This window comes from Blastococcus sp. SYSU D00868, from assembly GCF_054050575.1.
The window spans coordinates 1-54,857 of record NZ_JBJGZO010000031.1 but is presented as its reverse complement, the minus strand read 5'-3'; the positions used below and the strand labels follow the sequence as shown (position 1 = coordinate 54,857).

General features: G+C 77.5%; 53 protein-coding genes. 27 read left to right on the top strand and 26 right to left on the bottom strand.

Going from position 1 to position 54,857, the window contains the following annotated elements; translation table 11 throughout:
* The first annotated feature begins 110 nt into the window (after positions 1-110).
* Together ACI79F_RS20375 and ACI79F_RS20370 are read left to right on the top strand one after the other, a co-directional pair.
* Positions 111-284 (top strand): hypothetical protein, encoded by a 174-nt coding sequence (locus ACI79F_RS20375; RefSeq protein ID WP_456547701.1) that lies wholly within the window; start codon positions 111-113, stop codon positions 282-284.
* A gap of 98 nt (positions 285-382) precedes the next feature.
* On the top strand, positions 383-718 hold the full coding sequence (locus ACI79F_RS20370) for an ArsR/SmtB family transcription factor (RefSeq protein WP_456547702.1): 336 nt from the start codon (positions 383-385) through the stop codon (positions 716-718).
* A 118-nt stretch (positions 719-836) separates the two neighbouring features.
* On the opposite strand, the gene ACI79F_RS20365 is transcribed toward ACI79F_RS20370, so the two are convergent.
* The 4 genes from ACI79F_RS20365 to ACI79F_RS20350 form a co-directional block, all read right to left on the bottom strand.
* Complete coding sequence (locus tag ACI79F_RS20365) at positions 837-1,223, bottom strand: MmcQ/YjbR family DNA-binding protein (protein WP_456547703.1); 387 nt, start codon at positions 1,221-1,223, stop codon at positions 837-839.
* A gap of 138 nt (positions 1,224-1,361) precedes the next feature.
* Positions 1,362-2,189, bottom strand: a complete 828-nt coding sequence (locus ACI79F_RS20360) for a mycofactocin-coupled SDR family oxidoreductase (protein WP_456547704.1) — start codon at positions 2,187-2,189, stop codon at positions 1,362-1,364.
* Positions 2,186-3,013, bottom strand: a complete 828-nt coding sequence (locus ACI79F_RS20355) for a mycofactocin-coupled SDR family oxidoreductase (protein ID WP_456547705.1) — start codon at positions 3,011-3,013, stop codon at positions 2,186-2,188. The genes ACI79F_RS20360 and ACI79F_RS20355 overlap by 4 nt, the downstream gene beginning before the upstream one ends.
* Positions 3,014-3,076: 63 nt before the next feature.
* Positions 3,077-3,847 (bottom strand): carboxymuconolactone decarboxylase family protein, encoded by a 771-nt coding sequence (locus ACI79F_RS20350; RefSeq protein WP_456547706.1) that lies wholly within the window; start codon positions 3,845-3,847, stop codon positions 3,077-3,079.
* 99 nt (positions 3,848-3,946) lie between these two features.
* Here ACI79F_RS20350 and ACI79F_RS20345 point away from each other — a divergent pair, with 99 nt between their 5' ends.
* On the top strand, positions 3,947-4,609 hold the full coding sequence (locus ACI79F_RS20345) for a TetR/AcrR family transcriptional regulator (RefSeq protein ID WP_456547707.1): 663 nt from the start codon (positions 3,947-3,949) through the stop codon (positions 4,607-4,609).
* A 64-nt stretch (positions 4,610-4,673) separates the two neighbouring features.
* Here ACI79F_RS20345 and ACI79F_RS20340 read toward each other — a convergent pair whose 3' ends face one another.
* Positions 4,674-6,140 carry an aldehyde dehydrogenase family protein gene (locus ACI79F_RS20340; protein WP_456547146.1) on the bottom strand — a complete coding sequence of 489 codons (1,467 nt, stop codon included), beginning with the start codon at positions 6,138-6,140 and terminating at the stop codon, positions 4,674-4,676.
* A gap of 281 nt (positions 6,141-6,421) precedes the next feature.
* Between ACI79F_RS20340 and ACI79F_RS20335 the strand changes: the two genes are divergently transcribed.
* From ACI79F_RS20335 to ACI79F_RS20325, 3 genes are all read left to right on the top strand, one after another.
* On the top strand, positions 6,422-7,687 hold the full coding sequence (locus ACI79F_RS20335; RefSeq protein WP_456547147.1) for an ABC transporter substrate-binding protein: 1,266 nt from the start codon (positions 6,422-6,424) through the stop codon (positions 7,685-7,687).
* 172 nt (positions 7,688-7,859) lie between these two features.
* On the top strand, positions 7,860-8,678 hold the full coding sequence (locus ACI79F_RS20330; protein ID WP_456547148.1) for a mycofactocin-coupled SDR family oxidoreductase: 819 nt from the start codon (positions 7,860-7,862) through the stop codon (positions 8,676-8,678).
* Between the two features lie 69 nt (positions 8,679-8,747).
* Positions 8,748-9,587: an SDR family oxidoreductase gene (locus ACI79F_RS20325; protein WP_456547149.1), complete on the top strand. Its 840-nt coding sequence runs from the start codon at positions 8,748-8,750 to the stop codon at positions 9,585-9,587.
* Between the two features lie 3 nt (positions 9,588-9,590).
* Here the strand turns inward: ACI79F_RS20325 and ACI79F_RS20320 are convergent, their stop codons facing one another.
* Both ACI79F_RS20320 and ACI79F_RS20315 read right to left on the bottom strand, forming a co-directional pair.
* Complete coding sequence (locus ACI79F_RS20320; RefSeq protein ID WP_456547150.1) at positions 9,591-10,046, bottom strand: DUF5313 family protein; 456 nt, start codon at positions 10,044-10,046, stop codon at positions 9,591-9,593.
* Positions 10,043-10,549 (bottom strand): MarR family winged helix-turn-helix transcriptional regulator, encoded by a 507-nt coding sequence (locus ACI79F_RS20315; RefSeq protein WP_456547151.1) that lies wholly within the window; start codon positions 10,547-10,549, stop codon positions 10,043-10,045. The genes ACI79F_RS20320 and ACI79F_RS20315 overlap by 4 nt, the downstream gene beginning before the upstream one ends.
* A gap of 99 nt (positions 10,550-10,648) precedes the next feature.
* On the opposite strand from ACI79F_RS20315, the gene ACI79F_RS20310 reads away from it, so the two are divergent.
* On the top strand, positions 10,649-11,530 hold the full coding sequence (locus ACI79F_RS20310; RefSeq protein WP_456547152.1) for an LLM class flavin-dependent oxidoreductase: 882 nt from the start codon (positions 10,649-10,651) through the stop codon (positions 11,528-11,530).
* Between the two features lie 34 nt (positions 11,531-11,564).
* On the opposite strand, the gene ACI79F_RS20305 is transcribed toward ACI79F_RS20310, so the two are convergent.
* On the bottom strand, positions 11,565-13,211 hold the full coding sequence (locus ACI79F_RS20305; protein ID WP_456547153.1) for an FAD-dependent monooxygenase: 1,647 nt from the start codon (positions 13,209-13,211) through the stop codon (positions 11,565-11,567).
* A gap of 233 nt (positions 13,212-13,444) precedes the next feature.
* Here ACI79F_RS20305 and ACI79F_RS20300 point away from each other — a divergent pair, with 233 nt between their 5' ends.
* The 5 genes from ACI79F_RS20300 (at position 13,445) to ACI79F_RS20280 (ending at position 16,942) form a co-directional block, all read left to right on the top strand.
* Complete coding sequence (locus ACI79F_RS20300) at positions 13,445-13,747, top strand: YidH family protein (RefSeq protein ID WP_456547154.1); 303 nt, start codon at positions 13,445-13,447, stop codon at positions 13,745-13,747.
* Entirely contained in the window at positions 13,744-14,070 is a 327-nt protein-coding gene (locus ACI79F_RS20295; RefSeq protein ID WP_456547155.1) for a DUF202 domain-containing protein, read from the top strand. The genes ACI79F_RS20300 and ACI79F_RS20295 overlap by 4 nt, the downstream gene beginning before the upstream one ends.
* A gap of 145 nt (positions 14,071-14,215) precedes the next feature.
* Positions 14,216-15,154, top strand: coding sequence for a hypothetical protein (locus ACI79F_RS20290; protein WP_456547156.1), 939 nt, complete (start codon positions 14,216-14,218; stop codon positions 15,152-15,154).
* Between the two features lie 10 nt (positions 15,155-15,164).
* Positions 15,165-16,010, top strand: coding sequence for an MEDS domain-containing protein (locus tag ACI79F_RS20285; RefSeq protein ID WP_456547157.1), 846 nt, complete (start codon positions 15,165-15,167; stop codon positions 16,008-16,010).
* The gene (locus tag ACI79F_RS20280) at positions 16,007-16,942 is read left to right on the top strand and encodes an anti-sigma factor RsbA family regulatory protein (RefSeq protein ID WP_456547158.1); all 936 of its coding nucleotides are present in this window, start codon (positions 16,007-16,009) and stop codon (positions 16,940-16,942) included. The genes ACI79F_RS20285 and ACI79F_RS20280 overlap by 4 nt, the downstream gene beginning before the upstream one ends.
* A 50-nt stretch (positions 16,943-16,992) precedes the next feature.
* On the opposite strand, the gene ACI79F_RS20275 is transcribed toward ACI79F_RS20280, so the two are convergent.
* Complete coding sequence (locus ACI79F_RS20275; RefSeq protein WP_456547159.1) at positions 16,993-18,678, bottom strand: MDR family MFS transporter; 1,686 nt, start codon at positions 18,676-18,678, stop codon at positions 16,993-16,995.
* Positions 18,679-18,744: 66 nt separating this feature from the next.
* Positions 18,745-19,347, bottom strand: a complete 603-nt coding sequence (locus ACI79F_RS20270; protein WP_456547160.1) for an acyl-CoA-like ligand-binding transcription factor — start codon at positions 19,345-19,347, stop codon at positions 18,745-18,747.
* Positions 19,348-19,510: 163 nt separating this feature from the next.
* On the opposite strand from ACI79F_RS20270, the gene ACI79F_RS20265 reads away from it, so the two are divergent.
* On the top strand, positions 19,511-20,944 hold the full coding sequence (locus ACI79F_RS20265; protein ID WP_456547161.1) for an FAD-dependent monooxygenase: 1,434 nt from the start codon (positions 19,511-19,513) through the stop codon (positions 20,942-20,944).
* 109 nt (positions 20,945-21,053) lie between these two features.
* Entirely contained in the window at positions 21,054-22,061 is a 1,008-nt protein-coding gene (locus ACI79F_RS20260) for an Acg family FMN-binding oxidoreductase (protein ID WP_456547162.1), read from the top strand.
* On the opposite strand, the gene ACI79F_RS20255 is transcribed toward ACI79F_RS20260, so the two are convergent.
* A complete protein-coding gene (locus tag ACI79F_RS20255; RefSeq protein WP_456547163.1) occupies positions 22,045-22,752 on the bottom strand; it encodes a monooxygenase in 708 nt (235 codons plus the stop codon). The genes ACI79F_RS20260 and ACI79F_RS20255 overlap by 17 nt on opposite strands.
* A gap of 206 nt (positions 22,753-22,958) precedes the next feature.
* On the opposite strand from ACI79F_RS20255, the gene ACI79F_RS20250 reads away from it, so the two are divergent.
* Positions 22,959-27,473 (top strand): HAD-IC family P-type ATPase, encoded by a 4,515-nt coding sequence (locus tag ACI79F_RS20250; protein WP_456547164.1) that lies wholly within the window; start codon positions 22,959-22,961, stop codon positions 27,471-27,473.
* On the opposite strand, the gene ACI79F_RS20245 is transcribed toward ACI79F_RS20250, so the two are convergent.
* Both ACI79F_RS20245 and ACI79F_RS20240 read right to left on the bottom strand, forming a co-directional pair.
* Positions 27,470-28,630, bottom strand: coding sequence for a cold-shock protein (locus ACI79F_RS20245; protein ID WP_456547165.1), 1,161 nt, complete (start codon positions 28,628-28,630; stop codon positions 27,470-27,472). The genes ACI79F_RS20250 and ACI79F_RS20245 overlap by 4 nt on opposite strands.
* A gap of 126 nt (positions 28,631-28,756) precedes the next feature.
* A complete protein-coding gene (locus tag ACI79F_RS20240; RefSeq protein WP_456547166.1) occupies positions 28,757-29,209 on the bottom strand; it encodes a MaoC family dehydratase in 453 nt (150 codons plus the stop codon).
* A 35-nt stretch (positions 29,210-29,244) separates the two neighbouring features.
* Here ACI79F_RS20240 and mug point away from each other — a divergent pair, with 35 nt between their 5' ends.
* Together mug and ACI79F_RS20230 are read left to right on the top strand one after the other, a co-directional pair.
* Positions 29,245-29,754, top strand: a complete 510-nt coding sequence (mug, locus tag ACI79F_RS20235; RefSeq protein ID WP_456547167.1) for a G/U mismatch-specific DNA glycosylase — start codon at positions 29,245-29,247, stop codon at positions 29,752-29,754.
* Positions 29,755-29,811: 57 nt separating this feature from the next.
* Positions 29,812-33,498, top strand: coding sequence for a BTAD domain-containing putative transcriptional regulator (locus tag ACI79F_RS20230; RefSeq protein ID WP_456547168.1), 3,687 nt, complete (start codon positions 29,812-29,814; stop codon positions 33,496-33,498).
* Here ACI79F_RS20230 and ACI79F_RS20225 read toward each other — a convergent pair.
* Positions 33,495-34,649, bottom strand: a complete 1,155-nt coding sequence (locus ACI79F_RS20225) for an aminotransferase-like domain-containing protein (RefSeq protein WP_456547169.1) — start codon at positions 34,647-34,649, stop codon at positions 33,495-33,497. The two genes, ACI79F_RS20230 and ACI79F_RS20225, sit on opposite strands and share 4 nt — an antisense overlap.
* A complete protein-coding gene (locus ACI79F_RS20220) occupies positions 34,646-35,587 on the bottom strand; it encodes an EamA family transporter (protein WP_456547170.1) in 942 nt (313 codons plus the stop codon). Before ACI79F_RS20220 ends, ACI79F_RS20225 begins: the two co-directional genes overlap by 4 nt.
* Before the next feature lie 73 nt (positions 35,588-35,660).
* On the opposite strand from ACI79F_RS20220, the gene ACI79F_RS20215 reads away from it, so the two are divergent.
* A complete protein-coding gene (locus tag ACI79F_RS20215; RefSeq protein WP_456547171.1) occupies positions 35,661-36,605 on the top strand; it encodes a LysR family transcriptional regulator in 945 nt (314 codons plus the stop codon).
* Here ACI79F_RS20215 and sigJ read toward each other — a convergent pair.
* Together sigJ and ACI79F_RS20205 are read right to left on the bottom strand one after the other, a co-directional pair.
* Positions 36,559-37,455, bottom strand: coding sequence for an RNA polymerase sigma factor SigJ (gene sigJ, locus ACI79F_RS20210; RefSeq protein ID WP_456547172.1), 897 nt, complete (start codon positions 37,453-37,455; stop codon positions 36,559-36,561). The genes ACI79F_RS20215 and sigJ overlap by 47 nt on opposite strands.
* Positions 37,452-38,642, bottom strand: a complete 1,191-nt coding sequence (locus ACI79F_RS20205; RefSeq protein ID WP_456547173.1) for an NAD(P)/FAD-dependent oxidoreductase — start codon at positions 38,640-38,642, stop codon at positions 37,452-37,454. The genes sigJ and ACI79F_RS20205 overlap by 4 nt, the downstream gene beginning before the upstream one ends.
* Positions 38,643-38,764: 122 nt before the next feature.
* Here ACI79F_RS20205 and ACI79F_RS20200 point away from each other — a divergent pair, with 122 nt between their 5' ends.
* From ACI79F_RS20200 to ACI79F_RS20190, 3 genes are read left to right on the top strand one after another with little or no spacing between them, the layout of a single operon-like run.
* Positions 38,765-39,181, top strand: coding sequence for an ArsR/SmtB family transcription factor (locus ACI79F_RS20200; protein WP_456547174.1), 417 nt, complete (start codon positions 38,765-38,767; stop codon positions 39,179-39,181).
* Positions 39,178-39,795, top strand: coding sequence for an SRPBCC family protein (locus ACI79F_RS20195; RefSeq protein WP_456547175.1), 618 nt, complete (start codon positions 39,178-39,180; stop codon positions 39,793-39,795). Before ACI79F_RS20200 ends, ACI79F_RS20195 begins: the two co-directional genes overlap by 4 nt.
* A gap of 38 nt (positions 39,796-39,833) precedes the next feature.
* The gene (locus tag ACI79F_RS20190) at positions 39,834-40,274 is read left to right on the top strand and encodes an NAD(P)H-dependent oxidoreductase (protein ID WP_456547176.1); all 441 of its coding nucleotides are present in this window, start codon (positions 39,834-39,836) and stop codon (positions 40,272-40,274) included.
* Positions 40,275-40,323: 49 nt separating this feature from the next.
* Here the strand turns inward: ACI79F_RS20190 and ACI79F_RS20185 are convergent, their stop codons facing one another.
* Both ACI79F_RS20185 and ACI79F_RS20180 read right to left on the bottom strand, forming a co-directional pair.
* On the bottom strand, positions 40,324-40,746 hold the full coding sequence (locus ACI79F_RS20185) for a nuclear transport factor 2 family protein (RefSeq protein WP_456547177.1): 423 nt from the start codon (positions 40,744-40,746) through the stop codon (positions 40,324-40,326).
* Positions 40,747-40,838: 92 nt separating this feature from the next.
* Positions 40,839-41,660: a helix-turn-helix domain-containing protein gene (locus ACI79F_RS20180; RefSeq protein WP_456547178.1), complete on the bottom strand. Its 822-nt coding sequence runs from the start codon at positions 41,658-41,660 to the stop codon at positions 40,839-40,841.
* A gap of 259 nt (positions 41,661-41,919) precedes the next feature.
* Here ACI79F_RS20180 and ACI79F_RS20175 point away from each other — a divergent pair, with 259 nt between their 5' ends.
* A complete protein-coding gene (locus ACI79F_RS20175) occupies positions 41,920-42,357 on the top strand; it encodes a hypothetical protein (protein ID WP_456547179.1) in 438 nt (145 codons plus the stop codon).
* A 251-nt stretch (positions 42,358-42,608) separates the two neighbouring features.
* Here ACI79F_RS20175 and ACI79F_RS20170 read toward each other — a convergent pair whose 3' ends face one another.
* A complete protein-coding gene (locus ACI79F_RS20170; protein WP_456547180.1) occupies positions 42,609-43,637 on the bottom strand; it encodes an LLM class flavin-dependent oxidoreductase in 1,029 nt (342 codons plus the stop codon).
* A gap of 73 nt (positions 43,638-43,710) precedes the next feature.
* Here ACI79F_RS20170 and ACI79F_RS20165 point away from each other — a divergent pair, with 73 nt between their 5' ends.
* Complete coding sequence (locus ACI79F_RS20165; protein WP_456547181.1) at positions 43,711-44,289, top strand: dienelactone hydrolase family protein; 579 nt, start codon at positions 43,711-43,713, stop codon at positions 44,287-44,289.
* Here ACI79F_RS20165 and ACI79F_RS20160 read toward each other — a convergent pair.
* Positions 44,286-45,083, bottom strand: a complete 798-nt coding sequence (locus ACI79F_RS20160) for an SDR family NAD(P)-dependent oxidoreductase (RefSeq protein ID WP_456547182.1) — start codon at positions 45,081-45,083, stop codon at positions 44,286-44,288. The two genes, ACI79F_RS20165 and ACI79F_RS20160, sit on opposite strands and share 4 nt — an antisense overlap.
* A gap of 40 nt (positions 45,084-45,123) precedes the next feature.
* Between ACI79F_RS20160 and ACI79F_RS20155 the strand changes: the two genes are divergently transcribed.
* Positions 45,124-46,260, top strand: coding sequence for a glycerate kinase (locus tag ACI79F_RS20155; RefSeq protein WP_456547183.1), 1,137 nt, complete (start codon positions 45,124-45,126; stop codon positions 46,258-46,260).
* Between the two features lie 11 nt (positions 46,261-46,271).
* On the opposite strand, the gene ACI79F_RS20150 is transcribed toward ACI79F_RS20155, so the two are convergent.
* From ACI79F_RS20150 to ACI79F_RS20130, 5 genes are all read right to left on the bottom strand, one after another.
* Entirely contained in the window at positions 46,272-47,561 is a 1,290-nt protein-coding gene (locus ACI79F_RS20150; RefSeq protein ID WP_456547184.1) for a CoA transferase, read from the bottom strand.
* A complete protein-coding gene (locus ACI79F_RS20145; RefSeq protein ID WP_456547185.1) occupies positions 47,558-48,538 on the bottom strand; it encodes a GlxA family transcriptional regulator in 981 nt (326 codons plus the stop codon). Before ACI79F_RS20145 ends, ACI79F_RS20150 begins: the two co-directional genes overlap by 4 nt.
* Entirely contained in the window at positions 48,535-49,233 is a 699-nt protein-coding gene (locus ACI79F_RS20140) for a maleylpyruvate isomerase family mycothiol-dependent enzyme (protein WP_456547186.1), read from the bottom strand. Before ACI79F_RS20140 ends, ACI79F_RS20145 begins: the two co-directional genes overlap by 4 nt.
* A 78-nt stretch (positions 49,234-49,311) precedes the next feature.
* Positions 49,312-49,608: a hypothetical protein gene (locus ACI79F_RS20135; protein WP_456547187.1), complete on the bottom strand. Its 297-nt coding sequence runs from the start codon at positions 49,606-49,608 to the stop codon at positions 49,312-49,314.
* A 92-nt stretch (positions 49,609-49,700) separates the two neighbouring features.
* Positions 49,701-50,495, bottom strand: coding sequence for a class I SAM-dependent methyltransferase (locus tag ACI79F_RS20130; protein WP_456547188.1), 795 nt, complete (start codon positions 50,493-50,495; stop codon positions 49,701-49,703).
* A gap of 125 nt (positions 50,496-50,620) precedes the next feature.
* Here ACI79F_RS20130 and ACI79F_RS20125 point away from each other — a divergent pair, with 125 nt between their 5' ends.
* The 3 genes from ACI79F_RS20125 (at position 50,621) to ACI79F_RS20115 (ending at position 54,657) form a co-directional block, all read left to right on the top strand.
* Entirely contained in the window at positions 50,621-51,007 is a 387-nt protein-coding gene (locus tag ACI79F_RS20125; RefSeq protein ID WP_456547189.1) for a DUF6394 family protein, read from the top strand.
* 11 nt (positions 51,008-51,018) lie between these two features.
* Entirely contained in the window at positions 51,019-52,833 is a 1,815-nt protein-coding gene (locus ACI79F_RS20120; protein ID WP_456547190.1) for a potassium channel family protein, read from the top strand.
* A 120-nt stretch (positions 52,834-52,953) separates the two neighbouring features.
* Positions 52,954-54,657, top strand: coding sequence for a protein kinase domain-containing protein (locus ACI79F_RS20115; RefSeq protein ID WP_456547191.1), 1,704 nt, complete (start codon positions 52,954-52,956; stop codon positions 54,655-54,657).
* Positions 54,658-54,857: the final 200 nt, after the last annotated feature.

The following is a 54,857-nucleotide window of genomic DNA, read 5'->3' as shown; positions in this document are numbered from 1 at the left end:
GCTCGAGCGCGGTTTCCGCGCTCGAGCGACTCCGCTCACGCTTGTGGCGCTCGCCCGCGCGCGAGCACGATCGACCCCGTCGGTGTCCGCCGCGACGGCGAGGAGCGACCATGACACGACCGGACGAGGACCCCCCGGGCGACTACGGCTACGACCTGGCGCACGACGTCCCGGCGTCGCCGCCCCCGCCGCGCCGGCCCGAACGCCCGGCGACGACCGCGCCGCCCCACGCCGAGCACGACCGGCGCGGCGACGCCTCCTACGACGAGGCGCACGACTTCTGACGGCTGACGCTGGTCTTCGTACAGTCCGGCGGTCGCCGGCGAGTGGCGCTTGGTCCACAAAGTCATCTGTCTTACAGTGGAGAAGCTGGACTGGACCAATGCCACGGGAGGCCTGGGTGGACGTCGCCGTCTGGCAGCGTGGGCTCACACCAGGTCCCGCTCCGGTCGCGCTCGCCCTGAGCGCGCTGGCGCACCCCGTCCGCCACCGGCTGCTGGAGCTGCTGGCGACGCGCGGCGAGACCGGCGTGGCGGAGGTCCGCTCGGCGCTGTCGCTGGCCAAGCCGGCGGTGGTCTACCACGCGCGGATCCTGCTGACCGCCGGCCTCATCGACGTGCGCCGGCGCGGCCGGACCCTGTCCTACGTGCTGCGGCCGGCCGCCGTCGCGGAGCTGCGCGACGCGCTGGCCGCCCTCGCCGCCCCGCCCGTCCGGTAGCCGGTCCGCCCGGACGGCGACGCCCCCGGCGCGATCCCTCGCACCGGGGCGTCGTCGCCGGCGTCAGCGGATGGTGAGTACGGCGAACGAGGGTGATGGGTCGGTCCATCCGGTCCGCTCAGGCACCTGACGGCTCGCCGTGCGACTGCCTCGCAGGGCGCTTCGCCCTGGGGAGCCCCTCCACGACCAGCTCGTACGAGTTGCGCACCAGCTCATCGACGAGCTCCCGCGTCACTGCCTCACCGACGCGGATGGTCAGCCAGTGTCGCTTGTTCATGTGGTAGCCGGGGACGAGTTCCTCGTACTGCTGCTGCAGCGCCTTGCTGTGCTCGGGCTCGCACTTCAGGGTCACGACCGGTTCGCCGGGCATCTCGGTCGCGAGCAGGAACACCTTGCCGACGACCTTGAACACCTCCCACTCGGGCCCGAACGGGTGCTCGTGCGTCACCGCCGGGAGCTGAGCGGCGCTCTCCATCGCGGTCTCGAGCAGTCCCACGCCGTCCATGCCGTCCCGCTCCTCCTCGACCGCCCGTGCCAGCAGGCGTCATCGTCGGAGAGTCTCCCGCCCGAAGCAGCCAGGCTCGCGCGGCCAGGAGGACCCATGCCATCACCCTCGGCAGCCGTACTCAGCGGGCAGCCGTACTCAGCGGATGGTGACCCCGGCGTCCACCTTCAGCTGCGTCCCGGTCACGTAGCGGGCGTCGTCGGAGACCAGGTGGAGCACGGCGTTGCTGATGTCCCGCGCCTCGACCATCGGCACCGGCAGCGCGTTCTCGTAGATCGCGCCGAGGTCCGCCCGGGTCTCGCTGAGCAGCCCGAACAGCGACATGGGCGCCATGCCGGTCGCCACCCCGGTGGGGTGCACCGTGTTGACCCGGATGCCGTGCACGGCGAGCTCGTTGGCCAGCGCGAGGCTCATGCCGACGATCCCGTGCTTGGACGCCGTGTACGGCGTCGTCAGCGGGCTGCCCTTGATGCCGGCCGCCGAGCTGATGTTCACCAGGCTGCCGCCGCCGGCGGCGATGAGGTGCGGGATCGCGGCGGCGCAGGTGTTCCAGGCGCCGACGAGGTTGACGTCCAGCACGAGGCGCCAGTCCTCCGCGGTGGTGGTGTCCCAGGTCCCGGCGGTGATGACGCCGGCGTTGGCGACCGCGGCGTCGAGGCCGCCGAGCTCCGCGGCCCCCTCGTCGACGGCCGCCGTCAGCGCGGCGGCGTCCCGGACGTCGGCCACCCGCGAGACGGCCCGGCGGCCGAGCTCGCCGACGAGCCGCGCGGTCTCGGCGAGGTCGTCCTCCGTGCTCAGCGGGTACTCCAGCCCGGGCACCGGGCCGCACACGTCGACGAGGACGACGTCCGCGCCCTCCTCCGCCAGCCGCACGGCGTGGCTGCGGCCCATGCCGCGGGCGGCCCCGGTGACCAGGACCCGCTTGCCGGCGACCCGGCCGGTCGCTCCCGTGCCCGCCGCGGTCATCGGACGGTGAACCCGGCGTCGAGTGGCCACGCGATGCCGGTGATGAACTTCGCCTCGTCGGAGACGAGGAAGGCCACGGCGTTGGCGATGTCCTCGGGCTGGAGCATCTCGATCGGCAGCGCGTTCTGCATGCCGGCGATCATGTTGTCGCCGCTGGCCGCCGCCTGCTCGAACTGCCTCGCCATCGCCTCGTTCATGGTCATGCCGCTCATCACGCCCGTGGGGTGGATCGTGTTCACGCGGATCCACTCGGGCGCGAGGTGGCCGGCCAGCGACTGCGCCAGCCCGACGAGGCCGCGCTTGGAGGCCATGTAGGCCAGGCCGCTGGCCTGGTCGGCGGGGGAGGACCGCAGCCCCGCGGTGGAGCTGGTGATCACGATCGAGCCGCCCCGGCCGGCCTCGCGCATCGCCGGTAGTGCGGCCCGGATGGTGTGGTAGACGCCGGTCAGGTTGGTGTCGATGACGTCGTTCCACTCGGCGAGGAGGTCCTCCTCGTCCCCGAGCCGGATGATGCCGGCGTTGGCGACGACGATGTCGACCCTGCCGAACTCGGCGAGGCCCTCGTCGAAGGCCGCCTTCAGGCCGGCGTAGTCGCGGACGTCGGCCGTGCGGGCGACGATCCGCCGGTCCTCCTTCTCCACCAGGCGGACGGTCTCGGCCAGGTCGGCCTCACTGGCGTTGGGGTAGGTCATCGTCGGGATGTCGGCGCAGATGTCGACGGCGATGACGTCGCAGCCCTCGCGGGCCAGGCGGACGGCGTGCGCGCGCCCCTGGCCGCGGGCGGCTCCGGTGATGAAGGCGACGCGGCCCTCGAGTCCGGGCATGGGAGGTGCTCCTCTCCGGGCGGCGGCGTGCCGCGCCGGTGGTGGGGTCGGGGTGGGGAGGGGTCAGTGGCCGGCGAGCATCTGGCCGAGGACGTCGTCCTCGACCGCCTTCGCCAGAGCCGCGCTCTTGTGCTCGGGCGCGTAGGCGGTGAACTGCCGGACGATCTCGTCCATCTCCGCCCGGCTGACGTCGCCGGAGTGCTGCGCGGAGCCGACGTGGCTGAGGATCGGCATCGGGGCCTCGGAGACGCCGACGCAGGCGACCGTGATGAAGCGCCGGTCGCGGCGGCTCAGGCCCGGACGCATCCAGAGGTGGCCGAAGACGAAGTTCAGGATGCCCGCCTGCTGGTAGGGGGTGTTGCGGGCGGGGGCGTTCACCAGGTTGACGTCGCGGAACTCCTCCTCGCCGCGCTGGAGGCGCTTCTCCCAGTCGTTCTCACCGAGGGTCTCGTTGGCGATCTCGGGCCACTCGGTGACCTCCTCGCCGCGCTCCTGCCGGATGCGGGTCCACTGCTCCTTGATCGTCATCTCCACGCGGGAGGCCTTGGGCCAGCCGCAGTAGACGGCGAAGTGCAGGACGAACTCGAGCATCTCCTCGAGCGTCATGTCGCCGCTGTTCATCGCGGCGTAGAAGTGCTCGTCCATGGCCCGCTGGTCGGTGTCGAAGCCGACGCACACGAGCGTGACCCAGCGCCGCTCCCGGCGGCTGAGGCCCGGCGCCGCCCAGAGGTCGCCGAACAGCCGGTCCAGCCGTGCCTGCTCGTCGCGGTCGGCGCCCGTGGGCGGGTCGACCGTCATGACCTCGCGGTACACGTCGTGGGTCGTGAGCGTCATGGGTGCCTGCCTCTGCGGTGTGATGCCGATGACTGTTCTGCAATCTAAGGCAGCTGTCTTGATGCTGTCCAGCATGGTTCGATCCGTCCCATGACGGGCGTGGCGGTGTCGACGCAGGAGCAGCTGGTGCGGGTCGGGGAGCGGCTGTTCGCCCAGCACGGGCTCGACGGCGTCTCCCTGCGCCAGATCGGCGTGGCGGCCGGCAACGCGAACAACTCCGCCGTCCAGTACCACTTCGGGTCCAAGGACCAGCTGGTCCGGGCGATCTTCGAGTACCGGCTGCCCCGGCTGCACGCCCGGCGGGCCCTGCTGATCGAGCAGGCGCCCGAGGGCGACCTGCGGGCATGGGTGGAGTGCCAGGCCCGGGCGCTGCTGGAGCAGAGCGAGCTGGAGGACAGCCACTACGCCGGCTTCATCGCGGTGTTGCACCAGTACGGGCGGTCCGACGTGTTCGAGCCGCTGCCCGAGCCGTACGCCGGCAACTCCCGGGCGTACTTCGACCGCCTGCGGTCGTTGCTGCCCCACCTGCCCGAGGCGCTGCGCGGCCACCGGGTGTCCCGGGCGTCGAGCCTCGTCGTCCACACCGCCGCCGACCGCGAGCGCGCCCGGGCCGCCGGCGCCCCGGTGCTGCCCTTCGCGCTCGAGCTGGAGGCGCTCGTCGACGGCCTCGTGGGCTTCCTGCAGGCGCCGGCGTCGGAGCGGAGCCTCGCCGCGCTGGAGGACGTCGCCGCCACCGGTGTGAGCTGGCCGCTGGGCGTGTGAGGAGGGGGGGGGGGGGGGGCGCCGCGCCCCCCGCCCCCCCCCCCCCCCCCCCCCCCCCCGGCGGTCAGCCGCCCATCGTGATGCGGGTGTTCTTCACCTGGGAGAACTCGTGCAGGCCCTCGACGCCGCCGAGCCGGCCGTAGCCGCTCTCCTTGTAGCCGCCGTAGGGGCCGCTCGGCTGGATGTCGCTGAAGGCGTTGATCCACACCGAGCCGGACTCCAGTCGCCGGGCCACCCGGTGGGCGCGCTCGAAGTCGGACGTGTGCGCGTAGGCCACCAGGCCGAAGTCCGAGTCGTTGGCGATCGCCACCGCCTCGTCCTCGCTGTCGAACGGCATCACCGAGACCACCGGCCCGAAGGTCTCGATCCGGGCGAGCGGGCTGCTGTTCGGGACGTCGGCGAACACCGTCGGCTCGATGTAGTAGCCGTCGGCGAGTGCGCCGCCCAGGCGCCTGCCGCCGGTCAGCAGGCGACCGGTGCCCGAGCGGACCGCCTCGTCGATCGTCCCGGTGATGCGGTCGGCGGCGGTCGCACTGACGACCGGCCCCATGATCGTCGTCGGGTCGAAGGGGTCGCCGATCGGCACGTGCGACACCGCGGCGACCAGCCGTTCCTGGAACTCCGGGTAGATGCTCCGCTCGACCAGGATCCGGCTGCCGCAGGCGCAGCTCTGGCCGGACTGGGTGACCGGGCCCATGAAGGCGGCGATCATCACCGCGCGGTCGAGGTCGGCGTCGGCGAAGACCACGTTGGCCGACTTGCCGCCGAGCTCGAACGACAGCGGCTTGAGCGTCTCGGCCGCCGCGACCGCGATCTTCTTGGCCGTGGCGCCGCTGCCGGTGAAGTGCAGCTTGCCGATGCCGCGGTGGCGCACGAGGGCATCGCCGGCCTCCGGGCCGCCGGGGACGACGTTCACCAGGCCCGGCGGCAGGCCGACCTCGCGGCAGATCTCGCCGAACCGCAGCGGGGCCAGCGGGGCGAGCTCCGGCGGCTTGACGACGACGGCGTTGCCGGCCGCGAGCGCCGGCGCGACCGCCATCGCGATGCCGACGAGCGGGCCGTTCCACGGGACGATGACGCCGATGACCCCGTAGGGCTCCCGGGTGATCATGTTGACGTCGTGCGAGCCCATGACCGGCGCCGTCTGGCCGGTCACCTTGTCGACCCAGCCGGCGTAGTAGTCGAAGAACCGGGCGAGCAGCCCGACCTGGCCGGGCGCCATGGTGATCGGGACGGCGTAGTCGTGGACGTTCAGGCGGGCGAGGGTCTCGGTGTCGGCCTCGATCGCCCGCGCGAGCGCGAACAGCAGGTCGCGGCGCCGGTCGACGGGCAGGGCCGCCCACTCGCGCTGCGCGGCCGCGGCGTCGCGGACGGCCCGGTCGACCTCCTCCGCCCCGGCCATCGGGATGACGGCGTTGACCTGACCCGTGCCCGGGAAGACGTGGTCGAACGTGCCGCCCGACGCCTCGGTCAGCCGGTCGTCGCCGATCAGCAGCGCCGGTGCCGTGTCGATCGTGGGTGTCGCTGTCATCTGCCGGGGATCCCTCCGTCGTCGTCCCTGTGCCACCTGTCACAGTCGCCGCCACAGTAAGTCAGATGCCTTTCGCCGGGAAGACTCCGAAAGACAGCATGCCGTGGCTTAAGTCAGAGGGCTTGATGGTGACGCGCGCCACGGGTAGCTTCGGCGCCGCTCGGAGGCGGCCACCTCCACCGGATCGGAGGCGGCGTCCCGAGCACCTGCGGCGGCTCGGCACCGGCCCGGTGCCCGCGCCCGTCCGCGTCCGGCCTTCGACCCGAGTGGAGCGGTGATCCATGCGCAAGAGAGGCATGGCGGTGGTGGGCGCGGCCTGCGCCGTCGCCCTGGTGCTGTCGGCGTGCGGCAGTGACGACGAGGAGGCGGGCGGTGGCGGAGGCGGTGGTGGCGGAGGCGGTGGTGGCGCGGGCGCCGGTGCGTCCGGCACGCTCCAGGTGGGTCTGCTGACCTCGCTGAGCGGGCCCGGCGCCGCCGCGGCGCAGGACTCCGTGCGTGGAGCCGAGGCGCGGTTCGCCGCCTACGAGGACGCGGGCGAGGGCTGTGCCGCGGACCTGGACTTCGAGATCGTCCAGGCCGACGACACCACGAGCGCGCAGGGCGCCCTGGCGGGGGTGCAGAAACTGGTGCAGCAGGACGACGTGTTCGGCCTGATCACGGTCAGCGCCTTCTTCTACGGCGCGTCGCCGTACATGACGACGCAGGCCGCCGGGACCCCGGTGTTCGGCGGGGCCTGGGACGGCGCCCAGGAGTGGAGCTCCACCGACGACAACCTGTTCAACAGCGCGCCCGTGCCGAACTACGCCGTCGTCTACGACCAGGCGGGCGAGTTCTTCAAGAGCCAGGGCGCGACGAGGGTCGCCGGGGTCGCCGTCAACAGCCCCAGCTCGCAGGCCGGGCTGGAGAACGGGCTGCAGTCGATGGAGGCCGCCGGCCTCGAGCGCGCCTACGTCAACGACAGCGTGCCGTTCGGCAGCACGGACGTCGGCGCCATCGTCCTCGGGATCATCGAGTCCGGCGCCGACGCGGTGTACACCACGCTGAACTTCGACACGTCGCTGGCGATCGTGGGCGGTCTCAAGCAGGCCGACTACCCGGTGGAGATCTTCTACTCGCCGACCGGGTACGGCGCCGACCTGCTGCAGTCCGAGCCCGCCGTCCAGGCCGGGCAGGGGGTCACGTTCGGCACGTCGTTCACCCCCGTCGAGCTCGACACGCCCGCCACCCAGGAGCTCAGCCGGGCGCTGACCGAGTACACGGACAACGAGTCCGGCATCCCCGGCTTCTACGAGAGCCAGGGCTGGTTCGGCGCCGACCTCTTCCTGCACGGCCTGGAGGAGGCGGGCTGCGACGCCACGCGGGAGGAGGTCATCGCCGCGCTGCAGGGCGACGAGACCTGGGACGCCAACGGCCTCTACCCGCGGCCCATCCCGCAGACGACGGTCGACTACGACGAGCAGTGCTCCTTCTACCTGACGCTCCAGGGCGAGGCGTTCGTCCCGGTCGAGGGCGCCGACCCGTTCTGCGGTCAGCCGACGGACGGCTGACCCCGCCCACGTCCGGCGCCCGCTCACACCCCAGGAGCGGGCGCCGGGTCCGGGTCCGCCGGGGCCTCGCGCCGCGCGGCGCCCGGGCAGCAGACTCCGGACGCTCCCGCCGTCCGACCCACCCGCACCCACGGCGGCCGCCCGGCGGCCCGCCCCACCCATGGAGGTCCACGTGGCACGACTCGAGGGCAAGGTCGCCTTCATCACCGGCATCGGGCGCGGTCAGGGCCGCAGCCACGCGCTGCGCCTGGCGCAGGAGGGCGCCGACATCATCGGCGTCGACGTCTGCGCCGACTTCGCCTCGGTCGCCTACCCGATGTCGACGAAGGAGGACCTCGACGAGACCGTCCGGCTGGTCGAGGGCCTGGACCGGCGGATCGTCGCCCGCGTCGCCGACGTCCGGGACCGCAGGGCGCTCAAGGCCGCCGTCGACGAGGGCGTCGCCGAGTTCGGCCGGCTGGACTTCGTCGTGGCCAACGCCGGCATCAGCCCCGGCCTGTTCCGGCTGACCACGGAGGAGGAGGACCAGCAGGCCTGGGACGAGGGCATCGGCGTCAACCTCACCGGCGTCTGGAACACCACCCAGGTGGCCATCCCGCACATCGTCGCCGGCGGCCGCGGCGGCGCGATCGTGCTCACCGGCTCCACCGCCGGGCTGCGCGGCATGGGCGGCGGCGCGTACGGCGTGGCCAAGCACGGCGTCGTCGGGATCATGCGCGGGCTGGCCAACGACCTCGCGCCGCAGAACATCCGGGTCAACGTCGTCCACCCCACGGCCGTGAACACCCTGATGGCCACCAACGAGGCCATGCAGGGCTTCCTCGCCACCCAGGTCGACAAGGGCGTGCACCTGCGCAACGCGCTGCCGGTGGACATGATCGAGCCCGCCGACATCAGCAACGCCGTCGCCTTCCTGCTGTCCGACGAGGGCCGCTACATCACCGGCACCAACCTGCCGGTCGACGCCGGGTTCGTGAACCGGATCGGCTGAGCCGCCGCCCCCGCGAACACCCCGGGCGACCGGGGGAAGCCGGTGCGGCCGGCCGGGGTTGTGCGGCCCATGACCCCCGCACCGATCGCGATCACCGGCTCCACCGGACGCCTCGGCGGCCGGATCGCCCGCCGCCTCGCCGACGCGGGCGTGCCGCAGCGGCTGCTGGTCCGCGACCCGGCGCGGGCGCCCGGCCTGCCCGGCGCCGAGGCCGTCCGCGCCGAGTACGCCGACCGAGACGCCGTCCGCACCGCGCTGGAGGGCGTGGAGACGGTGCTGATGGTGTCGGCGTCGGAGACGCCCGACCGGGTCGACCGGCATCGGGCCTTCGTCGACGCCGCAGCGGCCGCCGGCGTCGGCCACCTGGTCTACGTCTCGTTCTACGGCGCGGCGCCGGACGCGACCTTCACGCTGGCCCGCGACCACTGGGCCACCGAGGAGCACGTCCGGGCCAGCGGCCCGGCACACACCTTCCTGCGCGACGACCTGTACGCCGACTTCGCCGTCCACCTGATCGGGGACGACGGCGTCATCCGCGGCCCGGCCGGCGACGGGCGGGTCGCCATGGTCGCGCAGGACGACATCGCCGACGCCGCCGCGGCGGTGTTGCGCGACCCCGCCGCGCACGCGGGCGCGACGTACGACCTGACCGGCCCGGAGGAGCTGACCCTCGCCGAGGTGGCCCGGGTGCTGACCCGGGTGACCGGCGACCCCGTGGGCTACGTGCCGGAGACCGTCGAGGAGGCGTACGCCTCGCGCGCCTCCTACGGCGCGCCGGACTGGCAGGTCGACGCCTGGGTGTCGACCTACACCGCGATCGCGGCCGGTGAGATGGCCGGCGTGAGCCCCGCCGTCCCCGACCTCACCGGGCACCCCGCGCGCACCCTCGAGCAGGTGCTGCGGGGCTGAGCCTCAGCGACCCTGGCGGGCGCGATAGCGCGCGGCGCGCCGCGCGGCCGCCTCGTGCCGCCGCCGCGACGCGTGGACCTCGCGCTCGGCGGCGGCCCGGTCGCGGCCGGCCTGGGCGCTGCCGATCGGGTAGCCGGCCTTGCGCACCCGGTTCTCCACGGTCTCGGTCATGTACGCCATCGAGAAGGCCATCCCGAGGATGACGCCGATCAGCGCCATGCCCAGCCGCAGGCCCAGCGGGCCGGGGACCAGGACGACGATCAGGGCGACGGGGACGGCCAGCTGGACCAGCGTCCGCGCGGCGTGCCGGAGGACCCACGTGCCGGTGGTGACGTCGTGCAGCACCCAGCTGCTGTGCCGCGCGGGCAGGCCGGTGCCGAGGGCGTAGGCCACCCAGCGCAGCGGGTTCGGCCGGACGACCGGCTCGGTCGGCAGCGGGGCCGGGACGGGGCGGGTCACGACGCGACCTCCTGGTCGACGGGCGGGGTGCGGGTCAGCGCGCCCTGGGCGGCGGCGTTGACGCGGGTGAGCGCCTGCTGCAGCGCCAGCAGCTCCTCGACCGGCAGGCCCAGGTGGGCGACGATGCCGGCCGGGATCCGCTCGGCCCGCTCCCGCAGCGCCAGCCCGGCGTCGGTGAGCGCGATGGCCAGGTTCCGCTCGTCGCGGGCGTCGCGGTCGCGGCGCACGTGACCGGCCGCCTCCAGCCGCTTGACCAGGGGGGAGAGGGTGCCGGGGTCCAGCTGCAGCAGCCGCCTGAGGTCCTTGAGGGCGAGGGGGCCGTGCTGCCACAGCGCCAGCATCACCAGGTACTGGGGGTGGGTGAGGCCCATCGGCTCCAGCCACGGCCGGTAGACCGAGACGACGGTGCGCGCGGCGACCGACAGGGCGAAGCACACCTGCCGCTCGAGGGCGAGGGGGTCGTCGAGCAGCGCGCCGCCGTCGGCGTCCGGGGAGGGGTCCACGCCTCCGACGGTACGCCAACGGTTGGTGCCCCAATGGTCGGTGCGAGGTGATCCGCCTCTCGTGCGGGTGCTGTCGGCTCCAGGACCGATACTCGGCCGGTGAGCCTCCCCCTCTCCGCCGTCGTCCTGCCCGACCGGCACCCGGTGTCCACGTTCCTGGACGACGTCCGCGCGGCCGAGGCCGCCGGCGTGCGGACGGTGTGGACCTATGACCACCTGAGCTGGCCGCTGCTGCGGCGCAACCCCTGGTACGGCGCGGTCCCGCTGCTGGCCGCGGCCGCCGTCGCCACCGAGCGGGTGCGGCTGGGCACGCTCGTCGCCTCGCCGAACTTCCGCCACCCCGTGCCGTTCGCCAAGGAGCTCATGACCCTCGACCAGCTCTCCGGCGGCCGGCTGGAGCTGGGCGCCGGGGTGGGCACCGAGGGGCCGGACTCGCACGTGCTCGGGGAGCCGCCGCGCAGCCGGGCCGAGCGGACGACGCGGTTCGCCGACTGGCTCGACCTGCTCGACCGGCTGCTCACCCAGCCGGTCACCACGGCGGTGGCCGGGGAGTACGCGGCCGTCGACGCCCACCAGCTCCCCGGCTGCGTGCAGCGGCCGCGCGTGCCGTTCACCGTCGCCGCGTCGGGGCCGCGCGCCCTCCGGCTGGCCGCCCGGTACGGCTCGGGGTGGGTCACCTACGGCCCGTTCGGCGCGGAGGTGCCGGCCGGGGAGTGGCTCGCCGCGATCGCCGCGCAGAGCCGGCGGCTGACCGACGTCCTGGCCGAGGAGGGCCGGGAGCCGGCGGCGCTGCACCGGGTCGCGCTGCTCGGCATCGAGGCGTCGTGGCCGTTCGAGAGCGCCGAGCGGTACGCCGACACCCTGGGCCGGCTGGCCGAGGCGGGGATCGGCGAGCTCGCCGTGCACTGGCCCCGGCCCGACGACGGCCGCGGCGTCCCCGCCGACCGGCTCGACCTCGTGCTCGCCGCCCACGCCCGCTGAGCCGGGGCGCCCGCCGGTCCGGCCGCCGTGGTGGTCAGGGGGTCGCGGCGGCGGGGAGGGCGGCGCCGAGCACGCGGTCGAGCAGCCCGGCCGGGTCCTCGACGACGTGCCCGCGCCAGGCGACGTGCTGGTCGGGCCGGACGAGGACGAGGCCGGCGCCGAGCAGGTCGCGCAGCTCCGGGTCGGCGAGATCGAGGACGGTCAGCGGGACGCCCCGCCGGGCGGCCACCTCGGGGAGCTCCCCGGGGTCCCCGGCCGGGTCCGGCCGGAGCAGGGTGAGGCCCTCGCCGAGGTGGTCGTAGAGGGAGTCGCCGTCGCCCAGCCAGGCGTGCGGCAGCCGGGCGCCCGGGTGCGCCGACGGGGTGAAGGTGGCCAGGGTCGGCTCCGGCACCGGCCGGCCGTCGGGGACGACGACGGGCGAGTCCGGGTAGTCGTAGCCGAGCACCAGCCCGAGGCTGTGGAACTCCGGGTCCTTGACCCGCAGCGCGTCGGCGAGCGCGGCGCGCAGCTCCCGGCCGGTGACGCCGTCGTCGTCGAGGTCCCGGCCGACGAAGGCCGGGGCGAGGAACGCCTCCTGGCTGCCGGCGGCGTCGATGGTCCGCTGCGCCACCGGCCGGCGCTCGGGCTCGTAGCTGTCCAGCAGCGACTCCGGTGCCCACCACTGCAGGACGGCGGCGAGCTTCCAGCCGATGTTGACCGCGTCGCCGACGCAGGTGTTGAACCCGTGCCCGCCCCACGGCGGGTTGAGGTGGGCGGCGTCGCCGACGAGGAAGACCCGCTCGCCGCGGTAGCGGTCGACCAGGAGCATCCGGGCCTGCCAGGGGTCGGTGGCCAGCACCTCGACGTCGATCTCCCCGCCGTGGCCATCCGGGCCGACCATCGCTCGGACCAGCGCGACCGGGTCGGCGTCCTCGGCGACGGTGTCGACGCCCTGCACGATCGACCACCACGTGCCGTCGAGGTCGAGCCGGCCCATCAGGCCGCCGCGCTCGGTGCCGATGACCCAGTAGTGCACGCCGAGGGCGCACAGCGGCCGCTCCTCGAGCGCGCGGGAGCGGAAGGTGACGCTGAGGTTCGGCAGCGCTCCCGAGGAGCCCTCGTAGCGGGCGCCGATCGCGCGCCGGGAGAGGCCGGCGCTGCCGTCGGCGCCGAGCAGGTAGCCGGCGACCACCTCGGTCTCCCGGCCGTCCGGGCCCTGGGTCGTGGCGCGGACCTCGTCCGGGCCGTCGGCGATCCCGGTGACGCGCCAGCCGATCCGCAGGGTGACCGTCGGCAGCGCGGCGGCGGCCTCGCGCAGCACCTGCTCGACCTCGGGCTGCGGGGCCTGCTGCCCGGACTCGGCGGCGATCGGGCGTGGCGACGTCCACAGGCCGAAGGCCTCGGGGAAGCGGGTGATCTCGGAGCCGAAGAGCCCGGTCACGAAGACGACGTCCTGGGCGTGGGCGACCGGCAGCGGGGCGCGGGCGCGCAGCCGGTCGGCGAGCCCCCAGCGGCGCAGGTGCTCCATGGTGCGGACGCTGGTGGTCTTGGCCCGCGGGCGCAGCGGGTCGAGCGTGGCGCGCGGCTCGACGACGAGCACCTCGACGCCGCGGCGGCCCAGCTCGATGGCGGCGGCGAGCCCGCTGGGTCCGCCGCCGGCGATCAGGACGGGGACCCGGGAGGGGACGTGCGCATCGGACACGGGGGCTCCTGTCGGCTGCCCGGAGCGGACGCGGTCGACGCGTCGGGACCGGGGAGAGGCTGGCGGTCTCGGCGGCTGGCGTCGGAAGCATCGCCCGCCGCGGCGGCGTCTGCCATGGACGGGAACGGCGAGGCCCCCGCGGGGTGCGGCACGATGACGCGGTGGCACCGGGCGGGTCCGAACGGCGGTTCCCGCGGTCGGTGTACGCGGTGGGGTCGGAGCCGGACGCCCGCGTGAGCCTCGCCAACGAGCGCACGTTCCTGGCGTGGGTGCGCACCGGCCTGGCCCTCACCGCCGGCGGCGTGGCGCTGGAGGCCCTCGACGTGCCGGTCGCCGGCGGGCTGCGCCTGGCCGCGGCGCTGGTCCTGGTGGTGCTCGGGACGCTCGCCCCGGCCCTGGCCTGGAGCCGGTGGGCGGCGGTCGAGCGCGCGGCGCGCCTGGCCCGGCCGTTGCCGGCCTCGGTGCTCGGCCCGGTCGTCGCCCTGGGGACGACGCTCGCGGCGGCGCTGCTCCTCGTCGGCCTCGCGCTCGGGTGACGCCCGACTCCGGCGCCCAGGCCGAGCGGACGGCGCTGGCGTGGCGGCGCACGGCCCTCGGCGTCGCCGCCGGCGCGGCCGTCGCCGCGCGCCTGCTCGCCCCCGGCTCCGGCCCGGGCTCCTGGGCACTGGTGGCGGCCGGCGGCCTGCTGGCCGCGCTGCTGTTCCGCACCGCGCGGCGGCGCGGCGAAGCGGCGGCGCGCTCCCTGGCCGGCGAGGCGGCCGCCGGGGTGCCGGGGCCCGGCCGGCCCGCCGCCCTGCTGGCCGGCCTCGCGACGCTGCTCGGGCTGCTCGCGGCCGGCTACCTGGTGCTCGGCGGGTGAACCCGCGGCCGGTGGCCGGCGTCCGATGCCCCCTTGTCCGCCCGGGAGCCGAGGAGGAGCCTCGGGGGCGCTGCGGCCCAGTGGTCGCCGAGCCGCGGCGCCGGATCGTCCCGACCCGTACCGAGCACGAGCGGCGGTACCGCGCATGGCCCTCCCCCCTCCCGCCGGGCCGGAGCCCGGCGAGCGGCTGCTGGCCGGCACGCGGTGGCTGCTGTCCGCCTTCGCGGGCCTCACCGCCCTCGCCGTCGTCCCGCTCCTGCTCTTCCCGGGCCGGGCCCGGGAGGACTTCGCCTGGAGCATCGGGTCGGAGCTGACCGCGTCCTTCCTCGGCGCCGGGTTCGCGGCGGGCCTGGTGCTGTCGCTGCTGTCGCTGCGGCGGGACCGCTGGTGCGACGTCCGGGTACCGGTCGTCACGGTGACCGCGTACACGGCGCTGGTCCTGATCGCCTCGCTGATCCACGCGCACCGCCTGCACCTGACCGACGGCGGCGCGCTCGCCCGGTTCTCCGCCTGGCTGTGGCTGGGCGTCTACGTCGTCGTCCCGGTGGCCGGGGTCGCCGTCGTCCTCCGGCAGGACGCCCGCCGCACCGAGCTGCCCGAGCTGCGCCGGCCCATGCCGAGGGGGGTGGCCGTGCTGCTCGCCGTGCAGGGCGCCGTCCTGGTCGCGGCCGGTGCGGTGCTGCTGTTCAGCGGCCTGACGGTCCACCACGTGGTGGAGCGGATCGCCGGCTTCTGGCCCTGGGAGATCACCCCGCTCAGCGCCATGGTGACCGGGGCCTGGCTGGTCGCCTTCGGGATCGCCGCGGCGCTGGCGATCCGGCAGCGGGACCTCGGCGAGCTGCTCGTGGCGGCCGTGACCTACACGGCCTTCGGCGTCTTCGAGCTGCTCGTGCTGGTCCGGTACCGGTCCCAGCTCGACCCGGCCGACCCCTGGCTGTGGGCGTACGTCGTCCTGCTGGCCGCCGTGGCCGCGACCGGCGCGTACGGCTGGCGGGCCGCGCTGCGGCCGGCGACCGGTGCCCGGGCGGCCGCACCGGAACCGGCTCCGGCCGGATCCCTCCCCGCGCGGCCGCGCCCGGAGTAGCGTCGCGGGGGTGACGGCCCCCCGGCGGCTCGGGACGCCCACCGGTCTGCGACCGGGGGACCACCTCTGCTGGAGCTACGCCGGCGCCGACGAGCTGGCCGCCGCGGTGCTGCCCTACCTCGAGGAGGGGCGGCGCCTGGGCGAGCACCTGCTCGTGGTGGGGGAGTCGCGCGACGACGTCGACCGGGCCGTGGCCGGCCTCCCCGACCGGGACGCCCTGCTGGCCGGCGGGCAGCTCGAGCTGCGGACGACCGCCGACGCCTACACCCCGGCCGCCGGGCTGGAGCCGGCCGCGCAGGTGGAGAGCTACCGCACCGAGACCCGGGCGGCGCTCGCCCGCGGCCGGACCGGGCTGCGGGTCGCCGCCGACGTCACCCCGCTCGCCCGCGGCGGGCCCGAGGCCCGCCGGCGGTTGCACGCCTACGAGCAGCTCGCCGACGAACTCATGGAGAGCCTCCCCATGACAGCGCTGTGCCTCTACGACGCCGCCCTCGGCGACGACGTCGTCGGCCCGCTCGCCGTCCTGCACCCGGGCCAGCACCACGGCGGCCGGTACCCGCTGGCGCACCTGTCCGGCCGCGGCGCCCGCCTGTCCCTGCACGGCGAGGTCGACGTCAGCGTGGCCGCCGACGTGGCCCGCGCCCTGGCCGACGTCGTCGCCGACGCCCGCGGGGAGGTCGAGCTGGACCTCGCCGACCTGGAGTTCCTGGACGTCGCCGGGGCCCGCGCCATCGCCGGGGTGGCGCGGCGGCTGGCCGCGCGCGGCGTGCGGCTGCGGCTGGTGGGGGCACGCCGGTCGGCGGCCCGGTGCCTGGCGCTGTTCGGCCTGTCCGCCGGCCCGGCGGAGCCGGCGTGACGCTCGTCCGGCCGACCGGCGGGTGGGACGGCACGCGGCTGGCCCACGAGGGGTTCGTCTTCGGGACGGACACCGAGCTCGTGCGCCGCGTCGTGCCCTTCGTGCTGGAGGGCTTCTCCCGCGGGGAGCCGGTGCTGGTCGTGGCCGGCGAGCGGGTCCGCAGCCTGCTCGCCGCGCACCTGGGGACCGACCTGTCGCGGCTCGAGGTCTTCGCCGCCGCGGAGACCTGGTGGCAGGGCGGGCACCGCACCCTGCAGGCCTACGACCGCGACCTGCGCGCCCTGCGGTCGGCGGCGCCGCGCTGGCGGCTGGCCGCCGAGCCGGTGTGGCTGGCCCGCGAGGACGGCCGGGAGTGGAGCCGCTTCGAGGCCGTGGCCAACCGCTGCTACGACGCGATGCCCTACTACAGCCTGTGCCTGCACGACCGGCGCCGGCTGCCCGAGGCGGTGCTCGCCGACGTGGCCCGCACCCACCCGCTGACCTGGGGCGAGGGAGGGCCGGTGGCCGATCCGGCGTACGAGGAGCCGGAGCGCTTCCTGCGCTCGGCGCAGCCGGCGTGGGGCGACCGCCCGGCCGGCGCCACCGTGCACACCCTGACCACCCCGTGGGAGGCGCGCCGGCTGCTGTGCGCGGCGGTGCCCGACGACCGGCGGGCGCTGGTCGGCGACGTCGTCCTGGCCGGCCACGAGCTGGTGCTCAACGCGCTGGCGGTCGCCCCGTTCGCGGAGCTCGCGACCTGGCTGGACGGCGACGTCTTCGTCGTCGAGGTCGCCGACGCCGGGCCGGGGCTGGCCGACGCGACGCTCGGGTACGTGCCGCCGGACCCGGAGGAGGGCCCGCAGGGCATGTGGCTGGCCTGGAGCCTCGCCGACGACGCCGCGGTCGCCACCGGTCCCGAGGGCACCGCCGTCCGGCTGTACTTCGGTCCCTGACCGTTGGAGGGGATCCGTCGGCCTCCCGCCGACGGATCCCCTCCGCGGGTTCAGACGCGGGCGGCTGCGTCCCGGGGGTCGTCGTCCGCCGCCGGGTCGGGGACGACGACGACCGCCGTCCCGTCCGCGCGCACCGCGGCGACGGGCTGGGCGCCCGGCTCGTCGGCCCCGCCGTACACCGCCTCGCCGCGGGCCACCATGCCGGCCGTGTCGGAGAGCGGGATCTCCTCCAGCAGCAGGGCCAGCACGAAGGCCACGGCCAGGATCGGCACCAGGTACCAGAAGACCGGGGCGAGCGAGTGCGCGTAGGCGTCGACGATCGCGGTCTTCAGCGGGTCGCCGGCGGCCTGCACCGCCGCGGGCGTCAGGCTCTCGGCGGACGTGATGCCCGCCTCGGCCGCCTGCTGCCCGTTGCCCGACAGCGCCTCGACGAGCTCGTCGGCCAGCCGGCTGGTGAACAGCGTCCCGAACACGGCGACGCCGAGCGTGGCGCCGACCTCGCGGAAGTAGTTGTTCGTCGAGGTCGCCGTCCCGATCTGGTCGGCGGAGACGGCGTTCTGCGCCGCGAGGACCACGTTCTGCATGATCAGCCCGAGCCCGGCGCCGAGCAGGAAGAACATGGCGCCGACGGTCCACAGCGAGGTGCGCCCCGACAGCGTGGTCATCCAGACCAGCGCCGCGAGGATCACGCCGACGCCGGCGACGGTGAACACCTTGTAGCGGCCGGTCCGCATGATGAAGCCGGCCGAGCCCTGGATCGTGAGGATGATGCCGGCGGTCATCGGCAGCATGAGCAGGCCGGAGTCGGCCGCCGAGAGCCCGGAGCTCATCTGCAGGAACGTCGGCATGAACGCGATGGCCGAGAACATGCCCAGGCCGACCGCCAGCCCGAGCGCCGTCGCGACGACGAAGGTCCGGTTGCGGAACAGGGTCATCGGGATGATCGGCTCGACCGCGCGCCGCTCGACCCCCACGAAGGCGACGGCCGAGACGACGAAGGCCGCCAGCATCCACAGCGTCCCCGGCGCCGTCCAGCCGTCGCTGCCGCCGAAGTCGGTGAACAGGACGAGGGAGGTGGTGGTCGCCGAGAGGGTGACGATGCCGGCCCAGTCCAGCGGCGTGGTGCTGCGCTTGCGGGGCAGGCTCAGCGCGAACCAGCCGATCGCGAAGGCGCCGAGGCCGACCGGCACGTTCACCCAGAAGCACCACTGCCAGCCGAACAGCGCCGAGTCGGTGAAGAAGCCGCCGACCAGCGGGCCGGCCACCGCCGACAGCCCGAAGAGGGCGCCGATCGGGCCCATGTACTTCGCCCGCTCCCGGGCCGGGACGATGTCGGCGATGATCGCCTGCGCCAGGATCATCATCCCGCCGCCCCCGAGCCCCTGGACCCCGCGCCAGATCACCAGCCAGGTGAAGTCCGGCGACAGCGCGGCGCCCAGGCTGGCCACGGTGAACAGGCCGATGGCGACGAGGAACAGCGTCCGCCGCCCGAACAGGTCACCGAACTTCCCGTACAGCGGCATCACCAGGGTGGTGGCCAGCAGGTAGGCCGTCGTCATCCAGGCCATGTGCGAGACGCCGCCGAGGTCGCCGACGATCGTCGGCATCGCGGTGGCGACGATCGTCTGGTCCAGCGCCGCCATGAGCATGCCGGCGAGCAGCGCGCTGAAGATCAGGTTGATCCGCCGCCGGGTGAGGACGATCGGGGCCGCGTCGGCGGCGGGCGGGGCGTGCATGGGTCTCCTCGGGGAGGTCGGGCGGGAGCGGGCGCGCGGCGGAGCCGCGACGGAACGGGGCGCGGGTCAGGGGCGGGGGTCGGGCAGCCCGGCGGCCAGGGCGTCCCACGCCTCGCCGACCAGCTCGGGCAGCGACCGGGTGAAGTCCGACGCCAGCCAGCGGTGCAGGGCGGTGCGCAGGGCGACGCCGGCGACGCCGGCCAGCAGGGTCGGGTAGGCGTCGGCGCCGGTGTCCGTCCCGGTGCGGACGGCGATGGCCTCGGCCAGCGCGCGCTCGGAGGCGCCGAAGACGGCGTGCAGGCGGGCGACGAGCACCGGCTGGGCCTCGATGACCGTGAGCCGCAGCGGCCAGAGCCCGGCCGGCTCCTCGGCCATCTCGGCGGCCTGCTCGACCGACACGGTGCGCAGCGCCGCCAGCGCGGACTCCCCGGCCGGGCGGGCGGTGAACCGCTCGGCCATCCCGGCGGCGCCGCTGGTGTCGAAGCCCAGGACCGCGTCGTCCTTGGCGGGGAAGTAGTTGAAGAAGGTCCGCGGGGAGACGTCGGCGCGGGCGGCGATGTCGTCGACGGAGACGCCGTCGAGGCCCCGCTCGGCCACCAGCTGCAGCGCCGCCTGGTGCAGCGCGAGGCGGGTGGCGAGCTTCTTGCGCTCTCGCAGGCCGGCGGTCACCGGTCGAGGATAGGTGCAGGGACTGCAAAATTGCAGTAGCCGCACCTGTGTGTCCCGTCTCCCCGCCGTGGGCGCCTCCCGGCGGGGGCCCGACGGCCCTGTGCCCCGGGCGGGACGAGGAGCAGCGTCGCCCGCGTTCGGCCACGGACCGGGAGGAGGGGCCATGACCACCGGGGGAGGACGTGCCGTCGTCGTGGGGGCAGGCATGGCGGGGTTGCTGACCGCCAGGGTCCTGAGCGAGAGCCACGCGCGGGTCACGGTGCTGGACCGCGACCGGCTGCCGGGGACCCCGGTCGCGCGCCGGGGTGTGCCGCAGGGCCGGCACCCGCACGGGGTGCTGGCGCGGGGGCGGGAGGTGTTCGACGAGCTGTTCCCCGGGCTCACCGACGAACTGGTGGCGCGGGGCGCCACCACGGGGGACATGCAGGCCGACGTCCGCTGGTACAACGACGGCCACCTGCTCCGCCAGGAGCCGATCGGCCTGCGCGGCATCGCGGTGAGCCGTCCGCTGCTCGAGGACCGGGTGCGGGCCCGGGTGCGCGCCCTGCCCGGCGTCGAGGTGCGCGAGGGCGCCGACCTCGCCGACCTCGTCCTCGACGGCAGCAGCGTGACCGGCGTGGACGTCGTCCGGGACGGGCGCCGGGAGGTCCTCCCCGCGGACCTGGTGGTCGACGCCTCCGGCCGCGGGTCGCACACCCCGACCTGGCTGGCGGAGCACGGGTGGCCGGCGCCGGCGGAGTCCCGGGTCGTCGTCGACGTCCGCTACACGACGTGGATCCTGCCGCGGCGCCCCGGGGACCTCGGTGGCGACCTCGCCTGCGTCGTCGGGGCGACCGCCGCCGCCCCGCGCTTCGGCGCCGCGCTGGCGATGGAGGGGGACCGCTGGCAGCTCGCCGCCGGCGGCTACGCCGGCGAGGCCGCGCCGGTCGAGCTCGACGCCTTCCGGGAGTTCCTGACGCGGCTGCCGGTCCCCGACCTGTGCGAGCTGGTCGCCGACCGGGAACCGCTGGAGGCCCCGCGCCCGTACCGGTTCCACTCCAGCGTGCGCCGGCACTACGAGAAGCTGGACCGCTGCCCGCGCGGGCTGCTGGTCACCGGCGACGCGCTCAGCAGCTTCAACCCCGTCTACGGGCAGGGCATGACCGTCGCCGCGGTCGAGGCGCTGCTGCTGCGCCGGCTGGTGGCCGAGGGGGCCGACCCCCTCGCGCGGGCCTTCTGGCGCGGCGCGGCCCGCGCCGTCGACGCGCCCTGGGACATCGCGGCCGGCGCGGACCTGCGGCTGCCGCCGGTGCCCGGGGCGCGCCCGCTGCGCGTCCGCGCCGTCAACGCCTACGTCGCGCGGGTGCAGGCGGCGGCCGAGGTGGACGGCGACGTGGGCGCCGCGTTCCTGCGGGTCGCCAACCTCATCGACCCGCCGCCGGCGCTGATGCGGCCCGCGGTGGCGGTGCGGGCGCTGCGCGCCGGGCGGCACCGTCGGCGCCCCGGCCGGCCCGAGGCGCCGGCGCACCGGACCGTGCGGCTCCCGCACCTCCCGCACATCCCGCACCCCCGCGGCTCCCGGACCGAGGAGGCGGCGCACCGCACGCCCACGCCGTAGCGGCGGGGTGGGCCACCTCCCGGACGCGCTGCTGCCGGTCCCCGCGGCATGGGGTAGGCAGGGACCCGGCAGCGACGCGCCCCGGACGGGGCCGGACGGGAGGTGACCGGTGGACCGCGAGCAGTGGAGCCGTGTGGTGGAGGCCGCGACGCGGGCGCCGTCGATCCACAACACCCAGCCCTGGTCGTTCGCGGTGCGCGGGGAACGGCTCGACGTCCGCACCGACCCCGCCCGGGCGCTGCACACCCTGGACCGCAGCGGCCGGCAGCGGGTGATCAGCTGCGGCGTGGCGGTGGAGTTCGCGCTGGTCGCGCTGCGGGCCGAGGGCGCGGACGTCGCGGTCGAGCTGCTGCCCGACCCGGCCGACCCCGACCTCCTGGCCACGCTCACCGTGACCGGCGCCCGGGAGGTCACCGACGACGACCGCGCGGTGGGGGCGGCGATCGCCAGCCGGCACACCGAGCGGGCCCCCTTCCGGCCGCAGGCGGTGCCGGCCGAGGTGGTCGACGACCTGCAGCGGGCCGCGGCGACGTACTCGGTGTGGTTCAAGCCGATCACCGAGTCCGACGAGGAGGTCGCCACCGCGTTCCTCGTCTCCCGCGCGGAGGAGATCGAGCAGGCCGAGCCCGAGTACGTGGCGGAGCTGCAGCAGTGGATGCGCACCGACCCGGCCGCGGTCGACGGCATCCCGGTCGGCGCGGTGCCCGAGGAGGACCCGGCGACCCGCCCGTCGAACTGGCTGATCCGCGACTTCGTCGTCGGCTCCCGGCCGGCCGACCGGTCCCGCTTCCACAACCCGGAGGACCCCGACGCCCCGCCGCCGGCGGTGGAGCGGCCGGCGGTCGTGCTGATGGGCACCGACAGCGACGACCCGGACGCCTGGCTCACCGCCGGCCGGGCGCTCGGGCAGGTGCTGCTGCGGGCCACCGTGGCCGGGCTCGCCGCCTCGCCGCTGACCCAGGCGCTGGACTGGCCGGCCACCCGCTCCCAGCTGCGCACCCGCCTGTCGCTGATCGGGCACCCGCAGATGCTGCTTCGGCTGGGCTACCCGACCAGCGACCGGACGCCGTCGACCAACCGCCGTCCGCTGGAGGACGTGCTCACGTTCGCGGGCTGAGGGGATCCCGGCCGCCGAGGGTGCCGGTCGTGGAGAGGACGGCGAGCCGCGCGAAGAGCTCCTCGGCGTACCAGCCCTCCCGGGCGGTGCGGGCGACGACGGCGGCGTGCGGAGCGCGGTCGTAGGCGAAGGCGTTCAGCGCCGCGCCGGACTCCCACACGCTGAAGGTGCCCTGCAGGCCGAGCGGTGCCTCGCCGATGCCGAGGGCCATGCGCAGGCCGGGGGAGCGGTGCAGGTCGGCCGAGACCGGCGGGACGGCGGACCAGAAGCGCACCGCCTTGCGGGTCACCAGCCGGGCGCGGGTGACGGCGGCGACCGGCCCCTCCCAGCGGGTGGGCGCCGGCCGGCCGAACGGCTCGCGGCGCGACCACAGCCCGCGCGCGCTCAGCGGCCGCAGCCGGGCGGACCACTCCTCGTCGGCGAACGCCCGCCAGCCCGGCGGCACCGGGCTCGCCGCCGCGGCGGCCGCGTCGTCCCACACGGCGAGCAGGCCCCAGCGCCGGGGGTCGGCGTCGCGCACGGTGAAGCTGCGACCGCTGCCGGTGCCCAGCAGCTTGGCGAAGCGCAGCCCGGGAACGCGGCGCAGGCGGGCCCGGTCGGTGGCCATGTGCCCGACCGCCCGCCCGACGCCCCGGCCGGACACGCCCCACAGGTGCAGGGTCACCAGCGGGCTGTCGGGCTGATCGGGCACGCGCTCGATCCTCCCTCGTCCGCGCGGGCCTGGTTGCGGGTGTTCCTCGCGCCTCGCGGGTCCTGCAGCACTCGTGAGGCGCGAGGAACGCCCGCAATGGCCGGGACGGCGGGACGGGGCCGGCCGGACCGGGCGCTCGCCGGGAGGCCGGGCGCCGCGGTCGGGCGTAGCGTTCCGTCTCACCTCAGTTCCGCCCGGGGGGTGCCATGGGGCTGCTGCGCACGACGATCGCCGTCCCTGGTGCCCTGGCGGGACTCGCCCGGGCGGTCGCCACCGGCGCCACCACGGCCCCGGTGCCGGCGGTCGGCACGGTCGGGCTGCTCACCGGGCCGGCACGGGCCACCACCCGCCTGACCCGCGCCGCGACGGAGGCGGTCAGCTCGACCGCCGGCCTGGCGCGGGAGGCGGCCCACGCCGGTGCCCGCGCCGCGCTGCCCGTCGCGCGGGCCGCCGGCACCGTCGTCACCGGCGCCGACCCGTTCCCCGACGGGCACGTCCGGGACGGCGTCGGCGCCACCCTGCACGGCCTCTTCGAGCCGCCGCTGGCCCGGCACACCCGCCGCGTCTGGGCCGAGCACGGGCACGCGCAGGTCGAGCTGGCCGCCCCCGCCGCCGAGCAGGCCCCGGAGGTCCGCTCGGCGCTGCGCCGGCACCTGGAGCGGCTCGAGGGCGTCCAGTGGGCCGCGGTCAACGACGTCGTCGGCCGGGTGCTGGTCTCCTTCGACGAGCGGCGGGTGTCGGTCGACGACGTCGTGGGCGCGGTCGCCGCCATCGAGCAGGCCCGCGGCGGCACCGGCGTCTTCCCCGACGCCCCCGACCACCCCGCCGACCTCGAGCCGCTGCTGGCCGCCGTCGCCCGCGCGGCCGTGGCCGGCGCCGGGGTCGGGGTCGCGCTGCTGGGCAGGGCGCTGCCGGTCCCGGCGCTCACCCGGCACGCCACCCTGGTGCTCGCCCTGCTGGAGTCCCAGCCGCGCGTCCGCGGCGCGCTCTCGGACCGGATCGGCCGCGTCGGCGCCGACCTCGCGCTGGCCGGGACCGGCTCGCTGCTGCACGCGCTCGCGCAGAGCCCCACCGTGCCGGCCATCAACGCCGTCGCCGCCGTCCAGGAGGCCGTCGCGGTGCGCGCCCGGCGGCAGGTGTGGCGGGCCCGCGAGGCCGAGCTGTGCCGCCCCGAGCCCGAGGACGACGCCGCCGCTCCGCTGGCCCCGCCCGGCCCCCGCCCGCGGCCGCTCCCGCGCGGGCCGGTGGAGACCTACCGCGACCGGCTGGCGCCCACCACGCTGGCCGGCGCCCTCGCCCTCGTGCCGCTCACCCGCCGGCCCGGCCGCTCGGCCGACATGCTCAAGGCGCTGACCCCCAAGGCCGCCACCTCCGGCCGGACGTCGTTCGCGGCCACCCTCGACCTGCTGCTGTGCCGCCGCGGCGTGCTGCCCATGGACGGCACCGCCTACCGGCGGCTGGACCGGGTGGACGTCGCCGTCCTCGACCCCGACGCGCTCTGCACGGGCCCGCCGGTCGTCGTCGAGGCCACCGCAGAAGCCACCTCAGAGGCCACCGCCGAGGGGGACGACGGCTGGGACGACGCCGCCGTCTGGACCCTCGCCACCCGCCTGCTCGGCCGCCAGGACGCCCCACCGTCGGGCCGGCACGTGCTGACCGTGCGGGGGCGGCGCGTGGGCAGCGTCGTCGTCGCCCGCGAGCTCGACCCGCACGCGGAGGCGCTGCTGGACGCCGCGACGTCCGCCGGCCTGCGGGTCGTGCTCCCCGAGCACCCCGGCACCGCCGAGCTCGCCCCGGCCGCCCACGAGGTCGCGCCGGCCGGCGAGCCGCTGCTCGACACCGTCCGCCGCCTGCAGGGGGGCGGGGCGGGCGTGCTGCTCGTGTCGGCCACCGACGGGCCGGCGCTGCAGGCCGCCGACGTCGCCGTCGCCCCGGTGCGCGCGGGCCGGGCCCCGGCCTGGGGCGCGGACCTGGTGACCGGCCCCGGCCTCGACGACGCCTGCCGGATCGTGGCCGCCACCCGCGACGCCCGGGCGCTGAGCCGCCGCGCGGTCGAGACCGCGATCTCCGGCAACGTGCTCGGCGGGCTGCTGGCCGCGGTCGGCGGGGCGCACACCGGTCAGCCGCGGGCCACCACCCCGGGCAAGTCGGCCACCACCTGGACCATGCTCGACGGCTCGGTCACCGCCGCGCGGGCCGCCCGCCGGCCGCCTCCGCCGCCGACCGTGCACACGCCTTGGCACGCGCTGGAGGCCGAGGAGGTGCGGCGCCGGCTGGCCGGCGCCGAGCGGGCGGCCGACGACCGGCCGTCGCGGGTGCGTGCGCTCGCCGGCCGCGCGGCCGCCGTCCCCGGGGTCGCGACGCCGCTGCGGTACGCGCGCACCGTCGTCGCCGAGCTGGCCGACCCGCTCACCCCGGTGCTCGCCACCGGCGCCGCCGCCACGGCGGTGCTCGGCGAGGCCACCGACGCCGTGCTGGTCGGCAGCGTCACCGTCGGCAACGCGCTGCTCTCCGGCCTGCAGCGGCTGCGCGCGGAGACCGCGCTGGAGTCGCTGCTGCTCGAGCAGGACGTCTGCGCGCGGCGGGAGACCGAGGGCGGCGCCGAGGAGGTGCCCGGCAGCGCGCTGCGGCCGGGCGACGTGCTCCTGGTCGAGCCCGGCGACGTCGTGGCCGCCGACGCCCGGCTGCTGGAGGCCGAGGACCTCGAGGTCGACGAGTCGAACCTGACCGGGGAGTCGCTGGCGGTGACCAAGTCGGTCGAGCCGACGCCGGGCGCCGACGTCGCCGACCGCACCGGCATGCTCTTCGACGGCACCACCGTGGTCGCCGGCCGCGCCCGCGCCGTGGTGGTCGCCGTCGGCCCCGCCACGCAGGCCGGCCGGGCGGCACGGGCCGCCGGGGGCGCCGCCCCGCCGGCCGGGGTGCAGGCGCGGCTGGCCGAGCTCACCCGCTCCGTGCTGCCGTGGACGCTGGCCGGCGGCGGCCTGGTCACCGCGCTGTCGCTGGCGTGGCGCCGGCCGCTGCGGGAGGCCGTGTCGGCGGGGCTGGCGATCGCCGTCGCCGCGGTGCCCGAGGGGCTGCCGCTGGTCGCCACCGTGGCGCAGCAGGCCGCGGCTCGACGGCTGTCCTCGCGCGGCGCCGTGGTGCGCAGCGCGCGGGTGCTGGAGGCGCTGGGCCGGGTGGACACCGTGTGCTTCGACAAGACCGGCACGCTGACCGAGAACCGGCTGCGCCTGGTCCGGGTGGCCGGCCTCGACGGCGCCGGGGAGGACGACGTCCTGGCGATGGCGGCCGCCGCCGTCCCGCCCGGCGAGGAGGACGCGCACGAGACCGACCGGGCCGTGGCCGAGGCGGCGGCCGAGCGCGGCGTCGGCCCGGACGGCGACCCCGAGGCCGCGCTGCCCTTCGCCGGCGGCCGCGGCTTCTCCGCCGCCGTCCGCGACGGCCGGCTGGTCGTCAAGGGCGCCCCGGAGGTCGTGCTGCGCCGCTGCGGCGCGTGCGCCGGCGTCCGCGAGCAGGCCGAGGCGATGGCCGGGGAGGGGCTGCGGGTGCTGCTCGTCGCCGAGCGCGGGGTCGACGGCGTGCCCGACGACCTGGCCGACGCCGCCCGCGACCTGACCGTGCGCGGCCTGGTGGGGCTCGCCGACACCGTCCGCGACTCCAGCGCCGAGGCGGTGGCCCAGCTGCGCGCCTCCGGCGTCCGCGTGGTCGTCGCGACCGGGGACCACCCCGAGACGGCCGCGGCCATCGCCGCCCGGGCCGGCGTGCCCGACGCCGACCGGGTGGTGACCGGCGCCCAGCTGGCGCGGGCGGGCGACGAGGAGCGCCGCCGGCTGGTCCGCGAGTCGGCCGTGTTCGCCCGGCTGTCCCCGGAGCAGAAGGTCACCCTGGTAGCGGCGCTGCGCGGCGCCGGCGCGACGCTGGCCATGACCGGCGACGGCGTCAACGACGCGGCGGCGATCCGGCTCGCCGACGTCGGCGTCGGCGTGGCCGGCGCGGAGTCCCCGGCCGCGCGCACCGCCGCCGACCTCGTGCTCACCGACGCCGACCTGACCCGGCTGGTCGACGCGATCGCCGAGGGCCGGGCGATGTGGGGCCGGGTGCGCGAGGCCGTGTCGGTGCTGGTCGGCGGCAACGCGGGGGAGATCGCCTTCACCGTGCTGGGCACGGCGGTCGGCGGCCGCTCGCCGCTGGGCACCCGGCAGCTGCTGCTGGTCAACCTGCTCACCGACATGTTCCCGGCGCTGGCGGTCGCGGTGGCCGCGCCGCGGCGGGCGGCCGAGGAGGGCGAGGGCCCGCTGGCCGGGCACCCGCTCGCGGCCGTGCTGGCCGCCGGGCCGCACCGCGGCTTCACCGAGCAGGTCCGCCGGGCGGTGCTGGTCCGCGGCGCGGCGACGACCGTCGGGGCGACCGGCGCGTGGGTCACCGGGCGGCTCACCGGCCCGCGCGGCCGCGCCGGCACGATGGGCCTGGCCGCGCTGATCACCACCCAGCTCGGGCAGACGGCGTGGTCGGGCCGGCGCAGCCCGCTGGTGCTGGCCACCACGGCGGGGTCGCTGGCCGTGCTCGTCGCCGTCGTGCAGACCCCGGGGCTGAGCCGGTTCTTCGGCTGCACGCCGCTGGACCCGCTGGCGTGGGGCGCCGTGCTCGCCTCGGCCGCCGCCGGGACGGCGACCGCGGAGCTGGGGCCCCGCGTCGCCGCCCGGCTGTCGAGCGGCTAGAGCGGCTCGACGGAGTCGGCCTGCATGCCGCGCTGGCCGCGGCTGGCCTCGAACTCCACCCGCTGACCCTCCTGCAGCTCGCGGTAGCCGCCGCGGTCGGGGATCGCGGAGAAGTGCACGAAGACGTCGTCGCCGCCGTCGTCGGGGGTGATGAAGCCGAAGCCCTTCTCGGCGTTGAACCAGTTCACCGTGCCCTGGCCCCGGTTGCCGCCCCCGCCGCCGCGCCGGGCCGGGCGCTCCTCGCGGCCGCCCCGCGCCGGCCGCTCCTGCCAGCCGCCGCCGCGCTGACCGCCGGCGGGGCGCCCGCCGCGGCCGCCCCCGCCGCCACCGCCGACGACCCGGACTCCCTCGGCCTGCATGCCGCGCTGGCCGCGGACGGCGTCGAACTCCACCCGCTGACCCTCCTCGAGCGAGCGGAAGCCGGACTCGTCGATCGCGGAGAAGTGCACGAAGACGTCGTCCCCGCCGTCGTCGGGCTCGATGAAGCCGAAGCCCTTGTCGGCGTCGAACCGCGCCACGGTGCCCTGCACCCGGCCGCCCTGGCCGCCCCGGCCGCCGCCCTGACCGCCGCCGTACTGACCGCCGCCGCCCTGGCCGCCGCCGTACTCCGCCCGGCCGCCGCGCTCGGACCGCCCGCCCCGGCCGCCGCCCCCGCCGCCGATGACCCGCACGGCCTCGGCCTGCAGGCCGCGCTGGCCGCGGACGGCGTCGTACTCGACCCGCTGGCCTTCCTCGAGGGAGCGGAAGCCGGACTCGTCGATGGCCGAGTAGTGCACGAAGACGTCGTCCCCGCCCTCGTCGGGCTCGATGAACCCGAAGCCCTTCTCCGCGTTGAAGCGGGCGACGGTGCCCTGCGACCGGCCTCCGCCGCCGCGCGGGGCTCCCCGCTCGCCGCGCTCCCGGCGCTCGCCGCGGTCCCCGCCCGCGCGGCCCCCGCCGCCACCGCCGCCGCCGAGCGACCGCACGCGGTCGGCCTGCGGACCCCGCTGCCCCTGGCTGGCGTCGTACTCGACCCGCTCGCCCTCCTCGAGGCTGCGGAACCCGCCCGAGGCCTCGATGGCCGAGAAGTGGACGAACACGTCGTCCCCACCGTCCTCGGGTGCGATGAACCCGAAGCCCTTCTCGGCGTTGAACCACGTGACCGTGCCCTGCGGCATCCTCTGCGCTCCTGCTCTCCGAAGACCTTCCGGGGTGCACTACCCGCCCGTGCGCGGATCCACCCCGGGACGACGGTGCCAGGTCGGTGCAACCCGGCCGACGGCGGGCCCCGATCGGGCGGTCGTTCAGGCGGCGGGACGGGCCCGCACGAGGTTCATCGCCACCATCGACAGCACCACCGTGCCGCCGCCGTCGACCAGCTCGACCCGGGTGCGCAGCAGCCCGCGGTCGGGCTTGCTGCGCGAGACGCGGGCCTCCTCGACGGTGGTCCGCAGGGTGAGCTCGTCGCCCGGCCGCACCGGCGCCCGCCAGCGCAGCTCGTCCACCCCGGGCGAGCCCAGGCTGGAGGCCGGCGACAGGTACTCGGTCGCCAGCAGCCGCATCATCAGCGCGCAGGTGTGCCAGCCGCTGGCGATCAGCCCGCCGAACGGCCCCGCGGCGGCCGCCGCCGCGTCGACGTGGAACGGCTGCGGGTCGTACCGGCGCCCGAAGTCGACGACGTCGTCCTCGGCGACCCGCAGCGGGCCGTACTCGCCGGTGGAGCCGACGGGGTAGTCCTCGAACCAGCGCTCGCCCACCCGGCCGACGGTAGCCGGGCGGGCAGACTCCCACCGTGCCGCCCCGCAAACCGCTGCCCGACGTGGTCGCACCGGGCCTGGACGTGCTGTTCTGCGGGATCAACCCGTCGCTCACCTCGGCCGCGGTCGGGCACCACTTCGCCCGGCCCGGCAACCGGTTCTGGCCGGCGATCCACCTCGCCGGGCTCACCCCGCGACGGCTCGCGCCGGAGGAGGACCGCGAGCTGCTGCGGTACGGCCTCGGCTCGACCAACATCGCCGACCGGCCCACCCGGACCGCCGCCGAGCTGACCCCGGCGGAGCTGCGGGAAGGGCTGGCCGCGCTCGCCGGCCTGGTGGCCGTCCACCGGCCGCGGGTGCTCGCCGTGCTGGGCGTGACGGCCTGGCGGCTGGCGACCGGCCGGCCGCGCGCCGCGCTGGGCCGCCAGCCCGAGCCGCTCGGCGGGGTCGAGACGTGGGTGGTGCCCAACCCCAGCGGGCTCAACGCCCACCACCAGCTGCCGGACCTGGCCCGCTGGTACGGGCAGCTGCGCCCGGGGGAGTGAACCCCGCGGGCGCGCAGGTGCTGTGCCGGACCCCGGCCAGCGCCTACGGTTCCGCGCGTGGATCCCGTCGTTCCGGAGCCCGGCGCGCTCGCGGTGCGCGTCCTCGGCGGGCTCACCGCCGAGCGGGACGGCGCCGACGTCGACCTGGGCGGCCCCCGCCAGCGCGGCGTCCTCGCCCTGCTCCTGCTGGCCCGCGGCGCGTCCGTGCCGGCCCAGCGGCTGGTCGACCTGCTGTGGGGCGACGCCGCCCCGCCCAGCGCGACCGCCGCGCTGCACTCCTACGTCTCGCACCTGCGCCGCGCCCTCGAGCCCGGCCGCGGCGCGCGGGAGCGGGGCGGGCTGCTGGTGCGCGACCGGGTCGGCTACGCCGTCCGGCTGTCGGACGACGCCGTGGACGCCTGGCGCTTCGAGCGGCTGGTCGGCGAGGGGGTCGCGGCGCCGGCGGAGCGCGCGGCCGCGCTGCTGACCGAGGCGCTGGCGCTGTACCGCGGCGAGGCCTACGCCGAGTGGGCCGGCCAGCAGTGGGCCGACGCCGAGAGCGCGCGGCTGGCCGAGCTCCGGGCGGTCGCCACCGAGCGGCTGCTCGCCGCCCGGCTGCAGACCGAGGACGCCGCCGTGCTGGTGCCGCGGCTGGAGGCGCTGGCCGCCGAGGAGCCGCTGCGCGAGGAGCGCTGGCGGCTGCTCGCGCTCGCGCTGTACCGGACGTCGCGGCAGAGCGACGCGCTCGCCGCGCTGCGCCGGGCCCGCACCGTGCTGGCCCGCGAGCTGGGCGTCGACCCCAGCCGCGCCCTGCGCGACCTGGAGGCGCAGATCCTGGCGCACGACCCGGCGCTGGCCGGCCCCGCGGCGCGCCCGCCGGCGGCCCCGGCCGCCGCGCCCGCCCCGGCAGCCGTCTCCGCAGCTCCGCCCGCACCGGCACCCGCGCCGGCGCCCGGCCGCGCGGCCGCCGGGCCCGGCCGCCCCGCCGGGGAGGACATCGTCGACCGCGACGCCGAGCTGCGCCGGCTGCAGTCCTGCGTCACCGACGCCCTGGCCGGCCAGGGGCTCGTGGCGCTGATCGAGGGGCCGGCCGGGATCGGCAAGAGCCGGCTGCTGACCGAGGCGCGGCGGATGGGGGCCGCCGGCGGGGCCCCGGTGCTGGCCGCCCGCGGCAGCGCGCTCGAGCGCGAGTTCGGCTACGGCGCGGTGCGGCAGCTGTTCGAGCCGCTGCTGGTGGACCCGGCCCGCCGCGCCCGGCTGCTCGGCGGCCCGGCCGCCGCGGCCGCCTCGGTGTTCGACGCCCCGGCCGACGCCGGGCCGGCCGTCGCCGAGCAGCGCGCCGACGCCTCCTTCGCCGTCCTGCACGCGCTGTACTGGCTGGTGGTCGACCTGACCGCCGAGGGGCCGGTGGTGCTCGCCGTCGACGACCTGCAGTGGTGCGACTCGGCGTCCCTGCGCTTCCTGGCCTACCTGGTGCGCCGGCTCGAGGGGCTGCCGGTGCTGCTGGCGGCCACGCTGCGCACCGGCGAGCCGCCCGCCGACCCCACGCTGGTCGACGAGATCGCGCACGACCCGGCGACCGTCGCCGTCCAGCCGGGTCCGCTCAGCCGGGAGGGCGTGGAGGACCTGGTCCGGCGGCGGCTCGGCGACGACGCCGCGCCGGACTTCGTGGCCGCCTGCGCCCGCACCACCGGCGGCAACCCGCTGCTGCTGCGGCAGCTGCTGCGGGCGCTGGAGGCCGACGGCGTCCGCCCCGACCGCGCGTCGGCGGACACGGTCACCGCGATCGGCTCCCGCGCGGTGTCCAGCATCGTGCTCATGCGGCTGGGCCGGATGGACGAGGCGGCCGGCGCGGTCGCCCGCGCGGTCGCCGTGCTCGGCGACGGCGCGGCGATCCCCGTGGTGGCCAGCCTGGCCGGGCTGGCCGAGGACGCCGCGGCCCGCGCCGTCGACCGGCTGGCCGAGGGGGAGATCCTCCGCGACGACCTGCCGCTGGGCTTCGTCCACCCGCTGGTCCGCGACGCGGTCTACCGCAGCCTGCCCCCGGGGCAGCGGGAGCTGGCGCACGCCCGCGCCGCCCGCGTGCTCGCCGACAGCGGGGCCAGCGCCGAGCAGGTTGCCGCCCACCTGCTGCAGGTGCCGGCCCGCGGCGAGGAGTGGGCGGTGGAGGCGCTGCACCGGGCCGCCGCGATCGCCGCCGACCGCGGCGCCCCGGAGAGCGCCGTCCCCTACCTGGTGCGCGTGCTGGACGAGCTGGCCACCGCCGACGACCGGGCGCAGACCCTGCTGCAGCTGGGGCTGCTGGAGACGCTGACCGACGGCCTGGCCGCGATCACCCACCTGCGGCAGGCGCACGCGCTGGCGCAGGACGTGGCGGTGCGCGCCCAGATCGCCGTCGTCCTGGCGCACACGCTGATCTTCGCCGGTCCGCGCGGCGAGGCGACCGCGTTCGCCACCGCGGCCGCCGCCGACCTGCCCGAGGAGCTGGTCGACGTCCGGCAGGCGCTGCGCGCGCTGGCCCGCGTCGGCGGCTACATGCACGGCGTGGACCCGGCCGTGTGGGGCGCCGAGCCGGCCGGCGAGCCGGTCGGCACCGGTCCCGGCGCCCGGATGCTCGCCGTCGCGACGGCGTGGGAGCTGGTCGTCGGCAACCGGGACCTGCCCCGCTGCGTGGAGCTGGCCCACTTCGGCCTGGCCGACGGCGTGCTGCAGGCCGCCGACCCCGGGCTGTTCTGGGTGATCGCGCCGTTCATCCTCGACATGGCCGACGAGGACATGGAGCCGTTCTGGGACGCCGCGCTCACCGACGCGCACGAGCGCGGGTCGCTGTTCGCGGCGCTGGCCACGCACCTGTGGCGCGGGCACGCGCAGTGGTGGCGCGGCGACCTCCCCGAGGCCGAGCAGTCGCTGCGCACCGCCAACGAGCAGAGCGCCCGGTGGGCGGCCCCGGCGGTGGGGATCAGCTACGGCGAGGCGTTCCTCGTGTGGGTGCTGCTCGACCGCGGCGACACCGCCGCCGCCCGGGCCTTCCTGGAGTCGGTCCGGTGGCGCAACCGCATCGGCGACGGCTCCCGGCTCAACCTCGAGGCCGAGGTGGGCGTGCTGCTCGCCGAGCGGCGGCCCGAGCAGGCCCTGGCCCTGCTGGACGCCCACCACCTCGAGGTGTCGGCCGTGGCCAACCCGGTGTGGGCCCCGTGGCGGTCGCTGCGGGCGCAGGCGCTCACCGCGCTCGGCCGCCGCGAGGAGGCGGTGGCGCTGATGACCGAGGAGGCGGCGCTGGCCCGCGCGTGGGGCGCCCGCCGCTGGGTCGGGCGCACCCTGTGGCTGCTCGGCGAGGCCCGCGGCGAGGCCGGCGCGGCCGACCTGCGCGAGGCGGTGCGGGTGCTGTCGGGCACCCAGTCCCGGCTCGACCTCGCCCGGGCCCAGGCCGCGCTGGCCCGGCTGGTGCCCGCCGAGGAGGCCGCGCCGCTGCTGCGGTCGGCGCTGGAACTGGCCGAGGACTGCGGCGCCGAGGGCGTGCGCGCGCAGGTGGCCGCGACGCTGACCGCGGCCGGCCTCGCCGTCCCGCCGCCGCGGCCGGCGACCCGGCGGCTGACCGCCACCGAGCGCCGGGTCGCGGCGATGGCCGCCGAGGGGGCCGACGCCCGGCAGATCGCCGCCTCCCTCTTCCTCACCCCGCGCACGGTGGAGGTGACGCTGGCCGGCGTCCGGGCCGCGCTGGGCGCGGCCACGGACGCCGACCTGCGGGTGGCGCTGTCGGGCTAGCCGCGGGCGGCGGCCACCGCCTCGGCCAGTCGGTGCACGCCCTCGTCGATGACGTCAGCGGTCACGCCGGAGTAGGCCAGCCGGAAGGCGTTCTGCCCGCCCTCGAGCAGGAAGTCGGTGCCGGGGACGATCGTCACGCCGCGGGCGGTGGCCTCGCGCACGATCGCCGCGACGTCGTGGCCCTCGTCCTCGGGCAGGCTCACCCACAGGAAGTAGCCGCCCTCGGGACGGCGGAAGGTCGCCTGCGGCAGGTGCCGGCGCAGCGCCTCGTCCAGGACGCCGACCCGCTCGGCCAGCGCGGTCTTCACCCGCTCCAGCGCCGCGGGGAACCGGTCGCCGGTGACGTACTGGTACACGGTGCCCTGGGCGACCATGTTCGGCGCGATGTAGGTGTTGGTCGCCCGGACCCGGATCCGGTCGATCACGCCGGGCGGCCCGACCAGGTAGCCCACCCGGATGCCGGGGCAGACCGTCTTGGAGAACGAGCACGCGTACACGACGTTCGAGCTGTCCGGGCCGCCGTCGAGCTCGAGCATCCGCGGCAGCGGCTCGCCGGTGAACCGGACGTCGACGTAGGGGTCGTCCTCGAACAGCAGGAACTCGTACTCGCGGGCCAGCGACAGCAGCCGCTCGCGCTTGGCCAGCGACAGCGTGTACCCGGCCGGGTTCTGGAAGTTGGGGATGACGTGCGCCAGCGCCGGGCGCAGCCCGCCGGCCAGCAGCGACTCGACCTCGTCGACGTCGATGCCGTCCTCCTGCAGCGTCACCAGGTGCACCTCGCCGCCGCGCTCGCGCAGGCCGAGCAGCGTCCGGTCGTAGGTGGGCCGCTCGGTGATGACCGAGGTGCCGCTGCTGACGTACTCGTCGAACAGGAACGCGTCGGCCTGCATCGAGCCGTTGGTGACCAGGACGTGGTCCTCCGGGACGCCGTGCTTCTCGGCGATCCAGCGGCGCAGCGGCACGTAGCCGATCGCCGTGCCGTAGCCGGTGACCCCCGCCGGGTCGTTCTCGAAGGCGGCCACTGCCGCCTGCTTGAGGCCGTCGACGTCGACGATGTCGGTCGAGGGGGCGCCCCGGGCGAAGGAGATCGCCGGGGGCGGCGTGGGGCGCTGCGTCTGGCCGGTGTCGGAGTCGGTCGGCGAGTGCGTCACGTCCTCGATCCTGCCGTGTGCACCCGGGCGGCGTCGCCCGGGTTCCCGGGGACCGGGACGGCGGGCCGCGGCGGACGGGAGCCGAGCAGCACGCCGGCGACCACCACGGCGCCGCAGGCCAGCTCGACGGGCGGGGTCGCCTCGCCGAACAGCAGCCACGCCGAGGAGGTGCCGACCACCGGCACCAGCATCGAGAACGGCGCCACCACGCCGGAGGGGTGCCGGCTCATCAGCGCCGTCCAGATGCCGGAGCCGCCGAGGGTGGCGACGGCGACGGTGAACGCCAGGCCGGCCAGCGCGAGCAGGCCCTCGCGGCTGCCCAGCCCGGTGAGCGAGCCGCCGATCCGGGCCGGCCCCTCCACCATCAGCGAGGCGGCGAGCATCGGCAGCGGCGGGACGACGGTCATCCACAGCGTCAGGCGGAACGGCTGCGCGGCGCGGGCCTGCCGGTTGCACAGGTTGCCCAGCGCCCAGCCCAGCCCGCCGCACAGCGTCAGCACCACCGGCAGCAGGGTGGCGCCGCCGTCCAGCCCGGCCCGGTGCACGGCGATCCCGCCCAGCCCGGCCACCGCCACCGCGGTGCCGGCCAGCTGCCGGGCGGTCAGCCGCTCGTGCAGCAGCAGCCCGGCCAGCGCGACGGTGAACGGCGCCGACGACTGCAGCACCAGCGAGGCCAGGCCGGTGGGCATGCCGGCGTCCATCGCGGCGTAGAGGAAGACGAACTGCAGGACGCCGAAGCCCAACCCGTAGCCGAGCAGCCAGCGCAGCGGCACGTCCGGCCGCGGCACCAGCAGCAGGGTGGGGACGGCGATCAGCGCGAACCGCAGCGCCACGAGGAAGAACGGCGGGAAGTGCTCGAGCGAGAGGTGGATCGCCGGGAAGTTCAGCCCCCAGACGACCGCGACGAGGAGGGCGAGGAGGCGGTCACGGGTCGGCACGCGGCCGAGCCTGCGCCGCGGTGACCGTGCAGCACCAGCGAACAGTTCTTACGGATCGTTGTAGCGTCACTGCATGGACGCGCGGGCGCTGGAGACGCTGCGGGCGGTGCGCAGCCAGGGCGGGGTCGGCGCCGCCGCCGCGGTGCTGCACCTCACGCCCTCGGCGGTGTCCCAGCAGCTGGCGGCCCTGACCCGCGAGGCCGGCGTGCCGCTCACCGAGCGGGTCGGCCGCGGCCTGCGGCTGACCGCGGCGGGGGAGGCGCTGGCCGACGCCGCGGTCGACGTGGCGGTGGCGCTGGAGCGCGCCCGCGCCGCCTGCGCGGTCTTCCTCGACCGCCCCGAGGGCGCGGTGCGGGTGTCGGCCTTCCAGAGCGGCGCCCAGCTGCTGCTGCCCGGGCTGCTCACCCGCGTCCGGGCCCTGGGCGGGATCGACCTGGAGTGCTCGGACGAGGACGTCGCCCAGGACGAGTTCCCCGGCCTGACCGACCGGGTGGACGTCGTCGTGGCACACCGGCCCGACGGCGGGGCGGGCTGGCCGAGCGCCGGGTCGCGGCTGCGCGTCGTCCCGCTGCTGCGCGAGCCGCTGGACGTCGCCGTCCCCGCCGGGCACCCGCTGGCCGGGCGGGACGCGGTGCGGCCGGGCGACCTGGTCGACGAGGAGTGGATCGCCGTCCGGGCCGGCTTCCCCGTCGCGACGGTGCTGGACGCCGTGGCCGCCGCGGCCGGGGCCCCGCCGCGGATCGCCCACCGGATCAACGACTTCTCCGTCGTCGAGGCGCTGGTCGCGGCCGGGCACGGCGTCTCGCTGCTACCCCGGCACACCGGCGGCAGCCACCCCGGCGTGCGGCTGCTGCCGCTGGCCGGGGTGCGGGCCGGGCGGCTCGTGGAGGCGCTGCTGCGCCCCGACGCGGCCGAGCGGCTCGTCGTCCGCCGGGTGCTGGACGAGCTGGTCGCCGAGGCGGCCGGGGTCGTCAGTTCGGCAGCTTCGCCGGGTCGACCTGCAGGTACAGGCGGGTGACCAGACCGTCGCGGACGGCCAGGTCGATGGTGCCGACCACGACGCCGCCCACCCTGATGACGACCCCGCTGCGGCCGTTCACCGGCTCCACCGTCGCCTCGGGCTCGACGGCCAGGTGCCGGCGCTGGGTCTCCATCACCCCGAGCAGGTAGCGGGCCACGGTCTCCGCGCCGACCACCGGCCGGCGGGCCACCCGGATCTGCGTGCCGCCGTCGGCGACGGAGGTGACCTCGGGGTCCAGCAGGGCGACCAGGCGGGCCAGGTCGCCGCCGCGGCACGCGTCGAGGAACGCCCGGACCACCCGGTCGCGCTCCGCGCCGGCCACGTCGTACCGCCGCTCGTCCCGCACGTGCCGCCGGGCCGAGGCCGCCAGCTGCCGGCAGGCCGCCGGGGTGCGCCCGACGGCCTCGGCGATCTCGCCGAACGGCACCCCGAAGACGTCGTGCAGCAGGAAGCTGACCCGCTCGGCGGGGCTGAGCCGCTCGAGGGCGACGAGGAACGCGAAGGACACCGAGTCGTCGAGCGTCACCGCGTCGGCGGGGTCCACGGGGCCGCCGGGCGCCAGCGGATCGGACAGCCGCGGCTCGGGCAGCCAGGCGCCGGCAGCCTCCTCGCGGCGGGCGCGGGCCGAGCGCAGGGTGTCCAGGCAGACGCGGCTGACGACGGTGGTCAGCCAGGCCAGCGGCTCGCGGATGCCCGCGCGCTCCTCCTCGGGCAGCCGGTGCCAGCGCAGCAGCGCCTCGGCGACGGCGTCCTCGGCGTCGTGCGTGCTGCCCAGCATCCGGTAGGCGATCGCCTGCAGCCGCTCCCGGCCGGCCGCGGGAACGCCGCCCGCCCCGCCCGCGGTCACGCCCCGGCCCCCCGACGCGGGCCGCCCGGCCACCGGTAGGCGCCGGGGCGGGTCGCCTCGGCGGCCGGAGCGGTGACGACCATCCGGCAGATCTGCTCCTTGACCGTCGCCGCGGCGCGGCCGCCGAGGTGCAGAGCGCGCGGGCTGTCGTCGGCGCGCACGACCTGCACGTAGCCGCGCCGGCGGCCCAGGCTCAGGCACTGCACCAGGTAGCCGGCCGACAGCGGGCGCGGCTCCTCGCCGCGCAGGGCGGCCAGCACGGTGGCGGCCGCGGTGCCGCCCAGCGGCAGGGCCATCGCGCAGCCCATCCGCAGGTGCGCCCCGGCCGGGCCGGCGACGGCGACGGCGTCCCCGGCGCCCACGATCCGCGGGTCGGCGGGGCTGCGCAGGGTCGCGTCGACCAGCAGCCGGCCGGTGTCGTCGACGGGCAGCCCGCTGTCGCGTGCCAGGCCGGGGACGTCGAAGGAGGCCGCGAGCAGGCACACGTCGAAGGCCTCCACCCGGCCGTCGGCGAGCACCGCCTTGCCCTCCTCCAGGGCGGCGACGGCGGTCCGCTCGGCCACCTCCACGCCGAGCCGGCGCAGGGCGCGCAGCAGCGACCGGCGGGCCGCCGGCCGCATGGTCGGCACCAGCGGGCCGGCGGCCAGCAGGCGCACGTGCGCGTCGGGGTGCCGCTCGGCGACCTCGGCCGCGGCCTCGACGCCGGTGAACCCGCCGCCGACAACGGTGATCCGCACGCCGGAGCCGACCGCGCGGATCGCCGTGGCGGCGGCCGCCGCGCCGTCGAGGTCGCCGAGCAGGTACGCGTGCTCGCGGGCGCCGGGAACCGGCGCGGCGGCGGTGCTGCCGACGGCGTAGACGAGCCGGTCGAACGGCAGCGCCCGGATCCCGTCGGCGGTGGCGACCCGCACGGTGCCCGCACCCGGGTCGACCCGCTCGGCGTACCCGACGACCAGCTCGGCGTCCGGGTGCAGGAGGCCGGCCAGTGGGCGGCTCACCGACTCGCGGGAGCCGGCCGCGAGCTCGTGCAGCCGCACGCGCTCCACGAAGTCGGGCCGCGCGTTGACGACGGTGACCTCCACCGCCGGGCGCTCCGCCGGGGAGAGCGACCCCAGGAGCCGGTTGGTGGCGATCAGGCCGGCGTAGCCGGCGCCCACGACGACGACGCGGGTGGCAGCGGTGCTCATGGTGGTCCTCCTGGTTCCGGGGTCTCACCTCCCTGACGGGGCAGGCGGCCGAGATGTGAGGCCGGCGGGTGGCGATCCTGCACGGGCCCGGACCGGGTGCCCAAGGCAGGGGTTAATATAGGTTGACGCTTATATCCGTCTCTGCTTATATACAAGCCGTGCACGCGTTCGACGTCCTCGGTGACCCGGTCCGGCGCCGGGTGCTCGAGCTGCTCGCCGCGGGCGAGCAGAGCGCGGGCGCGGTCACGGCGGTCGTCCGGGAGGAGTTCGGCATCTCCCAGCCGGCCGTCTCGCAGCACCTGCGGGTGCTGCGGGAGAACGGCTTCGCGACCGTGCGCGCCGAGGGTGCGCGCCGGCTGTACGCGGTCGACCCCACCCGCCTGCGCGAGGTCGACCAGTGGCTGGACCGCTTCCGGCGGTTCTGGGAGCAGCGCCTCGACGCGCTGGGCACCGAGCTGGCCCGCGGCGCGCGGAGCCGGCGCGCCGCCACCACCCCGCCGTCCGGGTCCCCGGCGGCCGATCCCGAGGAGGACACGTGAAGGACCTGATCGACGAGCTCGGCGCCGCGACCCGCGCGGTGGAGCGGCGGCCCGGGGACGACGGTGAGCTGGTGTCCGTCGTCGTCCGGCGGAGCTATCCGTTCCCGGCCGACGACGTGTGGGACGCGGTGACCGACCCCGGGCGGCTGGCGCGCTGGTTCGGCCCGGTCAGCGGCGACCTGCGGCCCGGGGGCTCCTTCTCGGTGGAGGGCAACGCCGGCGGCGACGTGCTGGCCTGCGAGCCGCCACGGCTGCTGCGGGTGAGCTGGGGCGCGCCGGAGAGCGTGGTGACCGTCCGGCTGTCGGCGACGGGGGAGTCGACGACGCTCGAGCTCGAGCACACGGTGCCCGTCGCCTTCGCCGGCAGCGGCGCCGGCGCGCTGTTCGTCGGGCCCGGGTGGGACGTGTCGATCGTCGGCCTCGGCCTGCACCTGGCCGGCGCCGAGGTGGGCGACCCGGGGGCGTGGGAGTCGACGCCGGAGGTGCGGGCGCTGTCCGCCGCGACCGTCGAGGAGTGGGAGCGGGTCGTGACCGCCAGCGGGACCGCCACCGCCGAGGAGGTCGCCGGGGCGGTGGCCGCGGCGCGCGCCCAGTTCGCGCCCGACCCCGTCTGACCGGCGTCGGCCCCTCGGCGGCGGGGCAGGATGGCCGCGTGCCGCGCCTCCTCGTCGTCCACCACACCCCGTCGCCGGCGCTGCAGGCGGTGCTGGAGGCCGTCCGCGAGGGCGCCGCGATGGTGGAGGAGGCCGAGCTGGAGGTGCGGCCGGCGCTGTCGGCGGGCGCGGCAGACCTGCTCGCCGCCGACGGCGTCCTGCTCGGCACGCCGGCCAACATCGGGTACATGTCCGGGGCGCTCAAGCACTTCTTCGACACCGTCTACTACCCCTGCCTGGACGCCACCGTGGGCCTGCCGTTCGGGGTGTACGTGCACGGCAACGACGACACCGCCGGGGCGCTGAGCAGCATCGCGAAGGTGACCGGGGCGCTGCGGTGGAAGCAGGTCGCCGCGCCGCTCAGCCTCACCGGCGCCCCCGGGCCGGCCGACCTCGAGGCGGTCCGGGAGCTCGCGGCGACGGTCGCGGTCAGCCTCTGAGCGCGGCGGCCCGGGCGGCGCTCACCCGGCCGCGCTCACCGGGCCGCGCTCACCGGGCCGCGCCTGCCGGCGCCGGCGCCGCGAGCGCCCGCAGCATCGCCGGGGTGTCGAGGTAGGCCTCGAACCGCGTCACCCGGCCGCCGGCGAGGGTGAACACGTGCACCTCGGGGACGTCGAAGGGCGCCCCGGTGGCCCGCACCGTGCCGCGGGTGCGGCCGACCTGGACGACGTGCCCGGCGCCGTCGGCGAACAGCCGCTCGGTCTCCGGGTGCGAGTCCAGGTGGGTGACCAGCGTGGTCAGGAAGTGCCCCAGCCCGGCGTGCCCGGTGTGGGCGCCGCCCCAGGGCAGCCCCGGCGACTGGACGACCGTCCCGTCCTCGGCGAACAGCGCCATGATCCGCGGCACGTCGCCGCGGCCGAAGGCGTCGTAGACCTCGCGCACCAGCGTCAGGTCCTGCTCGGTGGTCTCCATCGGGATCCTCCTCGATCGGTGGTGCACCCAGGCTGGCCGGGGCCACCCCGCCGGGTCGTGGACGTTCCTGCTGCGCGCGTGGACGTCCCTGCTCAGCGCCCCCGGGCCGCCGCGCGGACCGCGGCCGGCGTCGCGCCCAGCGCCCGGCGCACGTGCCGGGTGAGGTGGCCGGCGTCGGCGAAGCCGCAGCGCGCGGCGACGGCGGCGATCGGCACGTCGGTGCCGACGAGCAGCTCCCGCGCGCGGGCCACCCGGCGGCCGAGCACGTACCGGTGCGGGCTGCTGCCGGTGGCGGCGCGGAACTGCCGGCTGAAGTGGAACTCGCTGACGTGCGCGAGGGCGGCCAGCCCGGCGACGGTCAGCGGCTGGGCGAGGTGGTCCTCGACGTGCCGGGTCACCCGCGCCAGCTGGGCCCGGGACAGCCCGCGCGGCTCGGCGGCCGGCGGCGGGACGGCGGTGTGGTCCCGCGCGAGCGCGGCGACCAGCGCGGTGGCGAGCGCGTCGAGGGCGAGCCGGCCGAGGTCGCTGCGGTCGGCCAGGCCGGTGTGCAGCAGCCCGGCCAGCGGGGAGACGGCGGGGGAGCGGGCGCCCACCACGGGCAGCAGCTCCAGGCGCCGGCCGGCGGGGACCTCGTCGAGCAGCGCCGGCGCCACCGTGACGACCAGGGAGGTGACCGGCTGCGGGACCCCGTCGAGGCTGCGGACGGCGAACGGCAGGCCGGCCGGGACGACGGCGACGTCCCCGGGCAGGCCGGGCGTGGCGGTCTCGGCGTCGCCGAGGGTCTCCAGCAGCCGGTAGGGCCGCCCGACGTTGACGTAGACGCGGTGCTCGACCGCCGGCGGGACGACGCTCTCGGCCAGCGGCCCGCCGACCGGCAGCAGGGCCAGCCCGGGGCGCAGCTCGAGCGGTTCCACGGCACCTCCCGTCCGTCGGCCGGGATGATCCGCCCTGCGGGCCGGGGACGTCGACGGGTCCGCGCGCGGCGGGAACGAGCCGAGCCCCGCTCACCGGCCCTTCCCCCGAAGGCCCGTGAGCGGGGCTCGTTCCCCCGTGCTCTCGCCGCCGGTCCCCCGTGGCCCGGCGACAGGGAGGACTCTGCCGACCGCGCCGCAGGGTCTCCGCAAGGCGACCGCGAGGTCCCCGCGAGGAACGCGCCGGTGGTTCGCTGGCCGCGTGCCCGACGATCTCGAGGGCTGGGACACCCCGCGCATGCGGGTGCTCCTGGCCCGCGCTCTGCTGGTCTCGGTGGTCTCCGCCGCCAGCACGCCCGCGGAGTGGCTGGTGCCGGTCCTCCGCACGGCCGCGGGGAGGCGCGGCGTCCACCTCGGCCCGACCACCGCGGCGCTGCTCGCCGTCGCGCTGGCGGTCGAGCAGGTCGAGGGACCCGAGCGGCCGGGCCGGCGGGCGCGGTCCGCGGCCGCCTCGGATGCGCTGGTCCTCGGACCGGCGGCCGTGCTGCCCGTCTGCGCCGCGGCGGTCCCGTCCCTCGTCGTCCTGCCCCGCCGTTCGCCGCTGTGGGGCTGGGCCGTGGCCGCCGCGGGCAGGTTCGCCGTCGCCACGGTCATCGCGTGGGACGACGAGCGGCGCAAGCGGCGCGAGGCCGCGGGCTGAGCGGTTCCGAACCGCCCGCAGCGTGGCCGGGGCGGGCCGGCCGGAGGCGTGGGCCCGCGGCGGGACGGCAGGGGGAGCGGCCCGCCCGCGAGGGGGAGCGCGGGCGGGCCGCGGACGGCGTGCGGGCCCACGGGCGCGCCGTCCCGGCGCGCGGTGCCGCCCCCCGAGGTGGCGGGCGCCGCGCGACCAGTCGGTCTTCGGCGCCGGCGCCCCCGGCGGTTCACCCGGGGCGGCGCCCCCCCGGGCGGCGCTCAGCCCGCCGGGCGCCAGCCCAGTGCCGGGCCGAGGCGGCCGGCGACGTCGGTGAGGATCTGCTCGTAGTCCGCGTCGGCGAAGCTGAACGGCAGGGCGAACACGACCTCGTCGACCTCCCGGAACCCGGCGTGCGCGTACAGCTGCTCGGCGATCGCCTCGGCCGGCCCGATGAGGTCGCGGGCGAACAGCATCCGCCCCGGCCCCTGCGGCGCCGTCGTCCGCGGGGTCCGCGCCGCGACGTACGCCTCGTACCGGGCGCGCTGGTCGGCCGTCGCGCCGTCGGTGGGGATGACGACCAGGCCCTGCGAGGCCCGGCCGGCCGGGTGCGCGGCCCGGAAGGCCCGCAGGTGCGCGGCCTGCAGCCCGGCGAAGTCGGTGGGGTCCACCCCGTCGACGTCCCCCGACCGCACCACCGAGCTGGTCAGCAGGTTCATCCGGTTCTCCCCGGCCCACACCGCCGAGCGCAGCCCCGCGCCGCCGTACCACATCCGCGCCCGCAGCCCCGGCGAGTGCGGCTGCACCCGGTCGGAGAACTCCTCGACCACGCCCTCGCGGCCGGAGAAGGTGCCGGCCGGTTCCCCGGCGACGAACCGCAGCAGGCGCCGCACCCGCTCGTAGGAGAAGTCCTCGGCGTCGGCGGTGTCGGGGTAGAGGGACGCCCGGACGTCGTCCCAGTGCATCGGCGGGCCGACGCTCACGCCGGGGTTCAGCCGCCCGCCGGAGAGGACGTCGACGGTCGCCCAGTCCTCGGCCAGCCGCAGCGGGTTCTCCCAGCCCAGCGGGGTGACCGCGGTGCCCAGCGCGATCCGCCGGGTGCGCTGGGTGGCCGCCGCCAGCACCGCGACCGGCGAGGAGATGCCGTACTGCAGGTGCCGGTGGCGGAACCAGGCGCTGTCGAAGCCGAGGCGCTCGCCCAGCTCGACCACCCGCAGCGTCGTCTCGTGCCCCGGCCCGGGGTCGGCCGGGTCGAACGACCCGATGGTCAGGAAGCCCAGCTCCCGCAGCGGTGTCCCCGGCTCCGGCATCCCAGCTCCTCGATCGACTGGGTGGGGATCCAACCGGACGGGCATGCTGGTCCGGGCAGAGAGGGGTCCTCCCGTGGCCGAGGTCGTCGTCTTCCACTCCGTGCACGGGCTCACGCCCGGGGTGCGCGCGTTCGCCGGCACGCTGGGGGACGCCGGGCACACCGTGCACGCCCCCGACCTGTTCGACGGCCGGGTCTTCGCCGACCTCGCGAGCGGGTCGGCGCACGCGCGGGAGATCGGGTTCGACACCGTCGTCGCGCGGGGACGGCGGGCCGTCGACGGGCTGCCCGGCGGCTGCGTCTACGCCGGCTTCTCCCTCGGCGTGCTCCCCGCGCAGGCGCTGGCGCAGACCCGGCCGGGCGCCCGCGGCGCGCTGCTGTACTCCGGCTGCGTGCCGGCCACCGCCTTCGCCGACCGCTGGCCGGCCGACGTGCCCGTCCAGGTGCACGGCATGGCCGGCGACGAGGTCTTCGCCGGCGAGGGCGACCTCGACGCCGCCCGCACCCTGGTCTCCTGCGCCGCGGACGGCGAGCTGTACCTCTACGCCGGCACGGCGCACCTGTTCGCCGACCCCGGCCTGCCGGGCTACGACCCGGACGCCGCCCGGATGCTCACCGCGCGCACCCTGGGCTTCCTGGAGCGGGTCGGCTAGTAGTGGATGACGCCGCGGCTGCCCCCGCCGACGGCGATCGACTCCCCGGTGACGCCGGCGCTGCGGGGCGAGGCGAGGAAGACCACGAGGTCGGCCACCTCGGCGGCCGTGACGAGCCGGCCGATGCTCGTGCCCGCGGCCAGCCGCCGGGCCGCCTCGTCCTCGCCCACGCCGTCGCGCGCGGCCCGGTCTGCGACCACGGCGGCGGTGCGCTCGGTGACCGTCGTCCCCGGGTGCACGCAGGTCACGGTGATCCCGGCCGGGCCCAGCTCGTCGGCGAGGTTGGCCGTCATCGCGGCGACGGCGACGTTGCGCACCGACCCGACCAGCGAGCCGGTGCGCCGCGCGTTCAGGCCGCTGACGTTGACGATCCGGCCGTACCCGGCGGCGGCCATGTGCGGCGCCACCGCCCGCGCGCAGCGCAGGTAGCCCAGCACCTTGGTCTCCAGCTCGGTGCGGACGGCGTCGTCGGTCAGCTCGCCCAGCGGCGGCGTGGGGCCGGCGGAGGCGGGCCGCGCCGCGCAGTTGACCAGGACGTCGACCCCGCCCCACTCGGTGACGACCCGGTCCACCATCGCCCGGACGGCGGCGTCGTCGGTGGTGTCGGCCGACAGCGGCAGCACCGGCCTGCCGGAGCGGGCCACCCGGTCGGCGGCCGCGGCCAGCCCGGCGGCGTCCCGCGCGACCAGCGCCACCGATGCGCCCTCGGCGGCCAGCGCCTCGGCGACCGCCAGCCCGATGCCGCGGCTCGCGCCGGTCACGATCGCCCGCCGTCCGCCCAGTCCCAGGTCCACGCGGACATCCTGCCGGGTCGGCCGGGTGCAGGCTGGGGCCATGGCAGCTCGCCCGCGGGTCCTCGTCGCCCCCGACTCGTTCAAGGGGTCGCTGACGGCCGCGGAGGCGGCCGCCGCCCTGGCCCGCGGGTTGCGCCGGGGGGCGCCGGACGCGGACGTCGTCGAGCACCCGGTGGCCGACGGCGGCGAGGGCACCGTCGACCTGGTGCTGCGGCACGGGTTCGCGCCGGTGCCGGCCCGCGTCGCCGGGCCGCTCGGCTCGCCGGTGGAGGCCGCGTTCGCCGTCCGCGGCGACACGGCCGTGGTGGAGGCGGCCGCGGCGGCCGGGCTCGGCCGGCTGCCCGGCCCGCCCGACGACGCCACCGCCCGCACCGCGACCACGGCCGGCGTCGGGCAGCTGCTGGCCGCCGCGCTGGACGCCGGGGCGCGGCGGGTCGTGCTCGGTGTCGGCGGCAGCGCCACCACCGACGGCGGCGCGGGCGCGGTCGCCGCCCTCGGCGCGCGGCTGCGGACGGGGGGCGGGACGCCGGTCGGCCCGGGCGGCGCGGGCCTGCTGGACCTCGACCGGCTGGAGCCCGGCGGCCTCGACCCGCGGCTGGGCGACGCCGAGCTGCTGGTGGCCTGCGACGTCGACAACCCGCTCACCGGGCCGGCCGGGGCCGCGGCCGTGTACGGCCCGCAGAAGGGCGCCGGGCCGGACACGGTCGCCCTGCTCGAGCGGGCGCTGACCCGCTGCGCGGACGTCGCCGCCGCCGCCACCGGCCGCGACCTGCGCGACCTGCCGGGCGCCGGCGCGGCCGGCGGGCTGGCCTTCGGCGCGGCGGCGCTGCTCGGCGCGCGGATCGTGCCCGGCATCGGCTTCCTGCTGGAGCTCACCGGCTTCCCCGCGGCGGTCCGCGGCGCCGACCTCGTGGTGGTGGGGGAGGGCCGGCTGGACGCGCAGAGCCTGCGCGGCAAGGGCCCGCTCGGGGTGGCCGCGGCCGCCGGCGCCGCCGGTGCGGCGGTGGTCGCCGTGGCCGGGCGCTGCGACCTGACCGAGGCGCAGGCCCGCGACGCCGGGCTGGCCGGGGTGTACCGGCTCGCCGACCTGGAGCCCGACCCGGCGCGCAGCATGCGGCGCGCCGCGGAGCTGCTCGAGGACGTCGGCGAGCGGATCGCGACCGACCGGCTCCGGTGAGGCCGAGGGGTTCAGCGCCAGGCCGGCGCGGACGCCACCGCCCCGTGCGCCCAGGGCGGGCTGCCGGGCGGGGCGACCACGGTGACCGCGCCGCCGTCCGCGGGGAGCTCGACCAGGTGGGGCGCCGGGTCGGGATCGGCGTCCCCGGCCCGGTCCGGGACGCGGCCGGCGGCGAGCAGCCGCGCCGCCGTGCGCGCCAGCGCCAGCTCGGCCGACCACGTGCCGCCCCCGGCGCGCCGGCGGGCGAGCGCGCGCAGCGCCGCCGCGGCCGCCAGGTGCCCGGTGGCGTGGTCGAGCACCTGCGCCGGCAGCGCCCCCGGCGCGCCGTCCCGGCCGCAGACCGCGGCGATCCCGGTCGCCGCCTGCACCAGCGAGTCGAAGCCGCGGCGCCGTCCCCACGGGCCGGTCGTGCCCCAGGCCGACAGCCGCACGACGACCAGGTGCGGGTGCCGGACCGCCAGCTCGGCGGGGTCGAGGCCGAGGGCCTCGAGCGCGCCGGGCCGGTACCCGAGCAGCAGGACGTCGGCGCCGGCCAGCAGCTCCTCCGCGGTCGCGCGCCCGCTGCGCGCGGCCAGGTCGAGCACCGCGGTGCGCTGGCCGGAGCCGGTGTCGGCGAGGGTCCCGGGGTCCTCGGGCAGCCGCGGGCTCTCCAGCCGCAGCACGTCGGCGCCGTGCGCGGCCAGCGTCCGGGCGGCCACCGGCCCGGCGATCACCCGGGTCAGGGCGAGCACCCGGGGCCCGCCGGGCGGCACGTCGCGGGGCGGGGCGTCGCCGGCCCGCCCGACGGTGAGCAGCGGCAGGTCCGCCACCGCCCGGCCCGGTGCCGAGGCGCGCCAGGCCTGCTCGGTGCGGACGGCGGCCGCCGCGCCGCCGGCCGCCACCACCGCCTCCTCCAGCTCGGCCCCGGTCATCGCGGCCGCGGCGGCGTCCGGGTCGCGCTCGCCCAGCACCGCCAGGACCGCCGCGCGGTGGTGCGGGTAGTTGGCGTGCAGCCGCGCCCAGCCGTCGGCGGTGCGCCAGAACCGGGACATCGGGGCGAACCCCGGCCCGACCGGCCGCCCGCCGCGGGTGACGAACCGCTCGCTGCGGACGGCGAGCCCGACGTGCCGGGCGTCCAGCTCCAGGGGGGCGGCCGCGCCGGTGCACTCCCGGGCGGCCAGCAGCTGGGCCGCCACGGAGGCGAGCGCCAGCTCCCCGGCCGCCAGCGGCCCGGCCAGCCCGGTGCTCCCGCGCACGGTCACCGGCGCGGGCAGTGCCCCGCCGCCCAGCGCCGTCCACACCTCGTCGAGGAGCGGGATCACGCCGACTCCCGGACCGCCGCCGGGCCGGCGAAGGTGCGCCGGTAGGCCAGCGGCGTCGTCCCGAGCTTGCCGAAGTGGTGGCGCAGCACCGCGCCGGTTCCCCAGCCCACCTCCGCGGCGACGGCGTCGACCGGCAGGGTCGTGCTCTCCAGCAGCTCGCGGGCGCGCTGCAGCCGCATCCGCGTGACCCAGGCGGCCGGCGTCGTCCCGCAGGTCTCGGCGAAGCGGCGGGCCAGCGTGCGGGGCGACACCAGCGCCCTGCGCGCCAGCCGCTCCACCGACAGGTCCTCGTCCAGGTGGGCCAGCGCCCACTCCTGCAGCGCGGCGACGTCGTCGTCGGCGGCGCGGGGGAGCGGGGTGGCCACGTACTGGGCCTGACCGCCGTCGCGGTGCGGCGGCACGACCATCCGGCGGGCGATCCGGGCGGCGACCGTGGCGCCGTGCGCCTGGCGGACCAGGTGCAGGCAGGCGTCGATCCCGGCCGCGGTGCCGGCGCTGGTGACGACGGCGCCGTCGTCGACGTAGAGCACGTCGGGGTCGACCCGGGCGGTCGGGTAGCGCTCGGCGAGCTCGGCGGTGTTCATCCAGTGGGTGGTGCACGGCCGCCCGTCCAGCAGCCCGGCCTCGGCGAGCACGAAGGCCGCGCTGCAGATGGACAGCACGCGGGCGCCGCGGGCGACGGTCTCGCGCAGCAGCCGCACGACGCCCTCGGGGGCGGTCTGCCCGAGCGGCCGCGCGGGGACGGCGACCAGGTCGGCCTCCGCCGCGCGGTCCAGCCCGTCGGCGACGTCCAGCGCGAAGCCCATCGAGGTGGGCACCCGGCCGGGCTCGTCGGCGACGACGGCGAAGTCGAACGCCGGGACCCCGTCGGCGGTGCGGTCGATGCCGAAGACCTCGCAGACGACGCTGAGCTCGAACGGCGAGACGCCGGGCAGCGCGACGGCCACCACCGAGCGCAGCGGGTACCGGCCGCTCACGGCACCAGCGGCTGGGCCAGGACGGCGGCCGCCGCGGCGCGGTCGCCGGTCACGGTGAGCCGGTCGTCGTCGAGGTCCGCCCGCCGCCACAGCAGCAGCGCCAGGGCCTCCTCCGGCCCGGCCACCTCGGCCGCGGGGTCCGGCCCGAGGGTCCAGCTGCCGGAGGGGGCGGTGAGCCGCAGCCCGTGGGCGAGCGGGGCCATCCGGCCCAGCCGCTCCTGGCGGGGCTGCATGGTGTCGACCACCTCGGCGACGCAGTCGGCGGCGACGGCGGGGTCGACCTGCGCCCCGACGCCCAGCGCGGCGGCCAGGTCGAGGCGGTGGACGAGCGTCTCGTGCGCCTGCCGCCGCGTCCACCAGGCGACCGTGCCGGGGCCGGTGAGGGTCACGCACGGGCGGCCGGGGTCGTCGAGGGCGGCGCGCAGCTCCGCGGCGGCGGCCGGGTGGTCGCCGGGCCCGGTCGACCGCCACAGCGGCCGCATGTCGGGCAGCTCCTCCGCCGGGGCGGTGCGGGCGGCGAGCGCGGCCCACCGGTGCACGGTCGCCAGGTGCCGCACCAGGACGGCGGCGGTCCAGTCGCCGCAGGTCGGCACCGGCAGGTCGGCGGGGGCGCGGGCGGCGAGCGCGGCGAAGGCGTCCTGCTCGCCGGTCAGCGCGGCGAGGTGGTCCAGGGCGGGCAGGCGTGCGGTGTCCACGGCCGCCAGCCTGCCGCCCGTGCCCGCCCGCGGACCAGTGGCCGAGGTGCCAGCACCCGTCGAATTCCTGCCAGCGGATCAGCGCTGGTCGCCGCCGTGCGCGTTCACCCAGACGACCCAGGCCTCGCACTCCCGCTGCCACCGCTCCTCCTGGAGGTCGGTGACCTCGGAGGTGTCGATGCCGAGGAAGGAGGCGTTGTCGGCGACGATCTCGCAGTCCGTGGGCGCGAGCTCGTCCGGCTCGACGTCGCGGAGCACCTGCACGTACCGGTTGTCGGGGCTGACCCGCGGGCCGCTGAGCTCGTCGAAGCCGCCGCACGCGGCCAGCGTGCCGGCCGCGGCGAGGAGGGACAGGGACGTGATGATCTTCCTCATGCCCGAGTGGTCGGCCCGCGGCGCCGGGCTCTCCATCCCCCGCGGGGGTGATTCCGGGACCGGGTCGTCCGGAACCCCGGCCGGCCGAGGGGTCAGGCGTGCGTCGCGGTCACCACGTGCGCGGTGACCTCACCCCGCACCGGTCCCTCGCCCACCTCGGCGGCCATGTGCGCGGCGACGGCGCGGACCATGTCGGCCAGCTCGCCGTGGCCCGCCAGCGCCGCGCGCAGCGGGGTGCCGCGGACGAACCCCTCCGCCAGCTCGGCGACCGACGCGGTCTCGCCGACCAGCCGCACCGTCTCCAGCCGGGCGTCGAGGCCCCCGGCCGCGAGGTCGCGGGCGATCCGCTCCGGGTCGGCGTAGCCGTGCGGCACGCGCGCGACGAAGTCCGGCGGGTCGTCGGGCACGACCGCGGCCACGGCCCGGTGCAGCGCCGCCGGGAGGGTGGACCGCGCGACGTCGTCCCAGATCGTGAACAGCGCCGTGCCCCCGGCCGCCAGCGCGCGGGCCGCCTCGGCGTAGGCGGCCGGCCGGTCGGGGAAGAACATCGCGCCGAAGGAGCAGACGACCAGGTCGGCGGCCGCGTCGGCCACCGGCAGCGCGAGGGCGTCGGCGACGGCCCACCGCGCCCGGGGGACGCCGGCCGCGCCCCGGGCCGCCATGGCGGGGTTCAGGTCGGTGGCCAGCACGTACGCCCGGGGCAGCGCCGCGCACACCTGGCGGGTGACGATCCCGGTGCCGGCGGCGACCTCCAGGACGCGGGCCGGCCCGAGCCGGGCCGCGCGGCCGGCCAGCTCGCGGGCGAACGGGGCGAAGAGGGCGGGCCCGAGCAGCCGGTCGTAGGTCGCGGGCATGTCCTCGACCCACACGGCGTCGGCGGAGGTCATGCCCCCACAGGGTGGCCCGGTGCGCGCCGCGGCGGAAGGACCGTGGGCCCGGCGTCGACCGGCGGGGCCGCGGTCGCGGCGTTACGGTCGGCGTCGGTCCAGGTCAGGCCCCCGGGAGTCGCCGCATGAACCTCGAGAAGGTGGTCTTCGGCTTCTTCGTGCTGCTCGCCGCGACCCTGAACTTCGGGTTCTTCATCGGCGACATCGACGACCCGGCCGTGCACAACCGGTGGGAGCTCTACGCCGCGGTGGTGGTCAACCTCGTGGCCACGGTGCTCAAGTTCGGCGACCGCACGCAGATCGGCGCCGTCCACCTCGCCACCAGCCTGGTCGCCGACCTGCAGCTCATCGCCGCCACGGTCGTCTACGTCTACGCCGAGCACGTCAGCACCGAGGGGCTGACCGCCGAGGCGACCTCCAGCGTGGTCTCCCTCTCCGGCGGCGCCCTGCTGGCCAACGTGGTCTCCCTCGTGCTGCTCATCGTCGAGACCGTCTCGTTCCAGCGGCGCTGAGGCGGTCCGTCGTGGGCGGGGTGCTGCGGGCCTTCTGGGGGTTGCTGACCGGGGCGCCGTCGGGGTCGGGGACGCCCCCGCACCGGCGGATGCGCCGCCGGCACCCCGCCGTCGCCCGCGCCCAGGAGTCCGGCGCGGTCTTCGTCGTGCTGCGCCGCCTGCGGGCGCCGCTGATCACGCTGATCCTCGTCTTCACCGTCAGCGTGGTCGGGCTGAGCCTCGTCCCCGGCCAGGACGCCGAGGGCGACCCGGCCCGGATGAGCGTCTTCGACGCCTTCTACTTCATGAGCTACACGGCGACGACGATCGGCTTCGGCGAGCTGCCCAACGAGTTCACCTACGCCCAGCGGCTGTGGGTCACCGGCTCGATCTACCTGACCGTGGTCGGCTGGGCCTACGCCATCGGCGCCGTCCTCACCCTGCTGCAGGACCGGGCCTTCCGCCGGGCGCTGACCACCGGGCACGTGACCCGCAAGGTGGCCCGGCTGCGCGAGCCGTTCCTGCTGGTGGCCGGCTACGGGCAGACCGGCGAGCAGCTGGGCGAGGCCTTCGACGCGCTGGGCCGCCGGTTCACCGTCGTGGACCGCGACGAGAGCCGGATCGACGTGCTGGAGCTCAACACCTCGCACGCCGACGTCCCCGGCCTGGTCGGCGACGCCCGCGACCTGCACGCGCTGGTCGTCGCGGGCCTGGACCACCCGTGGTGCGAGGGCGTGGTCGCGCTGACCAACGACGACCAGGCCAACCTCGCCGTCGTGATGAGCACCGCGCTGCTGCGCCCGGAGCTGCCGGTCGTGGCCCGGACGACCTCCGGGGTGGTGGCCGAGCGGATGCGGGCGTTCGGGTCGCCGACGGTGATCAACCCGTTCGACCGGTTCGGCGACCGGCTGCGGCTGGCGCTGCGCGCGCCGGCGTCCTTCCAGCTGACCACCTGGCTGGAGAGCGGGCCGGGCGCCGAGCTGCCCGAGCGCCGGGAGGCCCCCGCGCCCGGGCGGTGGGTGGTCGCCGGCTACGGCAGCTTCGGCCGGCACTTCGCCCGCGACCTGCGCGCCGAGGGCCTGGAGGTCGTCACGATCGACCCCACCCCGACCGACGGGGAGGACCCCACCGTGGTGGGCGACGCCTCCGACCCCGACGTGCTGCGCGACTCCCGGTTGGTGGGCGCGGTCGGCTTCGTCGCCGGCACCGACGACGACATCACCAACATGTCGCTGGTGGCCGAGGCCCGCCGGATCGCCCCGGACGTGTTCGTCGCCGCCCGGCAGAACTCGCCGGCCAGCGACCCGCTGTTCGCCGCGCTCGAGGTCGACGCCCTGCTGGTGCCCACCGCCGTCGTGGCGCACGAGGCGTACGCGCAGCTGTCGACGCCGCTGCTCTGGCGCTTCCTGCGCGGGCTGCTCGAGCGCGACGACGCCTGGGCGGCGGGGGTGACCGAGCGGCTGCTGCAGGACTGCGGCCGGCACCTGGACCCGCTGTGGAAGGTGCGGCTGGACGAGGCGGAGGCGCCGTCGCTGGGCGGCTGGCTGGCCGGCGGGCGGCTCACCCTGGGCGACCTGCTGCGCAACCCCGTCGACCGCGACCGGCGGCTGGCCGCGGTGCCGCTGGTGCTCAAGCAGGGCGCGCAGCACCTGCTCGCGCCGGAGGACGACGTGGTGCTCGGGCCCGGCGACGAGCTGCTGTTCGCCGGCCGCCCCGCCGTCCGCCGGGCGTTGGAGGCCACGCTGCTCGACGACGCCGTCCCGGAGTACCTGGTCACCGGGCGGCGGGTGGCCTCGGGCTGGCTGTGGCGCAAGCTCAGCCGCCGGGTGCCCGAGCCCTCGCGCTGAGTGACGGTCCGCACCGATCCGGCTCCCGATCGGCCGATCGGGGTGTGACGGCCGCTGGGGCGGGAACCCTCAGGAGGGCGCGGGAGCAGGCCCGCGGTGGGGGAACGAGGGTGATTCGGAGTGACGACCGTCGAGCAGGGACGACGGCTCCTGGGGGGCCGGTACGAGCTCCAGGAGCGCATCGCCGCAGGCGGCATGGGCGAGGTCTGGCGCGGTCGGGACGTCGTGCTGCAGCGCGACGTCGCGGTCAAGGTGCTGCGCAGCGAGTACGCCGACGACCCCACGTTCGTCGAGCGCTTCCGGGCCGAGGCCCGGCACGCGGCGGCGCTGAACCACCCGAACATCGCCGCCGTCCTGGACTACGGCGAGGCCTGCCCGGAGGAGGCCGGCGAGCACCTGGCCTTCCTCGTCATGGAGCTGGTCGAGGGCGCGCCGCTGTCGGCCCGGCTCGCCGCGGAGGGGCCGATGGACCCCGAGGACGCGCTGTCGGTGCTGCAGCAGGCGGCCGCCGGCCTGGCCGAGGCGCACCGCCGCGGGGTGGTGCACCGCGACGTCAAGCCGTCCAACATCCTCGTCCGTCCCGACGGCGCGGTGAAGCTCACCGACTTCGGCATCGCCCGCTCGGCCGACAGCGTGCCGCTCACCGGCACCGGCCAGGTGGTCGGCACCGCGCAGTACATGTCCCCCGAGCAGGCGCAGGGGGAGCCGGCCACCCCGGCGAGCGACGTCTACGCCCTCGGGCTGGTCGGCTACGAGACGCTGACGGGGCACGCGGCGTTCGAGGGCACCAACCCGGTGACGGTCGCGCTCAAGCACGTCGTCGCCGACCCCGAGCCGCTCCCCGCCGAGCTGCCGGAGGAGGTCCGCGACCTGATCGGGTCGGCGCTGGCCAAGGACCCCGGGGAGCGCATCCCCGACGGCGCCGCGTTCCTCTCCGCCGTGCGGGAGACGGTGGGGCCCGGGACGGCCTCCTCGCCCGGGCTCGCGATCCCCGGCGCTGCCCGGGCGTCGGACACCCGGCCCGCCCGGCTGCCCCGCCCGGCCGGGGCGTCCCGCTCGCCGGTCTCCGGGCGGCCCGCCCGGCGCCGGCGCACGCTGCTCCTGCTGCTGCCGCTCGTGGTGCTGCTCGTGGGCGCCGGCGCGCTCGCCCTGGCGCTGGCCGGCCCGGCCGCCGGGCCCGGCGCCGATGCCGCCGAGCGGCCCTCGGCCGCCGCGGACCGCGGCGTCGTGCTCACCGCCGAGCAGTACGTGGGCCGGCCGTTCGACGAGGTGGCCGGCGAGCTGACCGGTCTCGGCCTGACCGTCGTCCGCGTCGAGCAGGTGACCGGCGACCACCCGCCCGGCACGGTGACCGCGCTCGACCCGGCCGGCACCCGGCTCGACGCCGGCGACGAGGTGCGGGTGACCGCTGCCGTCGCCCCGCCCGAGGAGGCGCTGCCCGAGGCCCCGCAGGCCCCGGCCGGGACCGGCGGCGGCGCCTCGGCGCCCGTCGATCCCGATCCGTCGTCCGGCCCGGCCGAGGAGCCGGCGGACGAGGCGCCGGCCCCGCCCGCCGACCAGGCGCCGGACCCGGTGACGTCCGCCGAGCCCACGGCGCCCGCCGAGACCGCGACCAGCCCGGCGCCGGACACGACCGCGCCGCCGGCCCCGTCGGAGCCGAGCGGGGGGACGACCCAGCCGCCGGCGACCGGCGGGGAGACCGGCGGCGAGACACCCGGCGGTCCGACCGGCGGCGGGACGGCGGAGCCGCCGGCTCCCGAGCCCGTCCCGTCGGAGACCGCGGGCACCGCTCCGGCCCCCGCGGGCACGACGGCCGCCGGCTGACGCGGGGGAGGAGCCCGATGGACGCGCGGACCGCCGCGGTCGACACCCCGGGGGTCGACCCGGCCCGAGCCCCCGCCGGCGCCGGCGGGGTGCGGGCTGTCGTGGTCGGCCTCCGCCCACACGGCCCGGATGGCGGCCCCGGGATGCCGGCACGTGGGGTCGCGGGTGGGGCTGTAGGCGACCTGGGCGGGGGTGGGGCG

Coding starts and splice junctions, on each gene's coding strand:
- ACI79F_RS20375 (WP_456547701.1), top strand. CDS start 111: ATGACACGACCGGACGAGGACCCCCCGGGCGACTACGGCTACGACCTG.
- ACI79F_RS20370 (WP_456547702.1), top strand. CDS start 383: ATGCCACGGGAGGCCTGGGTGGACGTCGCCGTCTGGCAGCGTGGGCTC.
- ACI79F_RS20365 (WP_456547703.1), bottom strand. CDS start 1,223: ATGGACGGCGTGGGACTGCTCGAGACCGCGATGGAGAGCGCCGCTCAG.
- ACI79F_RS20360 (WP_456547704.1), bottom strand. CDS start 2,189: ATGACCGCGGCGGGCACGGGAGCGACCGGCCGGGTCGCCGGCAAGCGG.
- ACI79F_RS20355 (WP_456547705.1), bottom strand. CDS start 3,013: ATGCCCGGACTCGAGGGCCGCGTCGCCTTCATCACCGGAGCCGCCCGC.
- ACI79F_RS20350 (WP_456547706.1), bottom strand. CDS start 3,847: ATGACGCTCACGACCCACGACGTGTACCGCGAGGTCATGACGGTCGAC.
- ACI79F_RS20340 (WP_456547146.1), bottom strand. CDS start 6,140: ATGACAGCGACACCCACGATCGACACGGCACCGGCGCTGCTGATCGGC.
- ACI79F_RS20335 (WP_456547147.1), top strand. CDS start 6,422: ATGCGCAAGAGAGGCATGGCGGTGGTGGGCGCGGCCTGCGCCGTCGCC.
- ACI79F_RS20325 (WP_456547149.1), top strand. CDS start 8,748: ATGACCCCCGCACCGATCGCGATCACCGGCTCCACCGGACGCCTCGGC.
- ACI79F_RS20290 (WP_456547156.1), top strand. CDS start 14,216: ATGGCCCTCCCCCCTCCCGCCGGGCCGGAGCCCGGCGAGCGGCTGCTG.
- ACI79F_RS20275 (WP_456547159.1), bottom strand. CDS start 18,678: ATGCACGCCCCGCCCGCCGCCGACGCGGCCCCGATCGTCCTCACCCGG.
- ACI79F_RS20265 (WP_456547161.1), top strand. CDS start 19,511: ATGACCACCGGGGGAGGACGTGCCGTCGTCGTGGGGGCAGGCATGGCG.
- ACI79F_RS20250 (WP_456547164.1), top strand. CDS start 22,959: ATGGGGCTGCTGCGCACGACGATCGCCGTCCCTGGTGCCCTGGCGGGA.
- ACI79F_RS20245 (WP_456547165.1), bottom strand. CDS start 28,630: ATGCCGCAGGGCACGGTCACGTGGTTCAACGCCGAGAAGGGCTTCGGG.
- ACI79F_RS20215 (WP_456547171.1), top strand. CDS start 35,661: ATGGACGCGCGGGCGCTGGAGACGCTGCGGGCGGTGCGCAGCCAGGGC.
- ACI79F_RS20205 (WP_456547173.1), bottom strand. CDS start 38,642: ATGAGCACCGCTGCCACCCGCGTCGTCGTCGTGGGCGCCGGCTACGCC.
- ACI79F_RS20185 (WP_456547177.1), bottom strand. CDS start 40,746: ATGGAGACCACCGAGCAGGACCTGACGCTGGTGCGCGAGGTCTACGAC.
- ACI79F_RS20170 (WP_456547180.1), bottom strand. CDS start 43,637: ATGCCGGAGCCGGGGACACCGCTGCGGGAGCTGGGCTTCCTGACCATC.
- ACI79F_RS20155 (WP_456547183.1), top strand. CDS start 45,124: ATGGCAGCTCGCCCGCGGGTCCTCGTCGCCCCCGACTCGTTCAAGGGG.
- ACI79F_RS20135 (WP_456547187.1), bottom strand. CDS start 49,608: ATGAGGAAGATCATCACGTCCCTGTCCCTCCTCGCCGCGGCCGGCACG.
- ACI79F_RS20130 (WP_456547188.1), bottom strand. CDS start 50,495: ATGACCTCCGCCGACGCCGTGTGGGTCGAGGACATGCCCGCGACCTAC.
- ACI79F_RS20125 (WP_456547189.1), top strand. CDS start 50,621: ATGAACCTCGAGAAGGTGGTCTTCGGCTTCTTCGTGCTGCTCGCCGCG.